Below are 46,292 nucleotides of genomic sequence, written 5' to 3'. Positions count from 1 at the left end.
CGCTGACCCGGCGGTTTGTAATCCGTTGTTCCGTGTCAGTGGAGGCGCATTATAGGGAGTTATTTCAGGCTGACAAGTTAAAAATACAAAAAACTTATCAAGCGGCTACTTTTCAACCGTTACATTGCTTTTCGCTTTGTTTTTAAACAAAAACGAGCCCCGCAGGGCTCGTTTATTGTCATTTTGTGACTTACTGCACTGCCACAATGCGATCGTCATTCACTTCCAGCCGAATCGTTTTGCCAGGAATCAGCTCACCAGACAGAATTTGCTGCGCCAGCGGGTTTTCGATCTGTTGCTGGATAGCACGTTTGAGTGGACGTGCGCCATACACCGGATCGTAACCATTCGCACTCAGCAGTTTAAGCGCCTCGTCAGAGATATGGATTTCATAGCCACGCTCTTCCAGACGTTTATACAGACGTTGCAGTTGGATCTGTGCAATAGAAGCAATGTGCTGCTCACCCAACGGATGGAATACAACAACTTCATCTATACGGTTGATGAATTCCGGGCGGAAATTATGGCTCACGACGCCCAGGACCATATCCTTCATGTGGCCGTAGTCCAGCTCACCGAAGCGTTCCTGAATCAGATCGGACCCCAGGTTCGAGGTCATGATGACAACCGTATTACGGAAGTCGACCGTTCTCCCCTGCCCGTCAGTCAGACGACCATCGTCAAGCACCTGCAACAGAATATTGAACACATCCGGGTGCGCTTTCTCCACTTCATCCAGCAGAATGACAGAGTAAGGACGGCGACGTACCGCTTCTGTCAGATATCCACCTTCCTCATAGCCGACATATCCCGGAGGCGCCCCGACCAGACGAGACACCGAGTGTTTCTCCATAAACTCGGACATATCGATACGCACCATGGCATCGTCACTGTCGAACATAAAGTTTGCCAGCGCTTTGCACAGTTCAGTTTTACCGACACCGGTTGGGCCGAGGAACAAGAATGAACCAATCGGGCGATTTGGATCGGACAAGCCAGCACGGCTACGACGGATGGCGTTAGAAACGGCTTCCACCGCTTCGTTCTGGCCAATCACGCGGCTGTGCAACTGCTGCTCCATACGCAACAGTTTTTCCCGTTCGCCTTCCAGCATGCGAGCAACCGGGATACCGGTCCAGCGCGCCAGCACTTCTGCAATTTCTGCATCCGTGACTTTATTACGCAGCAGACGCATGGTTTTGCCTTCAGACTGGGTGGCTGCTTCCAGTTGTTTTTCCAGTTCAGGAATTTTGCCGTACTGCAGTTCAGACATCCGCGCCAGATCGCCGACGCGACGCGCCTGTTCGATGGCGATTTTCGCCTGCTCCAACTCAGCCTTGATAGTTTGCGTTCCCGATAGGGATGCTTTTTCAGCTTTCCACTCTTCTTCTAATTCAGAATACTGGCGCTCTTTATCGTCCAGCTCTTCGTTGAGCATCTCGAGACGTTTTTTACTCGCCTCATCAGACTCTTTCATTAATGCCTGCTGTTCCAGTTTGAGCTGGATAATCCGGCGGTCGAGTCTGTCGAGTTCCTCCGGCTTGGAGTCAATCTGCATACGAATGCTGGATGCCGCCTCATCGATAAGGTCGATAGCTTTGTCCGGCAACTGACGATCGGCAATATAGCGATGAGACAGCGTAGCTGCCGCAACAATCGCCGGGTCAGTGATCTGCACATGGTGGTGCAGCTCATAACGTTCTTTCAGGCCACGCAGAATCGCGATGGTGTCTTCTACTGAAGGTTCGGCTACAAATACTTTCTGGAAACGACGTTCCAGTGCCGCATCTTTTTCGATGTACTGGCGATATTCATCAAGCGTTGTTGCGCCTACACAGTGCAGTTCCCCGCGTGCCAGCGCAGGTTTCAGCATGTTCCCGGCGTCCATTGCGCCATCGGCTTTACCCGCCCCAACCATGGTATGCAACTCATCAATAAACAGGATGACATTGCCTTCCTGTTTCGAGAGATCGTTCAGCACGCCTTTTAAGCGTTCTTCAAACTCACCACGATATTTGGCCCCAGCCACCAGCGCGCCCATATCCAGCGCCAGCACACGGCGACCTTTTAAGCCTTCCGGCACTTCACCATTGATAATTCGTTGGGCCAGCCCTTCAACGATGGCCGTTTTACCAACACCTGGTTCGCCGATTAACACCGGGTTATTTTTAGTACGCCGCTGCAGTACCTGAATGGTACGGCGAATTTCTTCATCACGCCCGATAACCGGATCGAGTTTGCCCTGCTCGGCACGTTCGGTCAGGTCGACGGTATATTTTTTCAAGGCCTGACGTTGGTCTTCAGCCCCCTGGTCATTCACGCTTTCACCTCCACGCATTTGTTCAATTGCCTGAGTGATATTCGCGGTCGTCGCACCTGCTGATTTTAGTAAATCGGTCAGCGTACCGCGTGACTCAAGCGCCGCCAGTACGAACAGTTCTGACGAAATAAAGTTGTCCCCACGTTTTTGCGCCAGCTTGTCGCAAAGATTCAGTACACGCACCAGATCCTGAGAAGGCTGCACATCACCGCCGGTACCTTCTACCTGCGGCAACCGGCTCAACGCCTGGTCAATGGCTGTACGTAACTGGCCAGCATTAATGCCAGCAGACGTTAATAAAGGACGTACCGATCCCCCTTCCTGATTCAGCAAGGCGCTCATTAGATGAAGTGGTTCGATGAATTGATTGTCGTGCCCCAATGCGAGTGACTGGGCATCGGCAAGAGCAAGCTGGAATTTATTAGTAAGACGATCCAGACGCATAACTCCTCCCATAACAGGTCAAAATTGCTACTGGAGATTAAATGAGGTCATCCCTCAATTATTCAAGGTGAATGACCTGAATTATGTGAAAAGAAAATTACACGTACCGGATCGTCTTGATTCTTTAGGTTATATCAGCCAAATAAAACTTGCCATACGACCCGTGGTATTGTCGCGACGATAAGAGAAGAACATCTCACTTTCGCTGAAGGTGCAACGGTCGCCACCGTAGATGTTCTCTACTCCGATATTTGCCAGACGCTGACGCGCAAGCTGGTAAATATTCGCCAGATATTTATCACCATGCGGTACAAATGCGAGGTCCGCTTGCGGATCTTTCGCCATGAACGCTGCGCGAACTTCTGCTCCCACTTCAAACGCGTTCGGGCCAATCGCCGGGCCTAGCCAGGCAATAATGTTTTCAGGTTTGTCGGCAAAACACGCTACCGTCTCTTCCAGCACGCCGGCGCATAATCCGCGCCAACCCGCATGTGCCGCCGCGACTTCCGTTCCAGCGCGATTGCAAAACAGCACTGGCAGACAGTCGGCCGTCATCACTGCACACACGGTGCCCGGCGTATTGCTGTAAGAAGCATCCGCACGTTTGGAGGCGTAAGGCTCGCCGGTCAGTTTCAGGACATCCTTACCGTGGACCTGCTCCAGCCAGACTGGCTTTGACGGCAGATTGCCCGCAGCAAACAGCCGCTTGCGGTTCTCTTCAACATGCTCCGGGTTGTCCCCGCAATGGGCGCCCAGATTCAGCGAATCATAAGGCGGCATGCTAACACCGCCAATACGGGTAGAACTACACGCCACAACACCTTGCGGTATCGGCCACTGCGGGACAATTAGCTTACTCATAGCCAGGCAATATCATCCTTATGTTCTTCGAAATCAGCGCGCATCACTTCAATCAATTGCACCATATCTTGTGGAATAGGTGCGTGCCATTCCATTTCGATACCTGAAATTGGGTGATATAAACGCAGCATAGTCGCGTGCAGCGCCTGACGATCGAACTTACGCAGAACGGAGATAAATTCGTCAGAAGCGCCTTTCGGTGGACGCGGACGACCGCCGTAGACCTGATCGCCCACCAGCGGATGGGTGATATGCGCCATGTGCACGCGGATCTGGTGCGTACGTCCGGTTTCCAGACGCAGCCGCAGACGCGTGTGCACACGGAAGTGTTCCATTATGCGATAGTGCGTCACCGCCGGTTTCCCCATTGGGTGTACCGCCATGTGCGTACGCTTGGTCGGGTGGCGGCTAATCGGTTCCTCAACGGTTCCGCCTGCCGTCATATGACCAATCGCCACGGCTTCGTACTCACGGGTAATTTCACGCAGTTGCAGCGACTCCACCAGACGCGTTTGCGCCGGAACGGTTTTTGCCACCACCATTAATCCGGTCGTGTCTTTATCCAGACGGTGCACGATACCAGCACGTGGAACATCCGCGATTGGCGGGTAGTAATGCAGTAATGCATTCAATACCGTGCCATCAGGATTACCGGCCCCCGGATGCACTACGAGGTCACGGGGTTTGTTGATGACAAGAATATCGTCATCTTCATAAACGATATCCAGTGGGATATCCTGAGGTTCAAAACGAACCTCTTCATCAATTTCTGCAGTGATGGAGACGCGCTCTCCACCCAACACTTTTTCTTTCGGTTTATCGCAAAGATTGCCATTTACCAGTACGCGCTGGTCAAGGATCCATTCTTTTATGCGCGATCGCGAATAATCAGGGAACAATTCGGCCAAAGCCTGATCTAAGCGTTGACCGAGCTGATTTTCGGAGACTGTTGCGGTGAGTTCTACTCGTTGTGCCATAAACTGCTTCTTCGTTTAACGTTGGGTTTTACGGCTTTGCCGTTTAATATAGTGTGCTATTGTAGCTGGTCTTAACCGGGAGCAGGAACAGAGAATCTCCCGTAAAACATTTTGAGGAAAGTCAAAACGTCATGACGCGCATGAAATATCTGGTGGCAGCAGCCACGTTGAGCCTGTTTTTGGCGGGTTGCTCTGGTTCAAAGGAAGAGGTGCCCGATAATCCGCCAAATGAAATCTACGCGACTGCTCAGCAAAAGCTGCAGGACGGTAACTGGAAACAGGCAATAACGCAATTAGAAGCGTTGGATAACCGTTATCCATTTGGACCGTATTCTCAGCAGGTGCAATTAGATCTCATCTACGCCTACTACAAAAACGCCGATCTGCCACTTGCTCAGGCTGCCATCGATCGTTTTATTCGTCTTAACCCGACACACCCTAACATTGATTATGTCATGTATATGCGTGGCCTGACCAATATGGCGTTGGATGATAGCGCACTGCAAGGATTCTTTGGTGTTGATCGCAGCGATCGCGATCCGCAACATGCCCGAGCTGCGTTTAATGACTTTTCCAAACTGGTACGTGGCTATCCGAACAGCCAGTACACCACTGACGCCACCAAACGTCTGGTATTCCTGAAAGACCGTCTGGCGAAGTATGAATATTCCGTTGTGGAATACTACACTGCCCGCGGTGCATGGGTTGCCGTGGTAAACCGTGTGGAAGGCATGCTGCGCGACTTCCCGGATACCCAGGCAACACGCAATGCCCTGCCGTTAATGGAAAATGCTTATCGCCAGATGCAGATGAATGCGCAGGCAGAAAAAGTAGCGAAAATCATTGCCGCCAACAGCAGCAATACCTGATTTATCTCAGAATGCAAACGGCAGCCCAAAGGCTGCCGTTTTTTTATCCGTAAACGTCACAACTGAAGCGGTTTAGCTGCAACGCATCTCATCAAATATGGCCTGCTTTCAGGTATTCCTCAAGTAAAAAATCGCTTGTTCCTGCGGTGCCTCACAAAAAGGTTTTCTTGACAAAAAGCGACAAAAAAATGTGATTAATATCACACATTTTGACATTAGGAACGGTATGCTGGAATCACCAAGACGGGAAAGACAAGAGGTAAAATTTATGACAATGAACATTACCAGTAAACAAATGGAAATTACTCCGGCAATTCGCCAGCATGTCGCAGACCGTCTCGCCAAACTCGAAAAATGGCAAACTCATCTGATTAATCCACATATCATTCTGTCTAAGGAGCCGCAGGGTTTCATTGCTGATGCCACCATCAATACACCGAACGGACATCTGGTCGCCAGCGCAAAACACGAGGATATGTACACCGCAATTAACGATTTGATCAACAAGCTGGAACGGCAGCTCAATAAAGTGCAGCACAAAGGCGAAGCCCGTCGTGCAACAACTTCAGTCAAAGACGCCAACTTCGTCGAAGCAGAAGAAGAGTAGTCCCTTACATTGAGTGTATCGCCAACGCGCCTCCGGGCGCGTTTTTTGTTGACAGGGTGAAAACAGTACGGGTACTTTACTGACGTAGCCAAAGGAAAATTACATGAAACTTGTCCCGTTCTTCTTCGCATTCTTTTTTACCTTCCCCTGAATGGGAGGCGTTTCGTCGTGTGATAAAGAATGCGAAGACGAACAATAAGGCCTCCCACAACGGGGGGCCTTTTTTATTGATAAATTGATAACAAGAAAGGCAACACTATGACATCGGATAACCCATTGCTGGCGCTGCGCGATAAGATCAGCACGCTGGATGAAAAATTACTGGCCCTGCTGGCTGAGCGACGTGGACTGGCCGTAGAAGTTGGCAAAGCTAAGCTCCTTTCACATCGTCCAGTTCGTGATATCGACCGTGAGCGCGATCTGTTGGACCGACTGATTCAGCTTGGCAAAGCACATCATCTTGATGCTCACTACATCACTCGCCTGTTCCAGCTCATAATCGAAGACTCCGTCCTGACTCAGCAGGCACTGCTCCAGCAGCATCTGAACAAAATTAACCCGCACTCAGCACGCGTAGCTTTCCTCGGGCCAAAAGGGTCATATTCTCATCTTGCCGCACGTCAGTATGCTGCCCGCCATTTTGAACAATTTATAGAAAGCGGCTGCGCGAAATTTGCCGATATCTTTAATCAGGTCGAAACCGGACAAGCAGACTATGCAGTGGTTCCGATTGAAAACACCAGTTCCGGTGGGATTAACGACGTTTACGACCTGCTACAGCACACCAGCCTGTCTATCGTTGGCGAGATGACTATCACGATTGACCACTGCCTACTGGTGTCCGGCACGACAGATCTCGAGACCATTGAAACGGTATATAGCCATCCGCAGCCATTCCAGCAGTGCAGCAAATTCCTGAGTCGTTACCCGCACTGGAAGATTGAGTACACCGAAAGCACCTCGGCGGCGATGGAAAAAGTTGCGCAGGCTAACTCACCGCGCGTGGCGGCTCTGGGGAGCGAAGCCGGAGGCGTACTATACGGTTTGCAGGTTCTCGAGCATATCGAAGCTAATCAGACGCAAAACATCACCCGCTTCGTGGTACTGGCGCGCAAGGCAATCAATGTTTCCGATCAGGTGCCAGCAAAAACCACGTTGCTGATGGCGACAGGACAACAAGCCGGTGCGCTGGTAGAAGCTCTGCTGGTACTGCGCAACCATAATCTGATTATGACTAAACTGGAGTCACGCCCGATTCACGGCAATCCGTGGGAAGAAATGTTTTATCTTGATATCCAGGCCAACCTGGAATCACCCCAGATGCAAAAAGCATTGAAGGAGTTAGGTGAGATTACGCGCTCGATGAAAGTACTTGGCTGCTATCCAAGTGAGAATGTGGTGCCGGTCGATCCAAGCTAACGTTTGACAATGCCGGATGGCGCTACGCTTATCCGGCATTCTATTTAGCCGATCCTTGTATGACTGATACAACGCATCAGCGTTGCCATCAAGCATCGTATTTATTGGCGACTATCGTTAGCCTGGCGCAACAAAGTACGGCTTTCGTTCTGGAAGCGTTTCGCATAATCACCAAACCAGTGCTCCACCTTACGGAAGCTGTCGATGAACGCTTGCTTATCGCCCTGCTCCAGTAAACCGATCGCCTCACCAAAACGTTGGTAGTAGCGTTTGATCAGCGCAAGGTTACTCTCAGACGACATAATGATATCGGCATAGAGCTGCGGATCCTGGGCAAACAGACGTCCGACCATCGCCAGTTCAAGGCGATAAATCGGCGAAGAGAGTGCCAGTAACTGCTCCAGTTGAACATTCTCTTCCGCTAAATGCAGACCGTAAGCAAAGGTCGCAAAGTGACGCAATGCCTGAATAAATGCCATGTTCTGGTCGTGTTCAACAGCACTGATCCGATGCAGTCGCGCCCCCCACACCTGAATCTGTTCCAGAAACCACTGATAAGCTTCCGGCTGACGTCCGTCACACCAGACGACAACCTGCTTTGCCAGACTGCCGCTGTCCGGGCCAAACATGGGGTGTAATCCCACCACCGGGCCGTCGTGCGCCGCCAGCATCGCCTGCAAAGGACCATTTTTCACCGAAGCCAGATCCACCAGGATGCAGTCGGACGGCAGACGCGGTAATTTGGCGATCACCTGCTCAGTGACGTGGATCGGCACGCTGACGATCACCATGCCAGCATCAGAGACCATCTCCGGCGCACGATCCCAGTCCTGCTGTTCCAGGATCCGTACCTGATAACCTGACAGGGTGAGCATTTTTTCGAACAGACGTCCCATCTGACCGCCGCCGCCGACAATCACCACCGGTCGCAGAGAAGGACAAAGCGTTTTAAATCCTTTGTCGTTCTCACTGGAGTAAGACTCGCGCATAACCCGGCGCAGCACATCTTCAATCAGGTCCGGCGGCACGCCAAGGGCTTCCGCTTCCGTCCGGCGGGAGGCCAGCATAGAGGCTTCCCGTTCCGGCACGTAGATAGGCAGCCCAAAGCGGCTTTTTACTTCACCGACTTCGGCCACCAGCTCCAGGCGACGTGCCAGTAAACCCAGCAGCGCCTTGTCGACTTCATCAATTTGATCGCGTAATGCGGTCAATTCAGCAACCATAACCAACCTCTTATGCTACACGCGCCGACAGCTGGCCGTTTAAATCCTGGCTAATTTCACGCAGTAGCGCATCCGTCATTTCCCAGCTAATGCAGGCATCAGTTACAGACACGCCGTATTTCATTTCGCTACGCGGCTGTTCAGAAGACTGGTTGCCTTCGTGAATATTACTTTCAATCATCAAGCCAATGATCGAGCGATTGCCATCTTTGATTTGTGCAATCACGGATTCAGCCACGGCAGGCTGGCGGCGGTAATCTTTATTGGAGTTACCATGACTGCAATCTACCATCAGAGAAGGTCGTAGTCCCGCCTGCTCCATCTCTTTTTCGCACTGGGCGACATCTGCCGGGCTGTAGTTCGGCGCTTTACCACCGCGCAGGATCACGTGACCGTCTGGGTTACCCTGAGTTTGCAGCAGTGCAACCTGTCCGGCCTGGTTAATACCAACAAAGCGGTGCGACTGTGCCGCCGCGCGCATCGCGTTAATGGCGGTCGCCAGGCTACCGTCAGTACCGTTCTTAAAGCCGACCGGCATCGAAAGACCGGAAGCCATTTCGCGGTGAGTCTGCGATTCCGTGGTACGCGCACCGATTGCAGACCAGCTAAACAGATCGCCCAGGTATTGCGGGCTATTGGGATCCAGCGCTTCAGTTGCCAGCGGAAGTCCCATATTCACCAGTTCAAGCAGCAGCTGACGCGCAATTTTCAGGCCGGCTTCAACATCAAAAGAGCCATCCATATTAGGATCGTTAATTAACCCTTTCCAGCCGACGGTGGTACGGGGCTTTTCAAAATAGACGCGCATCACCAGGTAGAGGCTATCGCTGACCTCTGCGGCAAGGGCTTTAAACCGACGAGCGTACTCAATAGCCATTTCAGGATCGTGAATGGAACACGGGCCACATACCACCAGCAGGCGCGGATCGCGACCAGAGATAATATCTGAAATGGTTTTGCGTGACTGGGAGATTTGCGCTTCTTGCGCCTGGCTCAGCGGGAATTCAGCTTTCAGCTGCTCCGGAGTCATCAGAACCTGTTCGTCGGTAATATGTACGTTGTTCAGCGCGTCTTTTTGCATGGTGGTGATCCTGTTTAGCTCGTTTGCGATAGTTGATCCTCAGCGAGGAGGTGATAACGATAACACAACAGGTAAAGATTTCAATCCACAAACCGTAAATTTTAATTTACAACATACACTTTAATGACAGAATACGCCCTCCATTTCGTACATTAAAATTTACACCATCCGGTAGTGAGATCCACTATGCTTAAAAAAACGAGGGAGTACAGGCAATGAAGCAACTCATCAGCACCCTATTTCTATTACTTCTTAGCGGATGTCAGATAGATCCTTATACCCACGCCCCCACATGGACGGGAACCGCCTGGTACGACGCCGGAATACAAGATGCCATTTCGGGGTATGCCGTTAAAGATAATGAAACTCTTGCCGACAACTACAATGACCCCGAAGTCGATCGTACGGAATATCTTAAGGGTTATGCCGAGGGACAACGTAAAATCTGCCAGCCGGATTTTGTTTACGCCAGAGGTTTGACCGGGAAAACCTTTCCCTCAAGTTGTGATACGGTCGAAAATATTGACCAGTTACACAGTGCCTGGCAAAAAGGAGCAAATGAAGGTGCTGCCTCAATAAGATTAAATTAAACAATAGCTTATATTTTATAAAGCACTAAGACTTAACTTAAATTACTAATAGCTTTCCACCTGGCATAATGACGGCTTAGGAAAATAATGTTATTTTGTCCTAAATAATCTTGAATGTATTTCGACGTTTTACGGCAAACGCTGGTAGGTAACTATTCATGAGCTATTCTTACCGACTCATACTTCTACTGGCACTGCTCCTGACCGGATTACCGCTGTACGCCCAAAGCGTTACGGAAGAAGCAAAATCTGTACGCGCTATGGTTTCCGGCATCGTCAGTTATACGCGCTGGCCTGCACTGTCCGGGCCCCCCAAACTGTGTATTTTCTCTTCATCGCGTTTTTCCAGTGTCCTGGGAGATACCAGTGCCGGAGCATTACCCTATCTTCCCGTCATCATTCGTACGGAACAAGAAATATTAGTTTCGCAGTGTGATGGCTTTTATTTTGGAAAAGAATCCCCTACTTATCAGGTGGAATTAAAGAATAAATATCCGTCTAAGGCATTGCTATTAATTGCCGAACAGAACCCCGAATGCGTTATTGGCAGCGCCTTTTGCCTCATAATTAAAGATGAAGATGTGAGATTTTCCGTAAATATGGATTCCCTTTCACGCAGTGGCGTAAGGGTCAGTCCGGACGTATTAATGCTTGCACGGAATCAGAAGCATGGATAAGGGCCATTCTCCCATAACACGCCCGACGTTTAAGCGGACATTACGGCGTATCAGCATAATCAGCGTTCTGGTAACTATGACGCTGATCTGGCTGCTGCTCAGCATTTCTTCGGTGCTGGCATTGAGACAGTATGCGCAAAAGAACCTGGATCTGACCGCAGCAACTATGACCCGCACGCTTGAAGCAGCATTAGTTTTTTCTGATGGCGTCGCGGCCACTGAAACGCTGGCAGCACTGGGCCAGCAGGGGCAATTTTCCGTTGCAGAAGTTCGTAATAAAAACCAGAAGGTGATCGCCACCTGGCGCTATAACGCGCAGGATACCACTGAAAAAATCAGCGGACTTATCAGCCACTGGCTGTTTCCCCAACCGGTCACTCAACCTATTTTGCATAATGGCAACGTCATCGGCGAAGTACGATTGACTGCGCGCGATAGCGTTATCAGCCATTTCATCTATTTGTCGCTGGCCGTCCTTACCGGGTGCATTCTGTTGGCCTCTGGCATTGCATTAATGCTCACTCGTTATTTACATAATGGCGTCGTGGAAGCCCTGCAAAATATAACCGAGGTGGTACATGATGTTCGTACCAACCGTAACTTTTCACGGCGCGTTTCAGAAGAGCGCATTGAAGAGTTTCACCTTTTTGCCCAGGATTTTAATAGTCTGCTGGACGAGATGGAGGAGTGGCAACTTAAACTGCAGGCAAAGAACGCCCAGCTTTTGCGTACGGCGCTACACGATCCGCTGACCGGACTGGCGAATCGCGCCGCATTTCGCAGCAGCATTAACGCCCTGATGAATGACCATGCCGCTCACAGCAGCTCCGCACTGTTATTCCTTGATGGTGATAATTTTAAATTTATTAATGATACCTGGGGCCACGCAGCGGGGGATCGGGTCCTGATTGAAGTTGCAAACAGGCTGTCCGAGTTTGGTGGTAATCGACATCACCCCTACAGACTTGGCGGCGATGAGTTCGCTATGGTGCTGTACAGCGTTCACTCTGAATACGAAGTTCAGCGGATCTGCGCGGCACTGTCACACGAGTTTAACCGACCTTTTGACCTGCATAACGGTCATCAGGCAAGCATGACACTCAGCATTGGTTTTGCGCTGACGTGGGAACATGCCTCTGCTGAGAAATTACAAGAACTTGCCGATAAAAATATGTATCAGGCCAAAAATTTGCGTTCTGAACGCATTATTAAAAAATAAGGACTTACACATGCTAAAACGTCTATCATCCCCGTTTCTTCTGCTTTTACTGATTTTGGCAGGCTGTCAGGCACCTCAGGGAAAATTTACCCCGGAGCAAATTGCAGCCATGAAATCGTACGGATTTACCGAAGCTTCCGGAGACTGGTCTCTTGGTCTGTCTGACAACATCCTGTTTGACAAAAACGACTATAAGCTCCGCCCTGAAAGTGAAAAGCAGATCCAGGAAATGGCATCCAAACTGGCAGCTACCGGGTTAAACCATGCGCGTATGGATGGTCATACCGATAACTACGGCGAAGACAGCTACAACGAAGCGCTGTCGCTCAAACGCGCGAATGTGGTTGCCGATGCGTGGGCACAGGGCGCCAACATTCCCCGCACTAATCTGACAACGCAGGGACTCGGGAAGAAATACCCGATCGCCAGTAATCAGACGTCAAAAGGTCGTGCTGAAAACCGCCGGGTTGCAGTCGTGATCGCTACGCCGTAAAAGTCCTCAACTGGCTGCGCGCCGCGCAGCCATCCAATTGCAATAAAACAAAAGAGTAAGGTCGGAATAAAAAAAGGGCCAGCCTTTCGGCCAGCCCTTTTCTAACAGGATGTCGCTTGCGCGAATCTTAGTTAAGACGCTCTTTGATACGAGCAGACTTACCAGTGCGCTCACGCAGGTAGTACAGTTTAGCTTTACGAACAGCACCACGACGTTTAACAGCAATGCTGTCAACTACCGGAGAGTGAGTCTGGAAGACACGCTCAACGCCTTCGCCGTTGGAAATTTTACGAACAGTGAATGCAGAGTGCAGACCGCGGTTACGAATAGCGATAACCACGCCCTCGAATGCCTGCAGACGTTTTTTGGAACCTTCAACAACCCATACTTTCACTTCCACGGTATCACCCGGACGGAAGGAAGGTACGTCCTGCTTCATCTGCTCTTGTTCAAGTTGCTTAATAATGTTGCTCATAATTTAATCTCTTATCCTGGGTAAACTGATATTTGGGGGTCTCAGACCAGCCCATCATGTTTATGCTGCTGTTGTGCGTGTTCCGTTTTGAACTCCGCCAGCAACCTTGCTTGCTCTTCAGTCAGAGCCAGGTTTTCCAGAAGTTCAGGTCTTCTAAGCCAGGTCCGGCCCAGCGACTGTTTTAAACGCCAGCGACGTATCTCAGCGTGGTTCCCCGACAGTAACACTGCCGGTACTTCCATCTGTTCTAACACTTCAGGTCGGGTATAGTGCGGGCAATCCAGCAACCCATCAGCAAACGAATCTTCGATTGCCGAAGCTTCATGACCCAGAACTCCCGGAATAAACCGAGAAACGGAGTCGATCAGCGTCATTGCCGGTAACTCACCACCGCTGAGAACGTAATCGCCGATTGACCATTCTTCGTCAATTTCGGTTTGAATCACGCGCTCATCTATTCCTTCATAGCGACCACACACCAGAATCAGCTTTTGATTCGTGGCCAGTTCGCTAACGCCCGCTTGATCAAGCTTGCGTCCCTGAGGTGACAGATAAATCACCTTTGCGCCTTCACCAGCCGCAGCTTTTGCTGCATGAATGGCGTCCCGTAAAGGTTGCACCATCATTAACATCCCCGGTCCGCCGCCGTAAGGACGATCGTCCACGGTACGGTGCCGGTCATGAGTAAAGTCACGAGGACTCCAGCTCTGGATGTTCAGCAGGCCATTTTTTACTGCCCGGCCAGTTACCCCGTAATCGGTAATTGCGCGGAACATTTCTGGAAACAGGCTAACGATACCTATAAACACAAGCCAATCCCCATAACGCCGACTTTTACCGTTTATCCGGTGGTTTAAAAACCAGGATCCCAATCTACTTCGATAGTACGAGTAGCGAGATCGACTTTCTTGATAACCTGCCCATCGAGGAACGGTACAAGACGTTCCTTGATACCAAACGCATCTTTCAGGTTTGCCTTAATGACAATGACGTCATTCGAACCGGTTTCCATCATATCGACGACTTTACCGAGATCGTAACCTTCAGTGGTCACTACCTGGCAGCCCATAAGGTCTTTCCAGTAGTAGGAACCATCTTCCAGCGCTGGCAACTGCGAGGAATCCACGACAATTTCGCAATTAGTCAGTAGATTCGCCGAATCACGATCGTCAACGCCTTTCAGCTTGATGATCAGATCCTGATTGTGGTGCTTCCAGCTTTCCAGCTGTACTTGCTGCCACTGACCCGCCTTCTGGATAAACCAGGGCTGATAGTCAAAAATGCTTTCGGCGTCTTCAGTGGAAGAAAACACTCTGAGCCAACCACGGATACCGTAAGAAGACCCCATTTTCCCCAAAACGATGGGTTCCACAGGAGCCTGCGCGGCGAGTTGCTTGCTCATCATGACCACCGTGACAGATTAAGCTGCTTTGTTTGCTGCTTTGATCAGCGTAGCTACGCGATCAGAAATAGTCGCGCCCTGGCCAACCCAGTGAGCGATGCGATCCAGATCCAGGCGAGTGCCTTCTTCTTTTTCGCTAGCGATTGGGTTAAAGAAGCCAACGCGCTCGATGAAGCGACCGTTGCGTGCATTACGGCTGTCGGTAACAACAACCTGGTAGAACGGACGCTTTTTAGCGCCGTGACGAGCTAAACGAATAGTAACCATAACATCCTCTTGTGTGAATAAAACACCCAGGCCCCATCGAGGAACGGAGCCCGGGTGTCATATTAAAAGCCCGAAAATTTTACTGATTTCTGGGAAAAAAGCAATCAACATGTGATGAGGCTTTATACCAGGGCGTTACCATTGCAGCCAGTTTGGCGTCGGCGTGCGCGCAGAAAGCGGAACGTACATGCAGTACGTGAGCATTTCGAGCCCACCCCGACGTCAAAAAGGCAAATTAGGTAGCCCGATATATTTATCTACCAGGGAAGCCTGGCGGCATCATACCCTTCATGCCACGCATCATCTTCGCCATACCGCCTTTCTTCATTTTCTTCATCATGCGCTGCATGTCGTCGAACTGTTTCAGAAGGCGGTTTACGTCCTGTACCTGCATACCGCAGCCGGCAGCAATACGGCGTTTACGGGAACCTTTGATGATTTCCGGCTTAGCGCGTTCTTTCATCGTCATCGAGTTGATGATGGCTTCCATACGCACCAGCACTTTATCGTCCATCTGCGATTTCACGTTGTCTGGGATCTGCCCCATGCCCGGCAGCTTGCCCATCAGGCTTGCCATGCCGCCCATGTTTTTCATCTGGTTGAGCTGCTCAAGGAAATCGTTGAGATCGAAGCCGTCGCCTTTTTTCAGCTTGCTGGCTAATTTCTCTGCCTGCGCGCGGTCAACCTTGCTTTCGATATCTTCGATCAGCGACAGCACGTCACCCATGCCGAGAATACGCGAAGCAATACGATCCGGGTGGAACGGCTCCAGCGCTTCGGTTTTCTCGCCGACGCCGAGGAATTTAATCGGCTTGCCGGTGATATGACGAATAGAGAGCGCCGCACCACCACGAGCATCACCATCAACTTTGGTCAGCACGACACCGGTTAACGGCAGCGCTTCGTTGAAGGCTTTTGCGGTATTCGCGGCATCCTGACCGGTCATGGCGTCGACCACAAACAGCGTTTCAACCGGCTTGATAGAAGCGTGGACCTGTTTGATTTCGTCCATCATCGCTTCATCAACGTGCAGGCGACCGGCGGTATCCACCAGCAGCACGTCGTAGAATTTGAGTTTGGCTTCTTTCAGCGCGGCGTTAACGATATCGACCGGCTTCTGGCCGACATCCGACGGGAAGAAGTCCACACCGACCTGCTCGGCCAGCGTTTCCAGCTGTTTTATCGCCGCCGGGCGATAAACGTCCGCGGAGACCACCAGCACTTTCTTCTTGTGCTTCTCACGCAGGAATTTCCCCAGCTTACCGACGCTGGTCGTTTTACCCGCCCCCTGCAGACCAGCCATCAGCACAACGGCTGGCGGCTGTGCAGCCAGATTCAGGGTCTGGTTTTCTTCGCCCATTGCCGCAACCAGTTCGTTACGGACAATCTTGACGAACTCCTGACCCGGCGTCAGGCTTTTGTTAACTTCATGACCAACCGCTTTCTCTTTTACGCGATTGATAAACTCACGCACTACCGGCAGCGCTACGTCAGCCTCCAGCAGCGCCATGCGCACTTCGCGCAGCGTCTCTTTAACGTTGTCTTCAGTAAGGCGTCCACGGCCACTGATATTGCGCAGCGTGCGCGACAAACGATCGGTTAAATTATCAAACATTGTCTCTCGCCTGGGGTGGAAACGGTCGGTCGCGACAGCGACACATCAACAGAAATTTGTCGCAGTATAACATGAAGCCGCCTTTGTTGTTATGCAACGGTTGGAGCAGCGGTCACGTAACGCTATACTGCTTTTCTTTATCACTGGCCAACTGTCGACACCTATATGCCCGTTTTTGCTCTGCTCGCCCTTGTCGCCTACTCAGTCAGCCTCGCGCTGATTATTCCCGCTCTGCTGCAAAAAAACAGCGGCTGGCGGCGTATGGCTATTCTCTCTGCGGTCGTCGCGCTGGTAAGTCATGCTATCGCCCTGGAAGCGCGAATTCTGCCCGGCGGTGAAAGCGGACAAAACCTGAGTCTGTTGAACGTCGGCTCGCTGGTTAGCCTGATGATCTGTACGGTAATGACTATCGTCGCTTCCCGCAATCGTGGCTGGCTATTGCTGCCCATTGTCTACGCCTTTGCGCTGATCAACCTGGCCTTCGCCACGTTTATGCCGAACGAGTTCATCACCCATCTCGAAGCTACGCCGGGCATGATGATTCACATTGGGCTATCGCTATTCGCTTACGCCACGCTGATTATCGCCGCACTCTATGCGCTGCAACTGGCATGGATCGACTACCAGTTGAAAAACAAAAAACTGGCCTTCAGCAATGAGATGCCGCCGCTAATGAGTATTGAGCGGAAAATGTTTCATATCACCCAAATTGGCGTGGTTCTGCTGACGCTCACCCTGTGCACAGGCCTGTTTTACATGCATAACCTGTTCAGTACCGAGAACATTGATAAAGCCGTTCTCTCTATCGTGGCATGGTTTGCCTATATCGTTCTGTTGTGGGGGCATTACCATGAAGGCTGGCGCGGACGTCGCGTCGTATGGTTTAACGTCGCAGGCGCAGGCATTCTAACGCTGGCCTATTTCGGCAGTCGTATCCTGCAGCAGTTCGTGAGTTAAATCTTTAAGGAACCCTACGTGGAACACATCTCCACCACCACGCTCATTGTCACGCTTCTCATCATGGTGGTCATTTCCGCCTATTTTTCCGGTTCTGAAACCGGAATGATGACCCTGAATCGCTATCGTCTACGTCATCGGGCCAAGCAGGGAAATCGTCAGGCAAAACGCGTTGAAAAGCTACTTCGTAAGCCGGACCGCCTGATAAGCCTGGTGCTCATCGGTAATAATCTGGTGAATATTCTGGCCTCCGCGCTCGGCACCATTGTCGGTATGCGCCTGTATGGCGATGCGGGTGTCGCCATTGCCACTGGGGTACTGACGTTTGTCGTGCTGGTTTTTGCCGAAGTACTGCCCAAGACTATTGCTGCGCTGTATCCAGAAAAAGTCGCCTATCCGAGCAGTGTACTGCTGGCTCCACTGCAGATTCTGATGATGCCGTTGGTGTGGCTACTCAATACCATCACGCGGCTACTTATGCGCATGATGGGCATCAAAACGGATATCGTGGTGAGCGGTTCGCTGAGTAAAGATGAACTGCGAACGCTGGTGAATGAATCGCGCTCGCAAATCTCACGCCGTAACCAGGATATGCTGCTGTCAGTGCTGGATCTGGAAAAAGTCAGCGTCGATGACATCATGATCCCGCGTAACGAAATCATCGGCATTGATATTAACGATGACTGGAAGTCAATCGTGCGTCAGCTTTCGCACTCTCCACACGGCCGTATTGTGCTGTACCGCGACTCGCTGGACGACGCCATCAGTATGCTGCGCGTACGTGAAGCCTGGCGATTGATGGCAGAGAAAAAAGAGTTCACCAAAGAGACCATGTTACGTGCCGCCGACGAAATTTATTACGTCCCGGAAGGTACGCCTCTCAGCACCCAGCTCATTAAGTTTCAGCGAAACAAGAAGAAAGTGGGTCTGGTTGTCAATGAATATGGCGATATTCAGGGGCTGGTCACGGTCGAAGATATTCTGGAAGAGATTGTCGGCGACTTCACCACTTCAATGTCACCCACGCTTGCCGAAGAGGTAACGCCGCAGAATGATGGCTCGGTGATCATTGACGGCAGCGCCAACGTTCGTGAAATCAATAAGGCGTTTAACTGGCACCTGCCGGAAGATGACGCACGTACCGTGAATGGTATTATTCTTGAAGCGCTGGAAGAGATCCCGGTTGCCGGCACGCGTGTGCGCATTGGACAGTACGATATCGATATTCTCGACGTGCAGGACAATATGATTAAACAGGTGCAGGTATTGCCGGTCAAACCGCTACGGGAAAGCGTGTCGGACCAGTGAGAGTAATTCAGGCCGGGTAGCGCGTGAGCATTACCCGACCTGAAGGCTGATTAGCCTTTGGCTTTCGCCACAGAGACCATCGCGGCGCGGATGGTACGTCCGTTCAGGGTATAGCCTTTCTGCATTACCATCAGCACATTACCGGCAGCAACGTCGTCAGACTCTACCATTGCAATTGCCTGGTGCACGTTCGGGTCCATCGGCACATCGATATCCGCAACCACCTGTACACCAAACTTCGCCACGACATCCAGCATTGACTTACGGGTCAGCTCAATACCTTCAACCATCGCCGCCATAGCGTCATTATCTTTATCCGCCACTTCCAGCGCGCGGTCCAGGCTATCCAGCACCGGCAGCAGTTCGTTGACGAATTTTTCCAGCGCAAACTTATGCGCTTTTTCTACGTCCAGTTCGGTACGACGACGCAGGTTTTCCATTTCCGCTTTGATACGCAACACGCTGTCGCGCTCGCGAGTTTCGGCCTCAGCAAGCTGAGCTTCCAGATTCGCAATTTTTTCATCGCGCGGATCCACCTGCTCAGCAGAAGCGTCTGATTCAACCGCCTCAACTTCTTCGTGCTGATCCATGATAATTTCTTCCGGGGCTTGCCCCTCAGGCGTTTTCTGTTCTTTACTACTCATGAATTTCTCCGCGTTTTTTTCGCATTCATCTCGCTAACTTGGCTTATTATGGGGATCAGATTCAGGGATTCAAGGGAAGTACTCACATTGTCACTAATCTTCGTTACAAGGACCTCGAGAAAATGAACAAACATTTCAAGTGTATTGGCATTGTGGGGCATCCACGTCACCCCACTGCACTGACCACACATGAAATGCTCTACCGTTGGCTGTGCACCAAAGGTTATGAGGTTATCGTTGAGCAACAAATCGCCCACGAACTGCAGCTGAAAAATGTGAAAACCGGCACGCTCGCAGAGATTGGCCAACAGGCAGACCTCGCCGTGGTAGTCGGCGGCGACGGCAATATGCTGGGCGCCGCACGCACCCTGGCACGTTATGACATCAAGGTAATTGGCATTAACCGCGGCAACCTCGGTTTTTTGACCGACCTTGACCCAGACAATGCCCAACAACAGTTAGCTGACGTGCTGGAAGGCCACTACATCAGCGAAAAGCGCTTTTTACTCGAAGCTCAGGTGTGTCAACAGGATTGCCAGAAGCGCATTAGCACTGCCATCAATGAAGTTGTGCTGCATCCCGGGAAAGTGGCGCACATGATTGAATTTGAAGTCTATATCGATGAAATTTTTGCCTTCTCCCAACGTTCAGATGGGCTGATTATCTCCACGCCGACCGGCTCTACCGCCTACTCGCTCTCTGCCGGAGGCCCAATTCTGACGCCTTCTCTGGATGCCATTACGCTGGTACCTATGTTTCCGCATACGCTTTCCGCGCGACCGCTGGTGATCAACAGTAGCAGCACCATTCGCCTGCGCTTTTCTCATCGCCGTAACGATCTGGAGATCAGCTGTGACAGCCAAATCGCCCTACCTATACAGGAAGGTGAAGACGTATTGATTCGCCGCTGTGATTATCATCTGAACCTGATACATCCAAAAGATTACAGCTATTTCAACACATTAAGCACTAAGCTTGGTTGGTCAAAAAAATTATTCTAATTTAACGCTAACCTCTTTACTGTATAAAAAACCAGTTTATACTGTATGAAATCACAGTTATGGTTTTTCATACAGGAAAACAGCTATGTTGGCACAACTGACCATCAGCAATTTTGCTATCGTTCGTGAACTTGAGATCGATTTCCAGAACGGAATGACCGTTATCACCGGTGAGACCGGTGCGGGTAAGTCCATTGCCATTGATGCTCTCGGTTTGTGTCTGGGCGGACGCGCAGACGCAGACATGGTGCGTGCAGGCGCCATGCGAGCCGACCTTTGCGCCCGTTTTGCCTTAAAAGATACCCCCGCAGCCCTGCGCTGGCTGGAAGAGAACCAGCTTGAGGAAGGCCGTGAGTGTTTGCTACGTCGCGTTATCAGCAGCGATGGCCGCTCCCGTGGGTTTATTAACGGAACCGCCGTTCCGTTATCGCAGTTGCGCGAGCTGGGCCAGTTACTTATTCAAATCCATGGCCAGCATGCGCATCAGCTCCTGACAAAATCAGAACACCAAAAATCCCTGCTTGATGGTTACGCCAATGAAGCGTCTCTGACCCAGGAAATGGCTGCGCGCTACCAACTGTGGCACCAAAGTTGTCGTGACCTGGCGCATCATCAGCAACAAAGCCTGGAACGCGCAGCCCGGGCGGAATTGTTGCAATACCAGTTAAAGGAACTGAACGAATTCAATCCGCAGCCGGGTGAGTTTGAGCAAATTGATGAAGAGTACAAGCGCCTGGCTAACAGTGGGCAATTGCTCACCACCAGCCAACAGGCGCTGGCTATCCTGGCTGATGGTGAAGACATCAATCTGCAAAGCCAACTGTACACCGCAAAACACCTGGTCACTGAACTGGCAGGCATGGACGGCAAACTTTCAGGTATTCTGGATATGCTGGAAGAGGCCACCATCCAGCTCAGCGAAGCCAGCGACGAGCTGCGCCACTATTGCGATCGTCTGGATTTAGACCCTAACCGCTTGTTCGAACTCGAACAGCGTATCTCCAGGCAAATCTCGTTGGCGCGTAAGCATCATGTTGCCCCTGAAGTGCTGCCACAGTTCTATCAGTCGTTGCTGGATGAACAACAGCAACTGGACGATCAGGCCGACTCGCTCGAAACCTTAACCCTGGCGGTGAACAATCACCACCTGCAGGCGCTGGAAACGGCAAAAATGCTGCACCAACAGCGTCAGCATTATGCGCAGGAACTGGGGCAACTTATTACAGAGAGCATGCATGCTCTCTCGATGCCGCACGGTGTCTTTTGCATTGATGTGAAATTTGAGGAGCACCACCTGAGCGCAGACGGTGCCGACCGCGTGGAGTTTAAAGTGACCACTAACCCAGGTCAGCCGTTACAGCCAATTGCGAAAGTCGCTTCCGGCGGGGAACTGTCACGTATTGCGCTGGCTATTCAGGTCATTACAGCACGTAAGATGGAAACGCCTGCGCTAATTTTCGATGAGGTGGATGTTGGTATCAGCGGCCCGACGGCTGCGGTAGTGGGTAAAATGTTGCGACAGTTGGGCGAGTCAACGCAGGTAATGTGTGTTACTCACCTGCCGCAGGTTGCGGGCTGTGGTCATCAACATTTCTATGTCAGCAAAGAAACAGATGGCGCGATGACGGAAACACACATGCAGCCGCTTGATAAACGCGCTCGCCTGCAGGAATTAGCCCGTCTACTTGGCGGTAGCGAAGTGACGCGCAATACCCTCGCAAATGCAAAAGAACTGCTGGCGGCATAAACTTTTTTACCTTGTGAAGGTCTGAGTTCAACATAAAATCGCCGACCGACCCGACAGCAAAAGGTTTTAAAGTGGTGAAAGGTCTATTATCATCGGCATATTACATATGAGCCGCGTACTGCTCGGGCCCGAAAAGGAATCAAATCACTATGCGCTGTAAAACGCTGACTGCTGCTGCAGCAGTACTACTGATGTTGACTGCAGGCTGTTCCACTCTGGAGCGAGTGGTTTACCGCCCTGACATCAACCAGGGAAATTATCTGACACCTACCGATGTCGCTAAAGTGCGCACGGGTATGACGCAACAGCAGGTTGCTTATGCTCTGGGTACACCAATGATGTCCGATCCTTTTGGCACTAACACCTGGTTTTATGTGTTCCGTCAGCAACCTGGACATGAAGGCGTAACCCAGCAAACGCTGACGCTGACCTTTAACAGCAGCGGCGTATTGACCAACATTGATAACAAACCCGCTTTGACCGATAACAAGTAGGTTTGAGAGATCAAAAAAAGGTGCTCAATGAGCACCTTTTTTATTGTTTGTTACTTTTTAGCGGATTTCTCTGCTCGCTGTCTGCGCAGCTCTTTTGGGTCAGCAATCAGTGGCCGGTAAATTTCCACCCGATCGCCGTCATGCAGAACATCAGCAAGCTTTACCGGACGGCTGTAGATACCCACTTTATTTTTACTGAGATCGATATCGGTACGTAATTCCAGCAGCCCGGAAGCGCGGATAGCCTCTTCCACCGTTGCGCCCTGCTGCAGCGTTACGCGCTGTAAATACTGTTTCTCGGGTAGCGCGTACGCCACTTCAACGACAATTTTAGCCGACGCTGACACTGTAAACCTCTTTCGCGCGAACCGTGAAGGCCTGCACCATATTTGAAGCCAGTTCTTTAAAGATACGGCCAAACGCCAGCTCGATTAACTTATTGGTGAACTCAAAATCAAGGTGGAATTCAATACGACACGCTTCATGACTCAGTGGCGTAAACTTCCAGCCGCCAATCAGCTTCTTGAACGGCCCATCGACCAGATGCATCAGAATGCTCTGATTACTGGTCAGTTGATTGCGCGTGGTGAACGTTTTGCTGATCCCTGCTTTCGAGACATCCACAGCGGCCGTCATTTGTCCCGGAGTCGACTCCAGTACGCGGCTACCGGTGCAACCCGGCAAAAACTGAGGATAGGACTTAACATCATTCACTAGCTGATACATCTGTTCCGCACTGTAGGGTACTAAAGCGGTCCGGCTAATCTGAGGCATAACAATTCCCATCAATATCAATCACACAAATAATACCATTTATCACCCGCTAAAAAAAACGCTATAGCCTAACTCGTGCTAAGATAGCGCCTTGCGCCCCGCTGGATGAAATGGGGTGTTTTTCGATTCCAGATTACCTATACTGAGCGGCATTATGACGAAGAAAAAAGCACACAAACCTGGCTCAGCCACAATCGCGCTAAACAAGCGCGCACGACACGAATACTTTATTGAAGAAGAGTTCGAAGCAGGACTCGCCCTGCAAGGTTGGGAAGTCAAATCCCTGCGCGCGGGTAAAGCCAACATCGGCGACAGCTATGTCATACTCAAAGACGGCGAAGCGTTCCTGTTTGGCGCCAACTTCACGCCAATGGCGGTGGCCTCAACACACGTGGTATGCGACCCCACCCGAACCCGTAAACTGTTGTTAAACCAGCGTGAACTCGACTCCCTGTATGGTCGTATGAATCGTGATGGTTATACCGTCGTTGCGCTTTCGTTGTACTGGAAGAATGCCTGGTGCAAAGTGAAAATTGGCGTTGCGAAAGGTAAGAAACAGCACGACAAGCGCTCTGATGTGAAAGAACGCGAATGGCAGTTAGATAAAGCGCGTATCATGAAAAATGCTGGCCGCTAAACGCTACTCCCCTCTGACCAGTCTCCCCTCCTGAGACTGGTTCTTATTTTTTAGTTATCGAAACCCACACAATACATTCACCGCGTTTATAGTTTATTTATGCTGAATCGTTCAGATATGAAATAAACCCCCTGTCATTACCGTAGCGGTCTATAGTCCAATAATATAAAAGTTCAAGACCATAGCATTCATATTTCCATTTATTGAATAACACTATTATTACTGTTGTTTATTATATTGATGTTTATTTCAATAAAAACAAACCCATTTAAATACAATTATTTACCATAAAAACAACCATGAAAAGCAAACTGGAAAGTATCCTTTTCAAATGACTAATTACTTTTTTAATATGGATAAGTTGCAGAATACTTTCTTTCTGACTATATCATCTAATACGAAAGAACTATTCAGCCGAAAGGGCCCGGACGTATTTAATCAATAAACTAACATCTATGTGACCTAATCAATGAAATTACATGTGTAAATTCATCTTTATGATGAACGGAGCCCCTATCTGCTCATTTTCCCAGCGCGCTGTTGCGGATTAATACTCCCGGCATGCCATCAGGAGTGAACATATGCGTCTACTCGCCGTTGTATCAAAATTAACTGGCGTTTCCACAAATGTTGAAGCCTCTGAAGTTACGCTCAGTTCACCTTCTATCGTGAAACTGTCTGTGTCGCGTGAGGAGGTGAGTCAACTCACGCGCGTTAATCAGGATCTGGTTGTCACACTCCGCTCAGGTGAAACCATCACCATTAAAAATTTCTACCTCGGAAAAGGTGAAGCGCAAAACCAACTTGTTCTGGAAGACAGTAATGGCGCACTGTGGTGGGTTCAGGATACTGACGGAGCATTCCATTTCCAGCACCTGGACGATCTCACACCGCTGATGACGGCCGAAGGCAGTCATGAAGGCGGCGCCGTCTGGCCGTGGGTTCTTGGCGGGATCGCTGTCGCTGGCGGGATTGGCCTCGCTGCGGGTGGTGGTGGCGGCGGCGGTGGGAGCGATAATAACGCTGGGAACGGTAATGCCGGGAACGGCAATGGTAGCGGCGGCAATGGCAACGGCGGCAACGGCGAAGGTAACGGTAACGGTAACGGTAACGGTAACGGTAACGGTAATGGTGACGGTGACGGTGACGGCGGCACACCGCCAACGACAACCCCTAACAGGCCTGACGTACCCGTTATCACCAGCATAATCGATAACCAGGAGCTGATTACTGGCCCTGTCAATCAGCAGGAATCCACCAACGATAATACGCCGACACTCCAGGGCACCGGCCCCGCGAATGCCACATTACATATTTTTGATAACGGCGTCGAAATAGGCCAGGTCACAATCGATGCCAACGGCAACTGGTCGTTTACGCCATCCTCTCCTCTGGCAGACGGCACACACCAGTTTACCGTCAGCGCTTCAAACGGTGCTGGCAGCAGCGGCATGTCGGACAGTTGGGAAATTATTGTCGATTCGCTTGCCCCCGATGCCCCCGTGGTCACTCAGGAAACCGACAATGTCGGTTCCATTACCGGCTTTATCGCCAATAACGGCGTAACCGACGATGCTACGCCGACGCTCACTGGCACAGGCGAAGTAGGTAGTTTCATCAGCATTTCTGATAACGGCATTCTGATCGGCATGGTCCGGGTGGATGACAATGGGAACTGGACATTTACACCGGACATTCCGCTCAGCGATGGTGTTCACAATCTGACGCTGACGCAAACTGACGCCGCAGGTAACGTGAGCGCGGAAACGCGCGTGCCGACATTCACCGTTGATACCACCCCGCCTGCAGCCGCAGTCATTTCCTCCGTTAATCCGGAAGGTACAACGGTAACCGGTAGCGCTGAGGCGGGAAGCCTGGTCATTATCATCGGCAGTAATAATCAGGTTTTGGGTTCAACAACGGTCGATCAAACCGGCAATTTCGTCATCGCGATTTCGCCCTCACAGACGCACGGTGAAGCGCTGATCGCGAAAATTCAGGACCAAGCAGGCAACATCGGGCCAGATACCTCTTTCAATGCCACCAACTCTGGCTACCCAGGCGTGCCCGTTATCGTCAGCATAATGGATGATTTTGCACCCTCAACCGGACCATTGAGCAATAATCAGGCCACCAATGATAATACCCCCACGCTCTCTGGCACTGCCGACGCCAACAGCACGGTGACTATTTACGACAACGGCACAATTATCGACAGCGTACTGGCTGACGGTAACGGTAACTGGACATGGACTTCCAGCTCCCCGTTATCAGATGAGCTACACGCCTTCAGCGCCACCGCGACAAACCAGTCAGGTACAGGAGGCATGTCACCAGCGTTCAATATCAACATCGACACCCAGCCACCGTCGCCACCTGATGATCTCAACGTATCTGCGGATGGGACTGTCGTCACCGGAACGACCGAACCAGGCAATACCGTGGTTATCACCGGCAGTGGCGGAACTCAGATCGGCAGCGGCGTCGCCGGAACGGACGGCTCATTTACCATCACCATTAACCCACCACAGACCAATGGTGAAACCGTTGAAGCCATCGCAACCGATCCGGCAGGAAACCCAAGCCTGCCAGAAACGGCGCTTGCACCAGACATTACCGCGCCACAGCCCCCAACAAACCTGCTAGTTAATGGCACTGGCGACCAGGTCACCGGCAAGGCCGAACCCAACAGTACGGTCAATATTCTGGATCCAGATGGCAATATCATTGGTACGGCAACTGCCGATACGGATGGGGATTTCACCGCAACGCTGGTTCCGCCGCAAACCAACGGCGAGACCCTTACGGCAAATGCGACCGACACCGCAGGCAACAAGGGCGACGAAGCCTCTGTCAAAGCACCGGACACCACCGCACCTGATGCGCCAACCGGCGTCACCGTCGCCGGAGACGGCGGTTCTGTAAGCGGACATGCTGAAGCGGGAAGCACCGTCACCGTTAAAGACAGCAACGGTAACCCGATTGGCATAGGCCAGGCTGACAGCGGCGGCAATTTCACCGTGTCTATCGCGCCGTCGCAAAAGAACGGCGAAACGGTAAAAGTCACCGCAACGGACAGTAGCAATAACGAGAGTCAGCCTACCTCCGCGTTGGCTCCGGATATCACTGCACCAAACCAGCCAGTTATTATTGCCGTTACTGATGATGTTGACGATTTCACTGGCCCCATCAATAACAATGCGTTAACCAACGACGATAAACCGAAAATTGAAGGCATCGCCGAAGCAGGTTCGCGGGTCAAAATTTATGATAATGGCACCCTGCTTGCGACCGTTAACGCTGATAACAACGGTAACTGGAACTATACGCCCACCGCAGCACTAAGCCAGGGCGCGCACGTATTTACGGTGACGGCAACAGACGCTGCCAACAACACCAGCAGCGCCGCCAGTTGGAAAATTATTGTCGATAGCATCGCCCCAACCGTTCCAGTAATAACGTTGGTTAACGATGATGTTGGCAGCATTACGGGCAACGTTGCAAATAACGGTTGGGTCACCAACGATAACACGCCAACCCTCTCGGGTACCGGTGAACCAGGTTCACTGGTGAGCCTGTACGATGGCAGTCTGTTGATGACGGTTATTCTTGTCGACAGTTCGGGCACCTGGAGCTATACCGTTCCGGGAAATCAGGTGCTCAGCGACCGCACTCATCAGTTTACGGTATCGGCAACCGATGCTGCCGGTAATGTCATCACCTCACCCACAGTGGTCAGCGTTACCGTAGATACTCAACCGCCAGGCGATCCTGTCATTTTGGTTGCCACCGACGACGTTGGGAATGCGCCGATCGATCTGCCTTCCGGAAGCCGTTCAAACGATACCTTGCCAGAGCTGAAAGGAACCGGAATAGCCGGTTCTACAATCACCCTCTATGAGGGTTCCACGCCAATTGGCACCACAACGGTTTTACCCGCCGGCACCTGGAGTATTCAACTCAGCCAACCGCTCAGTGAAGGCGCACACAATTTATCTGCTATCGCCACGGACGCTGCAGGCAACGCCAGCAATGCAGGGAACTTTACGCTGACGATTGATACCACCCCACCAGTTGCCCCGGTTATCAGCTCCGCAGAAGGTCTGATTGGGACAAATCTTCAAACGCTGAGTAACGGCAGCAGTACCAAGAGCTCGAATCCCGAACTCTCCGGAACCGGCGAGCCCGGCGCGAAGATTACGATTTATGATAATGGCGGTTCTATTGGCATCGTCACCGTACAGCCAGACGGCACCTGGACATTTACCCCAACCTCACTCGCCGACGGGCCGCATAAATTTACCGCCACGGCGACTGACGTCGCGGGCAACACGGGGATCCCATCGGCAAGCTTTACTCTGACAGTAGACAATACGCCTCCCGCACAACCAGCCGCGCCAATCATTACCGACGATGTGGCTCCGGTAACGGGTGTGGTCACTAATGGCAACACCAATGACACCACGCCAACCTTTAGCGGCACGGGGAACGTCGGGGATCTGATTACCCTCTATCTTGCTGGTACTCCCCCATTGCAGGGAACAGCAACAGTAGGTGCAGACGGTACCTGGAGCTTCACTCCGTCAGCACCGATTGTTCCTGGTAGTTATCAGGTAACTCTCACCGCAACCGATCCAGCAGGCAACGTCAGCCTGCCATCTAACGCCATAACACTGAACATCGACACGACGCCGTCTGCACCACCGGTGATCATCGCCGCCAACGATAATGTCGGTGATGTCACGGGCGACCTTGCGCCAGATGCCGTGACTGATGACACCACACCAACCATTCGCGGTACTGGCACAGACGGGGATACCATCACCCTGTATAACGGGGGGACGGTGATCGGTACTACAACGGTGGCTGGTGGAACCTGGAGTATTACGCCAGGGACTGCGCTGGCGAACGGAAGCTACACATTAAGCACCACCGCAACCGATCCGGCAGGTAACATCAGCAACAATTCAAACAGCATTTCGTTTACGGTTAACAACACGAAGCTGACGTTGCCGCAGGTAACGGATATCCAGGATAACGTTGGAATCTTTACCGGTTCGCTAACCAGTGGCAGCGTCACGGACGATACCACCCCGACCATTAGCGGGACCGGCACACCGGGCAGTACAGTGTTAATTTTCGATGGCAATAATCCCGTCGCAATTGCTACGGCTACCGTTGCTGCTAACGGCACCTGGAGTGTGGATGTTCCCCTCACGCCGAACGTCACTCACACACTGACGTTCGGCGCAGTGGATGCCGCAGGTAACTCACTGGCTGCAGATAACCCGCTGACGTTGATTGTCGATACCCAGCCGCCTGCAACGCCTACGGTTACCAGCGTAGATCCTAACGGGACGCTGGTAAGCGGTACGGCCGAAGAAGGCAGCACCGTGATTATTCGCAGCGGTAACACCATTCTCGGCCAGGGGGTGGCAGACGGTTCTGGTAACTTTGCTGTCACCATTTCGCCAGCGCAAACAACCGGTCAGGCGCTCAATGCCATCGCTCAGGACCCCGCCGGAAATCAAAGCGACCCTACAACGTTTAACGCCGCTACCTCCAGCGTTCCGCATCCACCGACTCTTGAGATCGTTGATGACATCGCGCCCATCATGGGGGTGATTGGCAACGGTAAAACCACCAACGACACCTTACCGCTGCTGCAAGGGACGGCCACTGCTGGGGCATCGGTGACTATCTATCAAAATGGCGCATCCATCGCCACGGTAACCGCCGATGCCGTGTCTGGCGCATGGAGTTATCAGCTACCCACTGCGCTGACTAACGGCATAACCTATAACTTCACGGTTTCACAAACGGTGGACGGTACCCCAAGTGGTCTGTCGCCCAACTACGCAATCACCATCGACACCACGCCCCCGCAGGTGCCAACTATCACCAGCATTATTGACGATATTGCCCCCGGCACCGGATCGTTGGATAAAGGGCAAATTACCAACGATTCACGCCCAACGTTTAACGGAACCGGCGAAGCGGGGGCAACCATCACCCTTTACGATAATGGCATCGCTTATGCCACTACCACGGTAAACAGCAACGGATTCTGGAGTTTTACCCCGACCGCTCCGCTGGGAGAAGGCGACCATATCTTTACCGCTCGCGCAACAGATGCCGCAGGCAACCAGGGAGATCCATCCGGTGATTTCCAGATCATTGTCGATACCCTGGTGCCGAATGCCCCCTCTATTGTGACAGTCACGGACAACGTTGGTGCGATTCAGACCCTGACCTCCGGGCAGTTGACCAACGATAATACTCCAACGCTTGCTGGCGTTACCGAGGCGGATTCGCTTGTTACCATCCGCGATAACGGGGCGGTCATCGGCACAAGCATCAGCGATGAAAACGGCAACTGGAGCTTTACGCCTGCGCCTGCCCTCGGTGAAGGCAGCCACTCGCTGACTGCCACTGTCACAGATGGCGCGGGCAATATCAGCCCGGCAACGCCGCCGTTTGTGGTTGTCGTCGACACGCTGCCGCCAGCGGCACCGACCATTACCTCCGTAATTGACGATCAGCCTGGCAATACAGCGCTGACCAACGGACAACTGACAAACGATGCGCAGCCTACGCTGAACGGCAAAGGCGAGATCGGTACCATCATCACGATCCGTGATAACGGCGTCGCCATCGGTACAGCGCAGGTGGACGAGTCAGGCAACTGGCGCTTCACACCGGATGCACCGCTGGGACAGGGACAACATATATTCACCACCGTTGCCACCGATCAGGCAGGTAACTCCGGCGGAGTATCATCATCGTTTACTATTGAGCTGGACTCAGTTGCCCCGTCAATCCCGGTCATCAGCTCAGTTCAGGACAGCACCGCACCGACAACAGGCCCGATAACCAACGGGCAGACCACGAATGAATCCCGTCCGGCCCTGAGCGGCACCGGTGAAATTGGCGCGACCATAACCGTCCTGAGCGATGGTCAGCCCATCGGCACCACCACCGTTGGGGCAAACGGCACCTGGAGCTTAACCCCAACGGATGCACTCAGTAACGGCCCGCATACGCTGACCGTCACCGCCACCGACAGCGCCGGTAATACCAGCCAGCCATCCAATAGCTTCACGCTTATCGTGGATACCGTGTTGCCTGGTACGCCAGCGATTACTCAGGTTGCAGATGATGTCGGCCCGCTGATCGGTAATCTGAACAACGGTCAGGCCACGAACGATCCACTCCCGACGCTTAGCGGCACGGCTGAAGCCAATTCCACGGTAAGAGTTTACGATAACGGATCGTTTATCGGCTTTACCTCAGCGGATGGCACGGGCGCCTGGAGCTTCACGCCAGGAACCGAGCTTGGCAACGGTAACCACGCGCTGACAGTGACAGCCACCGACGCTGCCGGAAACGTCAGCCTCACGTCCGCTGGATTTAACATCGTTGTTGATACCGTCGCCCCGCTTGCGCCAACGATTATCCAGGCTTTTGATGACGTGCTGCCGGGAACCGGAACGCTGTCGAGCGGGGCCTTTACCAACGACACCCGTCCCGTACTCAACGGCTCAGCGGAAGCCGGTGCCCGAGTAGCCATCTACGATAATGGCACGCTGCTGGCAACGGTAACTGCGGCGATAGACGGCACCTGGGAATATCTGCCTGCCGCGCTGGGTAACGGTCAGCATGTGTTTACCGCTATCGCCACCGATGCGGCCGGAAACGTAAGTCCCACCTCCGGCGGGTTTATTATTAATGTCGACACCATTGCGCCATCCGCCCCGCTGCTGGTCTCAGTGGTGGATGATATCGCAGGCGGCGTGTTCAATGCGGCGCTCAACAACGGACAACTGACCAACGATGCGCGCCCGACGCTGAACGGTACCGCCGAGGCAGGCAGCACCGTCAGCATCTATGATGGAAGCACCCTGCTGGGTACGGCGCTGGTGCAAAGTAATAACAGTTGGTCGTTTACCCCAACTACGCCGCTGACGAATGGATCGCACACCTTCACCGTCACCGCGACAGATGCGGCGGGCAACACCAGCAGTGCGACGGCAGGCTTTAGCGTGGTGGTCGACACCACAGCGCCGACGCAGCCTTCAATCAGCAGCATTATTGACGACGTCGGGCCAAACACCGGGGCGATTGGCGCTAATCAGCCAACCAACGACGCACGCCCAACGTTAAACGGCACCACAGAAGCCAACGCGCGGGTCGATATTTACGATAACGGCAGCTTTGTCATCAGCGTGACGGCGGACGGCAGCGGCAACTGGAGTTACACCCCAACCACCGCGCTGGCACAAGGTACCCACTCCTTTACCATCACCGCAACGGACAGTGCGGGTAATACCAGTGGCATATCGTCTGCGGCAGCGATCGTGGTCGATACCGTCTCCCCGGGCATTCCTACAGGGCTGGCGGTAAACGCCAACGGTACCACGCTGACCGGCGTTGCCGAGCCAAACAGCACGGTCATTATTACCTCCAGCGGTGGAACGGTGCTCGGCACGGCAACCGCCAACGCCTCCGGTAATTTCACCTTCACGCTGAACCCACCGCAAATCAGTGGGCAAACGCTGCAGGTCAGCGCCCAGGATGCCGCAGGCAACATCGGCACAGCGGGTAACGTTCTGGCACCGTTTACTGGCGTACCGCCTGCGCCGGTTATTGCCAGCGTTCTCGATGACGTCGGTACGATCACGGGGCCCGTCGCGGCGGGCAAAACCACCAATGATACGCTGCCAACGCTCAACGGAACGGCGCAGGCTAACGCCATCGTCAGCCTGTACAACAACGGCGTGCTAATGGGCACCACGACCGCAGACGGTAACGGGATCTGGAGCTTTACCCCATCCGGGGCGCTCAGCGAAGGTAACCACGCGTTTACCGCCACTGCAACAAACGCCAACGGCGCAAGCGGGTTGTCCAGCTCGTTCAGCGTGATTGTGGACACCACGCCACCGACCGCGCCAACGATACTGATCAGCGCCGATGGCGGCACCGTCAGCGGCATCGCCGAAGCGGGAAGCACGGTCACTATCTCCCTGCCCGGCGGCACCAGCGTGACGGCAATCGCCAACAGCAGCGGTGTCTACAGCGTCAACCTGCCGGTTCGCCAGATTGAAGGTCAGTCGCTGTCCGCCACAGCGACCGATGCGGCGGGCAATACCTCATCGCCGACAAGCGCTATCGCACCGGTATTACCGCTGCTGGCTGAAGACAATGTCACCAGTCTGCCGCTGCAAACCGATGTCATCGTCAGCACCGATCATCAAAGCGATTATGGTTTCCTGCTGGTTAATGCGTTGGGGAATGTCGCCAACGTGCTGGGGAACGATACGGCAAGCGTTAATTTCAGCATCGCTTCTGGCGGCAGCGGGTCCATTACGATCAATGCCGCCGCGACCGGCGTGGTGCTGTCGCTGTTAAACACGCTGGAGATCGTCATCCAACGCTTTGACACCTCGCTGAATGCCTGGGTAACGGTGGTGGATACCGGTAAATCAGACTTTGCCAGCTTGCTCACCCTGGGCGCCTCGGGCGTAACGCTCAATTACGGCGGGCTGACTGGCGGTGATTACCGCGTGGTCAGTTACAACACCAACCTGCTGGCGACCGGGGCATACACCAGCCTTGATGTCTCGGTGGTAAAAGCCAGCGCAGGGACCATCATCGGCGGTACCACGGAATCCGGGAACATCATCACGGATACCGATCCCGCCAACGGGCAGGATAATGCGCCTTCCGGCACGTTGGTCACCTCCATCACCGACGGTAACGGCAACGTCGTGAATATCCCGGCGGGCGGCATTGATGTGCAGGGGAAATACGGCATCCTGCATATCAATCAGAACGGTAGCTACACCTATACCCTGACCAATACGTCAATCTCGGTGTATGGGCGCTCCGAAAGCTTCACCTACACGCTGACGCATGGCAGCGATCACTCCTCGGCAAAACTGGTGGTAACGCTCGGTCAGGCTCCAACCACCAGCACGGTAACCGCGGCAGACGATGCAGCAGTGCTGACTTACGGAACGCAGGTCATCGCGGTTGACCACTTGCCATCACAACAAACCGGCTTCACGCTCGCCAGCGTCGGACTCGGCAATGTGCTGGATGTCAGTCTGGTCAACGGTCTGACTAACCCGATTAAGTTCAACGTTGACGATGGCGCAACCCGCACGCTGACCGTACAGGCGAATGTTCTCGGCGTGACGCTTGGCGGCTTCGATCTCTATGTTTATCGCTTCAACGAGTCAATTCAGCAGTATGAGCAGTACCGGGTACAGCCAAACTGGGTCACTGCCCTACTGGGCGGAAGTTCGTCAGCGTATACCATTACGCTACCGGGTGGCGATTATCTGTTCCTGCTTAACGCTTCCGGCGGCCTGACGCTGCTGACCAGCTATACCCTGAATATTCAGGCCGATCACACCTACGCCGTCGACAGCCTGAGTGCGACAACCAATGGCAATCTGCTGGTCAACGACTCGGCTCCGGCCAATACCGTTATCACCGAAGTAAACGGTATCGTCGTTAACGGGACGGGCACTACCACTATTAATGGGCAGTACGGCACGCTGACTATCGATGCGAAGGGGAACTACACCTACACGCTAAGAAGCGGACTGGGTGCAGACGGTATCAACACCCCGGACAGCTTCGTGTATAAGGTCAGAGCACCAAACGGCGATACCGGCAGCGCCTCGCTGAATATCAAACCAACGCCGCAGCCGCTGGACGCCGTAAATGACGTCAGCAGCACAATGGCGGTAAGTACCGTTCAGGATTCTGCTGCATACGGAAGCGGCGCGCTGGGAACAGCGACAATTCCGACGCTTGGGAACAAAGCAACCGGTACAGGTTCGTTTGATATCGCGACAAATGACGTACTGAAAAGCGCCACGCTCAACTTCAACATCGGCACGCTTATCACCGTCGGTACGCTGGGCATTGCCTGGACAATCACCGGTCCCGACGGATTCTCGCTTTCTGGCTCTGTACCCGCCAGTTCCATCAGCCTGTTAGGCAGTTCAATTGCCATCTCTCTGGGTAATGCCGAGCTGGCCGCAGGCCATTACAACATCAGCTTCACCGGAACAATGGGAGGACTAGCAGTTGGCAACGTCAGCATTACGCCAAACGTCACGGGCACGACATGGCACCTCAATACCTATGACGTTAACGCCACCACGGTGAATGGCAATATTTTTGATGGCAGTGATGCCGCCGGCGCGCACGATCAGCTCTCAACCGTCCATACCCAGCTCACCGTCACCGGCTTAAACGGCAGTACTGCCACCCTCAATCCGGCCAGCAGCGCCAGTAGCGCAATAATTCAGGGTCATTATGGATCACTGACCATGAACCTGGATGGCTCATACATCTACACGCTGAAGCCGGGTGCAACCGTAGCATCGATCACCAGCAAAGAGACCTTTACCTATACGCTTAACGACCAAAACGGGCATACGGACACCGCTACGCTGACCATCAATATGAATCCGCAGATGGTAAGCACCGCACAGCATGAGGTGATCACCGGATCGGTCTACGGCGATACGCTGATTTATCACCTGCTCAACGCCAACGACGCTACCGGCGGCAACATTAGCAATGGCGCTACCGACAACTGGACCAACTTCTCGCTGGCCCAGGGCGACAAAATCGATATCGGCGACCTGCTGGTGGGCTGGAACGGGCAGAACGCTACGCTCGGCAACTACCTCACCGTGACCACCAACGGTAACAACACGGTGATTGCCATCGACCGCGACGGTACCGGCAACACCTGGCACTCAACCAATCTCATAACGCTGGAGAACGTACACACCACGCTCGATGAGCTGGTGCAACAAAATCACATTGTGCCCTGAAGCTAACGCATAACGTTAAAGCGCCATAACTACAGCCCCGGATGCCATGACGTCCGGGGCAATAACAGTCGTCGCTGCCGTATTTTGTAAGGGATAAACTATGAGAAATGTCGCGCCTGTTGCCTTACTGCTGGCATTAACGCTCTGTACCCTGCGGGTGAATGCCGAAGATGAACCGCAAATTATTACGCCGGAAGGCCTGGCCACCAGTCAGATGCTGCCCTCGCTGGACGGCGCAGTTGCCGATCTGCCGCTGAGCGCCGCCGCCCCCGGCAGCCTGACGCTCAACGACGCGGTGAGTCGCGCCGTGAGCTGGCATCCTTCTATTCGTGAATCCATCGGCAAACTGCTCTCACAAAATGAGCAGATCGATGTGGCGAAATCAAAATATTACCCGCAGGTTTCTGCCGGGATGAATAACGGTTACAGCAATACTTACACCGATCACGGCTTTAGCCCGGCCCTGGTTATTTCAGTGTCGCAAATGCTGTACGACTTCGGCAAAGTGGCAAGCCAGGTCCGCGCTGAAACCGCCGGATCCGCACAACAGCAGGCGAATGTGTTACTCAGTATTGATACCATCGCCCACGCAACCGCCAACGCGATAGTCCAGGTGCAGACGTGGCAGCAAATGGTGGACGCCGCCGAAGAGCAGCTCAGCGCCTTGAACGGTATTGGTCGGCTGACCCGTCAACGCAATGCTGAAGGGGCAACCTCCCTATCCGACGTGGTGCAAACCGATGCGCGTATCGAGTCTGCACGTTCTCAGTTGGCGCAGTATCAGGCCAATCTCGACAGCAGCAAGGCAACGCTGATGAGCTTCCTCGGCTGGAACTCGCTTAACGGCATCAGCAACGAATTTCCGGTCAAACTGGACAGCAGTTGTGATGTGGTCAAACCGGACGATAAGCTGGTTCCCGCGGTGCTGGCGGCATGGGCGCAGGCGAATGTGGCCCAGGCAAATCTCGATTACGCCAACGCGCAGATGACGCCCACTATCTCCCTGGAGCCGTCGGTTCAGCACTATCTCAACGACAAATACCCCAGCCATGAGGTGCTCGACAAAACCCAGTACTCCACGTGGGTAAAAGTCGAGATGCCGCTGTATCAGGGGGGCGGACTCACCGCCAGACGCAACGCCGCCAGTCACGCGGTAGAGTCTGCACAGTACTCCATCCAGCGTACCCGACTTGAAGTACGGCAGAAATTACTGGAATCCCGCAGCCAGGCAATGAGCCTCGCCACTGCCCTGCAGATCCTGCGTCGCCAGCAACGGCTGAGTGAACAAACGCGCGAGCTTTATCAACAGCAGTATCTGGACCTCGGGTCACGCCCACTGCTCGACGTGCTTAACGCCGAGCAGGAGGTATATCAGGCCCGTTTTGCTGAACTCCAGACTCAAAACCAGCTGCGCCAGCTCCAGTTGAACTGCCTCTATAACACCGGCTCGCTTCGCCAGGCGTTCGCCTTAAATAACCGCAGTATTCAATCGGTGGAGATAAAGCTATGAGCGACGTCGATACACATGCGGAAGATGCGATTGGCGAACACGCCCTGAGCCAGTGGGCGCTGGCGATGACGCATATTGCCAGCCACTATCGCGTTGCCTGTTCGCCCGGCGCAATCCAGGCCAACGCCCCGTGGTTTGCGGGAAAAAGCCGAGCTATGGCCCTGGCGCAGCTGGCGCGTCAGGCAGGGCTGTCATTTCATGCGCTGGATACCGCCACGCAGGCATTCGGCCAGTGGCGTCTGCCGGTGGTGGCGGAACTGCGCGACGGCCAACTGATGGTGATAGAACATTTCAACGGTGAAGATGCGTTGGATGTTTTTATCATCGCCGAAGAGGGCCAGCGTAACCGACTCACAGTTGCAGAACTTCTGCCGGAGATCGTGAGCATTACCGCGCTGCGCCCGCTGTCGGCGCTGAAGGACAGTCGGGTAGACCGCTATATTTCGCGCTTCAAGCCCGACTGGATGCGCGAACTGGTGTTACAGGACATCCGCCCTTACCTGCCGGTCATGGTTGCCGCCTTTCTGATTAACGTCCTGTCGCTCGCCGGGATTATCTTTTCGATGCAGGTCTATGATCGGGTGATCCCCGCCCAGTCTTATCCAACGCTGTATGTTCTCTCCACCGGCGTTCTGGTGGCGGTGCTGTTTGGCTTTTTGCTGCGCGAAGCGCGTACCCACATAATGGACCTGCTCGGCAAACGCGCTGATATGCGCATTTCCGATCGCGTGTTCAGCCACGCATTGCGGCTGCGCAACAGCGCTGTTCCCCGCTCGACGGGGAGCTTTATTTCTCAACTGCGCGAGCTGGAACAGGTTCGCGAGATGATCACCTCCTCGACCCTGTCGACGATTGTCGATCTACCGTTTTTCTTTTTGTTTATCGTGGTGCTGGCCTTTATCGCCCCGCCCTTGGCGTGGATAGCCCCCGTCGCGGCCCTGCTGATGATCCTGCCTGGTTTGCTGTTACAGAAGAAACTGGCGGTGCTCGCCAACCAGGCAGCGCATGAATCCACCCTGCGCAACGCGGTGCTGGTCGAGAGCGTTCAGGGGCTGGAAGATATCAAGCTGATGCAGGCGGAAAACCGCTTTTTACAACAGTGGAACAGCTACATCCGTATTACTGGAGAGTCCGGACTGCGCACGCGCAAGCTGACTCAAGGGCTGATTGGCTGGGGCATGTCGTTACAAAGCCTGGTCTACGCCGCCATCATTATGTTCGGCGCGCCGATGGTCATTGAAGGCACAATGACCACCGGGGCGGTGGTGGCCGCGTCGATGCTCGGTTCCAGAATGATTGCCCCGATGGCGAACCTGTGCGGCGTGCTGGCCCGCTGGCAGCAGGTCAAGGCGGCGAAGATGGGGTTAGACAGCATCATGCAGCTTCCCACCGAAACGCAGTACGATGAAGACCGGGTGCATCAGGAGATTTTTCACGGCCATTATCTGTTTGAAAACGCGCACTTTCGCTACCACAGCGACGATCAACGCGTTCCGCTGCGCATCTCACGTCTGGAGGTCATGCCCGGTGAACGGGTGGCGATCCTCGGGCGTAACGGCGCCGGGAAATCAACACTGCTACAGGCCATGGCGGGTGGCGTAGAGATTATCCAGGGCGATGTCCGACTCGATAACCTGAGCCTGGCGCAGATCGATATGGCCGATTTACGCCGAAATATCGGTTTTCTCAGTCAGAATGCGCGGCTGTTTTTCGGCACCCTGCGCGAGAACCTGACCCTCGGCGCACCGCATGCCAGCGACGCGCAGATCTTCGAAGCGCTGGAGGTGAGCGGCGCGGCAGCTTTCGTTAAACAACTCGCCAAAGGGCTGGCGCACCCCATTATGGAGGGCGGCAACGGTCTGTCCGGTGGACAACGGCAGTCGATCCTGCTGGCAAGAATGCTGCTGCGATCGCCCAATATCGTGCTGCTCGACGAACCCAGCGCCTCGCTGGATGAACATACCGAACGAGAGTTTATTCAGCGCCTGAACCAGTGGCTGGGCAACCGAACATTGATTGTCGCCACCCATCGCGTACCGGTTCTGGAGCTGGTCGAGCGCGTAGTGGTGTTAAAAGAAGGTCAACTGGTCATGGATGCCCCGAAAGCGCAGGCGCTGAATGCGAGCCGGGCACCAGCCCCTACTCACGGTCGGGAGTGGAAAAATGAAAACCAATCCGCATGACGCTGCTATGGACGACCTCGATATCCGCCGCGAGCACCGTTTTTCCGGGGCCAGCCGTATTATTCTGCTCAGCACGCTGCTGTTTGCCGTCCTGGGTATCTGGGCGTATTTCGGCAAGCTGGATGAAGTCTCGACCGGCAGCGGGAAGGTAATCCCCAGCTCGCGCGAGCAGGTCTTGCAGTCGCTGGATGGCGGTATTCTCGCCGAGCTCACGGTACGCGAAGGAGATAAAGTACAGGCTAATCAGATTGTCGCGCGCCTCGACCCCACTCGCTCTGAGTCCAACGTTGGGGAGAGCGCCGCCCGCTATCGCGCCTCACTGGCTTCCAGCGCAAGGCTCAATGCCGAAGTTAACGATCTGCCGCTCGTGTTTCCCGCTTCACTACGCGCCTGGCCGGATCTCATCGCCTCCGAAACGCGCTTGTATAAAAGCCGCCGCGCGCAGCTCGCTGATTCTATGGCAGAACTGCAGGATGCGCTGGTCTCGGTAAATAAAGAGCTGGCCATAACCCAACGGCTGGAAAAAAGTGGTGCCGCCAGCCACGTTGAAGTGCTGCGTCTGCAACGACAAAAAAGCGATTTAGGATTAAAAATCACCGATCTGCGCTCACAATACTTCGTGCAGGCGCGGGAAGCGCTGTCAAAAGCCAATGCCGAAGTGGATATGCTGGCGGCTATTTTGAAAGGACGCGAGGATTCCGTCACCCGCCTGACCGTGCGCGCGCCGATGCGCGGTATTGTGAAAAACATCCAGGTCACTACCATTGGCGGCGTTATCCCGCCCAATGGCGAGATGATGGAGATTGTACCGCTGGACGATCATCTGCTGATAGAAACCCGCCTGTCTCCGCGCGATATCGCGTTCATCCACCCCGGCCAACGGGCGCTGGTGAAAATAACCGCTTATGACTACGCGATTTACGGCGGTCTGGAAGGCGTAGTCGAAACTATTTCCCCGGATACTATTCAAGACAAAGTGAAACCGGAGATATTCTACTACCGCGTGTTTATCCGCACCCATCAGGACTTCTTACAGAACAAACTGGGACGCCATTTCTCCATCGTACCGGGAATGATTGCCACAGTGGATATAAAAACAGGTGAAAAAACCATCGTCGACTATTTAATCAAACCGTTTAATCGCGCAAAAGAAGCGCTGCGCGAGCGGTAAATCCTTGAGGATTAGGGGTTGCGGGGGCTGGTCACGCGTGTCACAAGTCTGTTATACTTGCTCTAACACATTGGGGCTGATTCTGGATTCGACGGGATTCGCGAAACCCAAGGTGCATGCCGAGGGGCGGTTGGCCTCGTAAAAAGCCGCAAAAAAATAGTCGCAAACGACGAAAACTACGCTTTAGCAGCTTAATAACCTGCTCTGAGCCCTCTCTCCCTAGCTTCCGCTCTTAAGACGGGGATCAAAGAGAGGTCAAACCCAAAAGAGATCGCGTGGAGGCCCTGCCTGGGGTTGAAGCGTTAAATCTAATCAGGCTAGTCTGGTAGTGGCGTGTCTGTCCGCAGGTGCCAGGCGAATGTAAAGACTGACTAAGCATGTAGTACCGAGGATGTAGGAATTTCGGACGCGGGTTCAACTCCCGCCAGCTCCACCACTTGCTCTTCCGGATACGTCCGGGGAAATCCTGAAAGCCCGCATGGCACAAGCCCTGCGGGCTTTTTTGTGTCTGTCGTTGTCTGAGGGCATCCGGCTAAATCCAGAGATAATTGGTACACGTTTAGGTACACGCTATACTGTGGTCCATTAAACGTGTACCAATTATGGAAGGGATCCAGACATGGCGCGCATTACACGCCCACTGACTAACAACGAAATACTTAAAGCTAAACCCCGTGAAAAAGACTTCACCTTACATGATGGTGATGGCCTGTTCTTACTCGTCAAAACCACTGGTAAAAAGCTCTGGCGCTTCCGCTATCAACGTCCAAACAGTAGCAGCCGAACTAATCTCAGCCTCGGCTCATACCCTGCCCTTACGCTCGCAACAGCTCGCCAGATCCGCGACCAGCATTTAACCATGCTCGCACAAGGCATGGATCCACAGCAGCACCAAGAGCTAGCGTCAGAACAACGTCAGATTGAGCTGGATAGCATTTTCTCAACAGTAGCCGCTAACTGGTTCCAGATAAAAAGCAGAAGCGTCACAGAAGATTATGCAAAAGACATTTGGCGCTCTTTAGATAAAGACGTGTTCCCCACTATCGGTTCGATACCTGTTCAGGAGATAAAAGCCAGAACGATTGTTGAAGCACTGGAGCCAATTAAAGCTCGTGGTGCACTTGAGACTGTTCGTCGTTTGGTACAGCGTGTTAACGAGATAATGATTTATGCGGTTAACACCGGTCTGATAGATGCGAATCCGGCATCAGGTGTCGGAATGGCATTTGAGAAGCCAAAAAAGCAAAACATGCTGACATTACGACCAGAGGAATTGCCAAAGTTAATGCGCTCTTTGGTTATGTCTAACTTGTCGGTTCAAACTCGCTGTCTGATTGAATGGCAACTCTTGACCCTTGTTCGCCCTTCTGAGGCTTCTGGTACACGATGGGAAGAGATCGACCTCAATGAAAAGCTCTGGAGGATTCCAGCTGAACGGATGAAGGCGAAGCGCGAGCATATTGTACCTTTGTCTTCTCAGGCATTAGATATTCTGGAAATTATGAAACCAGTGAGTGCTCACCGAGAACATGTTTTCCCTAGCAGGAATGATCCAAAGCGTCCTATGAATAGTCAGACCGCAAATGCAGCTTTAAAACGCATTGGTTATGGTGGAAAATTGGTTGCACATGGTTTACGTTCTATAGCCAGCACAGCTCTAAATGATGCGAACTTCAATTCTGACGTAATAGAAGCAGCTTTAGCACATATTGATAAAAATGAAGTTAGGAGAGCCTATAACCGTTCAACTTTCCTTATGCAACGGAAGGAATTAATGAATTGGTGGGGCATGAAAATAAGTTTTTCCTATGTAAAGGATATAAAAGGAGATAAGGCATGTCAGATTTTTTAGATACTAAAACCAGTATGGTGATATACGCTTTAGAAAAAAGTTTAGCTGCATACGTAAAGCGAGAAGATATAGGTAAAGAAAGTTCTTTATCTGAACACTTTAGTTCCCGTTCTGCAATTGAAATTCAAAAAGGAAGGGATGCAATAACTAACACACAATCACTGATTGAGGCTAGCTACATAAATGATATTTTCAGCTATGCTTTGATAGTTTCTAAAGGCACTTCGGATTATGATAGACTTAACGAATTAAAGAGCTTTTGTAATACAATAAATTTATTCTTTATACGAAATCAAGTTAGCCACCCAACTAGACCATTCCATGATCATTATTGGTATTGTGCCGCTGCAATCGCTTCTCATCCAATGATTGAGGCACTGCAATTTACCAATGTTCAAGAGAATTTTTATGCAGCTTTAACAGGACAATTAAAATCACCGCCTGAAGAGTGGTTTAAACAAGTAAGCTGGGAGATTGATAATAACCTTCCTGAAAAATTTGACCATGACATAACAAGTTTAATCGGTCGTAAAAAAGAGAGAAAAGCACTTTTAGCTGCGATCAATAATCCACGTATAAATTTCATTTCGATTGTGGCTCCAGGTGGAGTGGGTAAAACAGCACTCGCATTAGATTTATTAAAAGAAATAAGTTTAACACCTTCCTCGCATGAGAAATTTGATCATATTTGTTATGTAACATTAAAAAAACATCACTTAACAGTCAATGGCATTACTGAACTTGAAAATATTGATTCAATAACTCAAATTAAACAAGAGATAGTTAAATACTTTAGCCCAGATGATTTTGATAGTACAAAACAAGACTTAAGTTATTCTGACGTCTTAACAGAAGAAAATAATAAAAAGGTTCTATTATGCATCGACAACCTTGAAACACTCCTTCGAGATGGCCCTGATGAATTTATGGCTTTTTTATATGAATTACCTACTAATTTCAAAGTAATTGTCACTAGTCGAATAATGGTAGATAGTTCATATCCAATTCCCTTAAAAGAACTTCAAACTGATGGTGCATTTCAACTTGCCAAATCATATTCTGATAAGAAAGGTATCATGAATTTGGAGAATGTTGAATTAACTAAAATTATCGAATTTACACATAATAACCCTTTAGCAATAAGACTTACCATCGATGCAGTTCACTCTGGTATGCCGGTTCCTGAATCGATAGAGAAATCGAAAAAAGACATTGCTTCATTTTCATTTAATAACCTTATTGAAACTCTAACTGAAGATGCAGTTTTAGCTTTGGAGTGTTTATTTGTAGCTGGTAATGCAAATCGAGAATTCCTATCACATTTCTTAGAGTTTGATCAAGATGTAATTGCAAAAACCATCAAAGAACTTACAAATACATCATTAATTTCAAGGAGTACAACGTCTAACGGAGAAGATCAATTTTCATTGAGTGAATCAGTTAAAGATCTACTAATAAAAGGGCCAAGAAACATGGCGGCCCGCACTAAAATAATTGAAAAAACCAAGCAACAACGCCAAGATATTTTACTGCTTCAAAAATTCCAGCAAGATAAAGATTTGCATGAATTTGATTATCGATTTATTCCCCAAGATTGCCCAGAAGCACTTCAAATAGCCATAAATGATGCCAATAAAATATTAGGCTACAGAAACCCTCACAGAGAGAAATTAATCTCTATCTTTGAGCGTTTTAATACACTAATTCAGTTATATCCGAATTCATCTATATTCTTGAGAACATTTGCTAGAATCTCAGCAAAACTAGGTGATATTCCATCTGCCTTGATACATATAAATAAGGCATGTCTTTTAGAGCCTGAAAACCCTTTAAACAAGCTAACATTAATGTACATTGAAAAAGATAGGGGTGAGTTCATCGAGGCTCAGAATGCTGCTCAAGAATTAATAGATCGTGGTTTTGATAGTGCACAATTGTCCGGGGACATTCTTTCAGCAACTATTATGAGAGAGTATCTTGGAGTGCATCTTTATGGTCGAGAATATAATGATATTATCGAATACACTGAGAACTGGATGACATCAAGCCACTTACAGGAGCAGGCCTATTTCAGAACTGCCGCCTTAAAGAGGTCAATTGAGAATACGTTCAGGATTAATACGCAAGAAGCAGAAAAAAACATATCCGAGATCATAGAAATATTATCACATATGTTTAATCAAGGCGGCCTAAATGATAGGCTTGCTGATGAAGGAATAAAAACATTAAGTCTATCAAGTTACTTATTAAAAACCGATGGCTATGAACCATCCAGCTCACAGTTTATTTCCAACTTAATCAATTTCGCTGAAAATAACCTTGCGGAAATGACAAAATATTCAATTTCATTCAACATGAAAAGTAAGGATGTTATTGAGATAGTATCCACACTTATGTCTATTAAGATACCATCAAACCCATTCCGTTCTTTGAAGTGGAAGCATTTCAGTACTTCAGAAAACTTTAATGAATATGAATCAAAACATTGGGAATCAAACGGTTATAAAATCACAACAATTTACTCTGACTTTAACATAAAAAAAGGGTTCGTTTATTCCAAAGATTTAGACGGTATTGAATACATGATTCATATTAATAGCTGCCTAGGTGATGAAAAATATCGTTGGGAGGAATACTCTCGCGGTAAGTCTGTGGCTATTAAAGCGACACGAAGCAAGAAAGGTTATGCCGCAATCGAAAGCCATTTAATCTAAAAGGATATATAAAGGCGTGTGCGTAATTCTCGCCACGCCTCCACCCCCTCTAAAAGCTGCTATCTCTACCCGTTTAACCTGCCCGGCACAGCCACAAGCTCAGACTACGAAAATAAATAGACTCTTTAACGCTGGCGCGCAATGCTCTCCCCGCCACGCCTGCCCGCTTAAGAGGTCACTTTTAATGCAGGTGCATGAACGGCCTCAGGCCGCACCGGTACTGGTGTTGCGTGGGATAAAAAATACGGGGATTTGCATGCAAAACCATGCACCTTATGGATGCATGGCTTTTTTCAGGAAAAATAGCGGAATTTTCGGGGATTTTTTTGCGTGCTACCGTGCGGCCAGTTCTGCACGTCGGCGGGTGTAAATCAGGTTCTGTGCCGGGGTGAATTTCTGGCGATTATCATCCCGCGAAGCCGCATCAGGCCTGAATCCGATGGCCGTTAAAATGTCGCTGTCCTGCGCGGAATAATTAATTTTTTCACCTGTGGCCAGCCACACCGACAGGGCTTCACGCAGATAATCAACCGAGTGCTGCATGGCGCTCTGTTTTACTGCGGGAAGCTGTTCGTGATATCCCATCAGCTCAGGTGCCAGCGTGGCGGCCAGCTCCGCGCCGTGCTGCTGCATAAAGTCATGGAGCCGGTTGCGGATACTGATGTGCTGCACCTCCTCATGTGAGCGGATATAGCGACCGGCGGCCTGATTAATTTCCCACTTTTTCACGTCGATATTGTCGCGCAAATCCTGCATTCTGAGCGGAATTTGTTCGTCACCGGCAAGGAGCTGTTCACGGTATTCCCGTTCAAGGTCTGCCAGTTCGGCTTTACGTTTCAGCCAGGTGTTTTTGTTCGTCTGACAGGCCTCAAAGGCCTGCTGTATGGTCACAGTGGTCACGTG

Annotated in this window: 34 protein-coding genes, 1 other RNA gene and 1 other annotated feature; of the genes, 21 read left to right on the top strand and 14 right to left on the bottom strand. The window is 51.8% G+C overall.

Features of this window, described 5'->3' with window-relative positions; translation table 11 throughout:
* Positions 1-190: 190 nt before the first annotated feature.
* The 3 genes from clpB to rluD all read right to left on the bottom strand — a co-directional run bounded on the left by clpB (position 191) and on the right by rluD (position 4,602).
* Positions 191-2,764, bottom strand: coding sequence for an ATP-dependent chaperone ClpB (gene clpB / locus N0B36_RS23540; RefSeq protein WP_047499529.1), 2,574 nt, complete (start codon positions 2,762-2,764; stop codon positions 191-193).
* A gap of 129 nt (positions 2,765-2,893) precedes the next feature.
* Entirely contained in the window at positions 2,894-3,625 is a 732-nt protein-coding gene (gene yfiH, locus N0B36_RS23535) for a purine nucleoside phosphorylase YfiH (RefSeq protein ID WP_200079715.1), read from the bottom strand.
* On the bottom strand, positions 3,622-4,602 hold the full coding sequence (gene rluD, locus N0B36_RS23530) for a 23S rRNA pseudouridine(1911/1915/1917) synthase RluD (protein ID WP_016154063.1): 981 nt from the start codon (positions 4,600-4,602) through the stop codon (positions 3,622-3,624). Before rluD ends, yfiH begins: the two co-directional genes overlap by 4 nt.
* 131 nt (positions 4,603-4,733) lie before the next feature.
* Here rluD and bamD point away from each other — a divergent pair, with 131 nt between their 5' ends.
* The 4 genes from bamD (at position 4,734) to pheA (ending at position 7,497) form a co-directional block, all read left to right on the top strand.
* The gene (bamD, locus tag N0B36_RS23525; protein WP_016154064.1) at positions 4,734-5,471 is read left to right on the top strand and encodes an outer membrane protein assembly factor BamD; all 738 of its coding nucleotides are present in this window, start codon (positions 4,734-4,736) and stop codon (positions 5,469-5,471) included.
* A gap of 268 nt (positions 5,472-5,739) precedes the next feature.
* Positions 5,740-6,078, top strand: a complete 339-nt coding sequence (raiA, locus tag N0B36_RS23520) for a ribosome-associated translation inhibitor RaiA (RefSeq protein ID WP_003031244.1) — start codon at positions 5,740-5,742, stop codon at positions 6,076-6,078.
* A gap of 102 nt (positions 6,079-6,180) precedes the next feature.
* Positions 6,181-6,306, top strand: a sequence feature (Phe leader region).
* Positions 6,182-6,229 (top strand): pheA operon leader peptide PheL, encoded by a 48-nt coding sequence (gene pheL, locus N0B36_RS23515; RefSeq protein WP_100250063.1) that lies wholly within the window; start codon positions 6,182-6,184, stop codon positions 6,227-6,229. (Overlaps the previous feature by 48 nt.)
* 30 nt (positions 6,307-6,336) lie before the next feature.
* A complete protein-coding gene (gene pheA, locus N0B36_RS23510; RefSeq protein WP_047499527.1) occupies positions 6,337-7,497 on the top strand; it encodes a bifunctional chorismate mutase/prephenate dehydratase in 1,161 nt (386 codons plus the stop codon).
* 101 nt (positions 7,498-7,598) lie between these two features.
* Here pheA and tyrA read toward each other — a convergent pair whose 3' ends face one another.
* On the bottom strand, positions 7,599-8,720 hold the full coding sequence (gene tyrA, locus N0B36_RS23505) for a bifunctional chorismate mutase/prephenate dehydrogenase (protein WP_103766806.1): 1,122 nt from the start codon (positions 8,718-8,720) through the stop codon (positions 7,599-7,601).
* A 10-nt stretch (positions 8,721-8,730) separates the two neighbouring features.
* Positions 8,731-9,801: a 3-deoxy-7-phosphoheptulonate synthase AroF gene (gene aroF / locus N0B36_RS23500; RefSeq protein WP_259689350.1), complete on the bottom strand. Its 1,071-nt coding sequence runs from the start codon at positions 9,799-9,801 to the stop codon at positions 8,731-8,733.
* Positions 9,802-10,016: 215 nt separating this feature from the next.
* On the opposite strand from aroF, the gene N0B36_RS23495 reads away from it, so the two are divergent.
* The 4 genes from N0B36_RS23495 (at position 10,017) to N0B36_RS23480 (ending at position 12,780) form a co-directional block, all read left to right on the top strand.
* Positions 10,017-10,391: a DUF2799 domain-containing protein gene (locus N0B36_RS23495; RefSeq protein ID WP_049282581.1), complete on the top strand. Its 375-nt coding sequence runs from the start codon at positions 10,017-10,019 to the stop codon at positions 10,389-10,391.
* A 158-nt stretch (positions 10,392-10,549) separates the two neighbouring features.
* A complete protein-coding gene (locus N0B36_RS23490; RefSeq protein WP_016157185.1) occupies positions 10,550-11,068 on the top strand; it encodes a YfiR family protein in 519 nt (172 codons plus the stop codon).
* A complete protein-coding gene (dgcN, locus tag N0B36_RS23485) occupies positions 11,061-12,287 on the top strand; it encodes a diguanylate cyclase DgcN (protein ID WP_047414892.1) in 1,227 nt (408 codons plus the stop codon). Before N0B36_RS23490 ends, dgcN begins: the two co-directional genes overlap by 8 nt.
* Positions 12,288-12,297: 10 nt before the next feature.
* Positions 12,298-12,780, top strand: coding sequence for an OmpA family protein (locus N0B36_RS23480; protein WP_016154071.1), 483 nt, complete (start codon positions 12,298-12,300; stop codon positions 12,778-12,780).
* Between the two features lie 127 nt (positions 12,781-12,907).
* Here the strand turns inward: N0B36_RS23480 and rplS are convergent, their stop codons facing one another.
* The 5 genes from rplS to ffh all read right to left on the bottom strand — a co-directional run bounded on the left by rplS (position 12,908) and on the right by ffh (position 16,539).
* A complete protein-coding gene (rplS, locus tag N0B36_RS23475) occupies positions 12,908-13,255 on the bottom strand; it encodes a 50S ribosomal protein L19 (protein ID WP_002914145.1) in 348 nt (115 codons plus the stop codon).
* Positions 13,256-13,296: 41 nt separating this feature from the next.
* Complete coding sequence (gene trmD / locus N0B36_RS23470) at positions 13,297-14,064, bottom strand: tRNA (guanosine(37)-N1)-methyltransferase TrmD (RefSeq protein ID WP_016157187.1); 768 nt, start codon at positions 14,062-14,064, stop codon at positions 13,297-13,299.
* A 44-nt stretch (positions 14,065-14,108) separates the two neighbouring features.
* Entirely contained in the window at positions 14,109-14,657 is a 549-nt protein-coding gene (gene rimM / locus N0B36_RS23465; RefSeq protein WP_003031230.1) for a ribosome maturation factor RimM, read from the bottom strand.
* 18 nt (positions 14,658-14,675) lie between these two features.
* A complete protein-coding gene (gene rpsP / locus N0B36_RS23460; protein WP_003031228.1) occupies positions 14,676-14,924 on the bottom strand; it encodes a 30S ribosomal protein S16 in 249 nt (82 codons plus the stop codon).
* A gap of 253 nt (positions 14,925-15,177) precedes the next feature.
* Positions 15,178-16,539 (bottom strand): signal recognition particle protein, encoded by a 1,362-nt coding sequence (ffh, locus tag N0B36_RS23455; RefSeq protein WP_003031226.1) that lies wholly within the window; start codon positions 16,537-16,539, stop codon positions 15,178-15,180.
* Positions 16,540-16,704: 165 nt separating this feature from the next.
* Between ffh and N0B36_RS23450 the strand changes: the two genes are divergently transcribed.
* Together N0B36_RS23450 and N0B36_RS23445 are read left to right on the top strand one after the other, a co-directional pair.
* Positions 16,705-17,496, top strand: coding sequence for an inner membrane protein YpjD (locus tag N0B36_RS23450; RefSeq protein ID WP_103766803.1), 792 nt, complete (start codon positions 16,705-16,707; stop codon positions 17,494-17,496).
* Positions 17,497-17,514: 18 nt separating this feature from the next.
* A complete protein-coding gene (locus N0B36_RS23445) occupies positions 17,515-18,804 on the top strand; it encodes an HlyC/CorC family transporter (protein ID WP_008324538.1) in 1,290 nt (429 codons plus the stop codon).
* Between the two features lie 50 nt (positions 18,805-18,854).
* On the opposite strand, the gene grpE is transcribed toward N0B36_RS23445, so the two are convergent.
* Entirely contained in the window at positions 18,855-19,448 is a 594-nt protein-coding gene (gene grpE / locus N0B36_RS23440; RefSeq protein ID WP_003031221.1) for a nucleotide exchange factor GrpE, read from the bottom strand.
* A 122-nt stretch (positions 19,449-19,570) separates the two neighbouring features.
* Between grpE and nadK the strand changes: the two genes are divergently transcribed.
* The 3 genes from nadK to bamE all read left to right on the top strand — a co-directional run bounded on the left by nadK (position 19,571) and on the right by bamE (position 22,690).
* Positions 19,571-20,449: an NAD(+) kinase gene (gene nadK, locus N0B36_RS23435; protein WP_016154073.1), complete on the top strand. Its 879-nt coding sequence runs from the start codon at positions 19,571-19,573 to the stop codon at positions 20,447-20,449.
* Positions 20,450-20,534: 85 nt separating this feature from the next.
* Positions 20,535-22,196, top strand: coding sequence for a DNA repair protein RecN (recN, locus tag N0B36_RS23430; protein ID WP_019077416.1), 1,662 nt, complete (start codon positions 20,535-20,537; stop codon positions 22,194-22,196).
* A 149-nt stretch (positions 22,197-22,345) separates the two neighbouring features.
* The gene (gene bamE / locus N0B36_RS23425) at positions 22,346-22,690 is read left to right on the top strand and encodes an outer membrane protein assembly factor BamE (RefSeq protein ID WP_003826401.1); all 345 of its coding nucleotides are present in this window, start codon (positions 22,346-22,348) and stop codon (positions 22,688-22,690) included.
* Positions 22,691-22,740: 50 nt separating this feature from the next.
* On the opposite strand, the gene N0B36_RS23420 is transcribed toward bamE, so the two are convergent.
* Positions 22,741-23,037, bottom strand: coding sequence for an RnfH family protein (locus tag N0B36_RS23420; RefSeq protein ID WP_003839823.1), 297 nt, complete (start codon positions 23,035-23,037; stop codon positions 22,741-22,743).
* The gene (ratA, locus tag N0B36_RS23415) at positions 23,021-23,464 is read right to left on the bottom strand and encodes a type II toxin-antitoxin system toxin RatA (RefSeq protein ID WP_003031213.1); all 444 of its coding nucleotides are present in this window, start codon (positions 23,462-23,464) and stop codon (positions 23,021-23,023) included. Before ratA ends, N0B36_RS23420 begins: the two co-directional genes overlap by 17 nt.
* 154 nt (positions 23,465-23,618) lie before the next feature.
* On the opposite strand from ratA, the gene smpB reads away from it, so the two are divergent.
* The 8 genes from smpB to N0B36_RS23375 all read left to right on the top strand — a co-directional run bounded on the left by smpB (position 23,619) and on the right by N0B36_RS23375 (position 45,389).
* Positions 23,619-24,101, top strand: a complete 483-nt coding sequence (gene smpB / locus N0B36_RS23410; protein ID WP_003031211.1) for an SsrA-binding protein SmpB — start codon at positions 23,619-23,621, stop codon at positions 24,099-24,101.
* A gap of 581 nt (positions 24,102-24,682) precedes the next feature.
* Complete coding sequence (locus tag N0B36_RS23405; RefSeq protein ID WP_259689341.1) at positions 24,683-35,959, top strand: BapA/Bap/LapF family large adhesin; 11,277 nt, start codon at positions 24,683-24,685, stop codon at positions 35,957-35,959.
* Positions 35,960-36,059: 100 nt separating this feature from the next.
* The gene (locus N0B36_RS23400; RefSeq protein WP_259689339.1) at positions 36,060-37,469 is read left to right on the top strand and encodes a TolC family outer membrane protein; all 1,410 of its coding nucleotides are present in this window, start codon (positions 36,060-36,062) and stop codon (positions 37,467-37,469) included.
* Positions 37,466-39,652, top strand: coding sequence for a type I secretion system permease/ATPase (locus tag N0B36_RS23395; RefSeq protein WP_259689337.1), 2,187 nt, complete (start codon positions 37,466-37,468; stop codon positions 39,650-39,652). Before N0B36_RS23400 ends, N0B36_RS23395 begins: the two co-directional genes overlap by 4 nt.
* Before the next feature lie 7 nt (positions 39,653-39,659).
* A complete protein-coding gene (locus N0B36_RS23390) occupies positions 39,660-40,823 on the top strand; it encodes an HlyD family efflux transporter periplasmic adaptor subunit (RefSeq protein ID WP_085951071.1) in 1,164 nt (387 codons plus the stop codon).
* A 72-nt stretch (positions 40,824-40,895) separates the two neighbouring features.
* Positions 40,896-41,259, top strand: a transfer-messenger RNA (tmRNA) gene (gene ssrA, locus N0B36_RS23385).
* A 183-nt stretch (positions 41,260-41,442) separates the two neighbouring features.
* A complete protein-coding gene (locus N0B36_RS23380; RefSeq protein WP_259689335.1) occupies positions 41,443-42,675 on the top strand; it encodes an integrase domain-containing protein in 1,233 nt (410 codons plus the stop codon).
* On the top strand, positions 42,660-45,389 hold the full coding sequence (locus N0B36_RS23375; RefSeq protein WP_259689334.1) for an ATP-binding protein: 2,730 nt from the start codon (positions 42,660-42,662) through the stop codon (positions 45,387-45,389). Before N0B36_RS23380 ends, N0B36_RS23375 begins: the two co-directional genes overlap by 16 nt.
* Before the next feature lie 333 nt (positions 45,390-45,722).
* On the opposite strand, the gene N0B36_RS23370 is transcribed toward N0B36_RS23375, so the two are convergent.
* Positions 45,723-46,289, bottom strand: a complete 567-nt coding sequence (locus N0B36_RS23370; protein WP_259689357.1) for a phage polarity suppression protein — start codon at positions 46,287-46,289, stop codon at positions 45,723-45,725.
* Positions 46,290-46,292: the final 3 nt, after the last annotated feature.

Origin of the sequence: Citrobacter sp. XY323, from assembly GCF_025106035.1 — a bacterium.
In the GTDB taxonomy this organism is placed as follows: Bacteria; Pseudomonadota; Gammaproteobacteria; order Enterobacterales; family Enterobacteriaceae; genus Citrobacter; species Citrobacter braakii.
The sequence above is the reverse complement of the archived record's forward strand: the minus strand, read 5'-3'. Positions and strand labels throughout refer to the sequence as shown.

What these genes read in the sequence shown, in the direction of transcription:
- dgcN (WP_047414892.1), top strand. Translation starts at nt 11,061, where the DNA reads ATGGATAAGGGCCATTCTCCCATAACACGCCCGACGTTTAAGCGGACA.
- rpsP (WP_003031228.1), bottom strand. Translation starts at nt 14,924, where the DNA reads ATGGTTACTATTCGTTTAGCTCGTCACGGCGCTAAAAAGCGTCCGTTC.
- N0B36_RS23395 (WP_259689337.1), top strand. Translation starts at nt 37,466, where the DNA reads ATGAGCGACGTCGATACACATGCGGAAGATGCGATTGGCGAACACGCC.
- rimM (WP_003031230.1), bottom strand. Translation starts at nt 14,657, where the DNA reads ATGAGCAAGCAACTCGCCGCGCAGGCTCCTGTGGAACCCATCGTTTTG.
- clpB (WP_047499529.1), bottom strand. Translation starts at nt 2,764, where the DNA reads ATGCGTCTGGATCGTCTTACTAATAAATTCCAGCTTGCTCTTGCCGAT.
- grpE (WP_003031221.1), bottom strand. Translation starts at nt 19,448, where the DNA reads ATGAGTAGTAAAGAACAGAAAACGCCTGAGGGGCAAGCCCCGGAAGAA.
- bamE (WP_003826401.1), top strand. Translation starts at nt 22,346, where the DNA reads ATGCGCTGTAAAACGCTGACTGCTGCTGCAGCAGTACTACTGATGTTG.
- pheA (WP_047499527.1), top strand. Translation starts at nt 6,337, where the DNA reads ATGACATCGGATAACCCATTGCTGGCGCTGCGCGATAAGATCAGCACG.
- raiA (WP_003031244.1), top strand. Translation starts at nt 5,740, where the DNA reads ATGACAATGAACATTACCAGTAAACAAATGGAAATTACTCCGGCAATT.
- nadK (WP_016154073.1), top strand. Translation starts at nt 19,571, where the DNA reads ATGAACAAACATTTCAAGTGTATTGGCATTGTGGGGCATCCACGTCAC.
- aroF (WP_259689350.1), bottom strand. Translation starts at nt 9,801, where the DNA reads ATGCAAAAAGACGCGCTGAACAACGTACATATTACCGACGAACAGGTT.
- N0B36_RS23400 (WP_259689339.1), top strand. Translation starts at nt 36,060, where the DNA reads ATGAGAAATGTCGCGCCTGTTGCCTTACTGCTGGCATTAACGCTCTGT.
- tyrA (WP_103766806.1), bottom strand. Translation starts at nt 8,720, where the DNA reads ATGGTTGCTGAATTGACCGCATTACGCGATCAAATTGATGAAGTCGAC.
- ffh (WP_003031226.1), bottom strand. Translation starts at nt 16,539, where the DNA reads ATGTTTGATAATTTAACCGATCGTTTGTCGCGCACGCTGCGCAATATC.
- N0B36_RS23405 (WP_259689341.1), top strand. Translation starts at nt 24,683, where the DNA reads ATGCGTCTACTCGCCGTTGTATCAAAATTAACTGGCGTTTCCACAAAT.
- N0B36_RS23380 (WP_259689335.1), top strand. Translation starts at nt 41,443, where the DNA reads ATGGCGCGCATTACACGCCCACTGACTAACAACGAAATACTTAAAGCT.
- N0B36_RS23490 (WP_016157185.1), top strand. Translation starts at nt 10,550, where the DNA reads ATGAGCTATTCTTACCGACTCATACTTCTACTGGCACTGCTCCTGACC.
- N0B36_RS23390 (WP_085951071.1), top strand. Translation starts at nt 39,660, where the DNA reads ATGGACGACCTCGATATCCGCCGCGAGCACCGTTTTTCCGGGGCCAGC.
- yfiH (WP_200079715.1), bottom strand. Translation starts at nt 3,625, where the DNA reads ATGAGTAAGCTAATTGTCCCGCAGTGGCCGATACCGCAAGGTGTTGTG.
- bamD (WP_016154064.1), top strand. Translation starts at nt 4,734, where the DNA reads ATGACGCGCATGAAATATCTGGTGGCAGCAGCCACGTTGAGCCTGTTT.
- recN (WP_019077416.1), top strand. Translation starts at nt 20,535, where the DNA reads ATGTTGGCACAACTGACCATCAGCAATTTTGCTATCGTTCGTGAACTT.
- rluD (WP_016154063.1), bottom strand. Translation starts at nt 4,602, where the DNA reads ATGGCACAACGAGTAGAACTCACCGCAACAGTCTCCGAAAATCAGCTC.
- smpB (WP_003031211.1), top strand. Translation starts at nt 23,619, where the DNA reads ATGACGAAGAAAAAAGCACACAAACCTGGCTCAGCCACAATCGCGCTA.
- rplS (WP_002914145.1), bottom strand. Translation starts at nt 13,255, where the DNA reads ATGAGCAACATTATTAAGCAACTTGAACAAGAGCAGATGAAGCAGGAC.
- N0B36_RS23480 (WP_016154071.1), top strand. Translation starts at nt 12,298, where the DNA reads ATGCTAAAACGTCTATCATCCCCGTTTCTTCTGCTTTTACTGATTTTG.
- N0B36_RS23495 (WP_049282581.1), top strand. Translation starts at nt 10,017, where the DNA reads ATGAAGCAACTCATCAGCACCCTATTTCTATTACTTCTTAGCGGATGT.
- N0B36_RS23375 (WP_259689334.1), top strand. Translation starts at nt 42,660, where the DNA reads ATGTCAGATTTTTTAGATACTAAAACCAGTATGGTGATATACGCTTTA.
- ratA (WP_003031213.1), bottom strand. Translation starts at nt 23,464, where the DNA reads ATGCCTCAGATTAGCCGGACCGCTTTAGTACCCTACAGTGCGGAACAG.
- N0B36_RS23450 (WP_103766803.1), top strand. Translation starts at nt 16,705, where the DNA reads ATGCCCGTTTTTGCTCTGCTCGCCCTTGTCGCCTACTCAGTCAGCCTC.